Origin of the sequence: Mesorhizobium sp. M0761 (genome assembly GCF_040320205.1) — a bacterium.
Taxonomy (GTDB): Bacteria; Pseudomonadota; Alphaproteobacteria; order Rhizobiales; family Rhizobiaceae; genus Mesorhizobium.
This window is the reverse complement of the sequence record NZ_JAMYPF010000021.1, coordinates 57672-115342: the sequence shown is the minus strand read 5'-3', so window position 1 is coordinate 115342 and position 57671 is coordinate 57672. Positions and strand designations below refer to the sequence as shown.

Sequence of the window (57671 nt, the reverse complement as noted above, 5' to 3'; positions counted from 1 at the left end):
GCTGCTGATGGACATGCTGCTCAACCCACTCAACCGTCGGCACCGGTTGCGATCCGACATCCCGGTCATGCCCGGCGCTTTCCCCCTGGTCGGGCATCTTCCCGCCATTGTCTGCGACCTGCCGCGCCTGCTGCAACGCGCAGAACGGACGCTGGGCAGCCACTTCTGGCTGGATTTCGGCCCTGCCGGACATCTGATGACCTGTGTGGATCCGGACGCTTTCTCACTGCTCAAGCACAAGGACGTGTCCTCGGCGCTGATCGAAGAGATCGCGCCCGAATTGCTTGGCGGAACGTTGGTTGCCCTGGACGGCGGCGCGCACCGGCAGGCGCGCGATGCCATCAAGGCAGCGTTCTTGCCCAAGGGACTGACCCAGGCCGGGATCGGCGACCTGTTCGCGCCCGTCATCCAGGCGCGGGTGCAGGCGTGGCTCGCCCGCGGCGAGGTAACTATCCTGCGCGAGACCGGCGACCTGATGCTGAAGCTCATCTTCAGCCTCATGGGAATCCCCGCGCAGGACCTGCCGGGATGGCATCGCAAGTACCGGCAATTGCTGCAGTTGATCATCGCGCCACCGGTCGACCTGCCCGGATTGCCTTTGCGGCGCGGCCGCTCCGCCCGCGACTGGATCGACGCGCAGTTGCGCCGGTTCGTCCGCGATGCGCGCGCGCATGCCGCGCGCACCGGGTTCATCAACGACATGGTGAGCGCTTTTGACAGCAGCGACGGTCCGCTCTCCGATGACGTCCTGGTCGCGAATATTCGCTTGCTGCTGCTTGCCGGTCACGACACCACTGCCTCGACGATGGCCTGGATCGTGATCCAGCTGGCGCGGCAGCCTGTGCTGTGGGACGCCCTGGTCGAGGAGGCGCAACGCGTGGGCGCGGTGCCGACCCGGCACGCGGACCTGGCGCAGTGTCCGGTCGCCGAGGCGCTGTTCCGCGAGACACTGCGCCTGCATCCGGCGACCACGCTCCTGCCGCGTCGCGCGCTGCAGGAATTGCAACTCGGCCAACGGCGCATTCCCGCGGGCACCCACCTATGCATCCCGCTGCTGCATTTCTCGACCTCGGCGCTGCTGCACGAGGCGCCAGATCAGTTCCGCCTGGCGCGGTGGCTGCTACGCACAGAGCCGATCCGGCCCGTGGACATGCTGCAGTTCGGTACCGGCCCACACGTCTGTATCGGCTACCACCTCGTATGGCTGGAAATGGTGCAGTTCTGCATCGCATTGGCGCTGACCATGCACAAGGCCGGGGTGCGGCCGCAATTGCTGAGCGACGTCGAAAAAGGCCGGCGCTATTACCCGACCGCACATCCGTCCATGGCAATCCGCATAGGCTTCTCATGAGCTGGCATCGCATGCCCCGTGTGGAAGGCAGCCGCGCCGGCGAGGCGCGGCATTGCTGCACTCGGCGCTCGCACTCGTGTGACGACTTGCGCTCGCCGTGGCCGTCTCAGCTACAAGGACATCAACAACATGCAGACCGGTTCCACTCCACGCGACCGAATCGGCGTTTCCGCATTCGGCGGATTGGGCGCGCAGGCGCGCGGCGCCTCCGGCGGGCTGCTCCCGGAGATCTGGATGCAGGACGGCGCAAAGCGGGTCGAACAGGCTCTGGGGCGTCTGCTCTGCGCCGAAGACGACGGTAAGACGGAGCTGATGGCGGCCATGCGCTACGCCACCTTGCATGGCGGGAAGCGCACCCGCGCCTTGCTCTGTCTGGCTGCCGGCGCACTGGCGGGCACGCCGGCGCACATGCTCGACGACGTCGGTGCCGCCATCGAGATGATGCACGCCTGTACCCTGGTCCACGACGATCTGCCCGCGATGGACGACGACGTGCTTCGCCGCGGCCTTCCGACCGTGCACGTAAAGTTCGGCGAAGCCACTGCGATCCTGGTCGGCGATGCGCTGCAGGCCCACGCCTTCCTGACGCTGGCGAGCCTGGATGCGCCGGGCGACAATCGTATTGCGCTCGTGCGCGAACTGGCGCAGGCGGTGTCCGCCGAGGGTGCCGCAGGCGGGCAGGCCATGGATCTGTCGCTGGTCGGAAAGCACGCCGGGCTGGACAGGATCCTGGCGATGCACCGGATGAAAACCGGAGCGCTAGTGCGCGCGTCGGTTCGCATGGGCGCGCTATACTCCATCGCGGAGGATGCCGCGCACGCTGCGCTGTACAGTGCGCTCGATCGCTACACCGCCTGTTATGGCCTGGCGTTGCAGGTGGCCGACGACATTCTCGACGCGACGGCGGATACCGCGACTCTTGGCAAGACCCCCGGCAAGGACGCGGCGGCGCAGAAGCCGACCTGCGCGTCGATCATGGGGTTGCAGGCAGCGCGCCTGTTCGCGCTGTCCTTGTTGCACGACGCCGGGGAGGCCATCGCCCCTCTGGGGCCGCGTGCGGAAGGGTTGGCGCAGATGCTGCAGCGGGCCGACCAGTATCTGTCCGCGCCATACGCATGAGCGGCCCATTATCCGTAAGGACTCGCCCCTGTGCTGGTGCGATCGGCCGGCGGGCGCTGCATGCTGCACTGTGTCCGTGTCGGCGGCGACGTGCGCGGCGTCTGCACGTTTCTGTTCTCATTAGCCCTCTGCAGAAGGAACATCCCGCGTGAACGCGCTGTCCGAACAGATCCTTTCCGAATTGCGCCACCTGCTGAGCGAGATGAGCGACGGCGGCAGCGTCGGTCCGTCCGTATACGACACGGCGCGAGCTCTGCAGTTCGACGGCAAAGTCACCGGTCGGCACGAGGCATATGCGTGGCTCATCGCGCAGCAACAGGCCGATGGCGGATGGGGAAGTACGGACTTCCCGCTGTTTCGCCATGCGCCTACCTGGGCGGCGCTGCTGGCATTGCAGCGTGCCGATCCTCTTCCCGGGGCTGCCGACGCAGTCCAGGCTGCAACCCGGTTCATCGAGCGCCAGTCCGACCCCTACGCGCATGCGGTGCCGGAAGACGCGCCCATCGGCGCGGAGCTGATCCTGCCGCAGTTGTGCGACGAGGCCGCATCCTTGCTGGGCGGCTTGTCGTTTTCGCGCCACCCGGCGCTGTTGCCGTTGCGGCAAGCACGCCTGGTCAAGCTGGGGGCTGTGGCGACGTTGCCGAGCGGCCATCCGTTGCTGCACTCCTGGGAAGCCTGGGGGACGTCTTCGGCCACGGCATGCCCGGACGACGACGGCAGCATCGGCATCAGTCCGGCGGCCACCGCCGCGTGGCGTGCGCACGCCGTGACACAAAGAAGAACGCCGCACGTCGGGCGCACGGGCGGGTATCTGCAGGCGGCATCGCGGGCGACTCGCACCGGCATCGAAGGTGTCGTTCCCAACGTCTGGCCAATCAATGTGTTCGAGCCATGCTGGTCGCTGTACACCCTGCATCTGGGCGGTCTGTTCGCGCATCCCGCGCTCGCCGAGGCGGTGCAAGTGATCATCGCGCAGCTCGACGCCCGGCTCGGCGTGCGCGGTCTGGGCCCTGCCTTGCACTTCGCGGCCGATGCGGACGACACCGCCGTTGCGTTGTGCGTCCTTCGCCTTGCAGGCCGCGACCCGGCGGCCGACGCGTTGCGCCAGTTCGAAACCGGCGAGCTCTTCGTCACCTTCCCCGGTGAGCGCAATGCCTCGGTGTCGACCAACATCCATGCCCTGCATGCGTTGCGAATGTTGGGAAAACCCGCCGCCGGCACCAGCGCCTACGTCGAGGTCAATCGCAACCCGCACGGTATATGGGACAACGAAAAATGGCACGTTTCGTGGCTGTATCCAACCGCGCATGCGGTCGCTGCGCTGGCGCAAGGCAACCCGCAGTGGCGCGACGAGCGCGCGCTGGCAGCGCTGCTGCAGGCGCAGCGCGACGACGGCGGCTGGGGCGCCGGTCGCGCGTCCACATTCGAGGAAACCGCCTATGCGCTGTTCGCGTTGCACGTGATGGACGGGACCGAAGAGCCGGCAGGGCGCCGGGGCATAGCGCAGGCGGTGGCGCGGGCGCTGAAGTGGATGCTCGCCTGCCACGTGGCGCATTCACTGCCCCAGACGCCGCTGTGGATCGGCAAGGAACTGTATTGCCCGACCCGGGTGGTGCGCGTGGCCGAACTCGCCGGGTTGTGGCTGGCGCTTCGTTGGGGGCGGCGTGTTTTGGCCGAGGGAACAGGAGCCGGGCCATGATCCCGACCGACCGCGCGCTGCAGCAGGTGCTGGAATGGGGGCGTTCCCTGACCGGGTTCGCCGACGAGCATGGCCTGGAAGCAGTCAGGGGCGGCCAGTATATCCTACAGCGCATCCATCCGAGCCTGCGCGACACCAGCGCCCGCACCGGCCGCGATCCGCTGGACGAAACGCTGATCGTGGCCTTCTATCGCGAACTGGCGCTGCTGTTCTGGCTGGACGATTGCAACGACCTTGACCTGATCGCACCGGAGCAGCTCGCCGCGGTGGAGCAGGCGCTGGGGCAGGGCGTGCCGTGCGCGCTACCAGGATTCGAGGGCTGTGCTGTGCTGCGCGCTTCGCTCGCCGCGCTCGCCTACGATCGTCGCGACTATGCCCAGCTTCTCGAGGATACCCGGTGCTACTGCGCGGCGCTGCGTGCCGGACACGCGCAGGCGGCAGGGGCAGAGCGCTGGTCCTACGCCGAGTACTTGCAGAACGGCGTGGATTCGATCGCCTACACGAACGTGTTCTGTTGCCTGTCGTTGCTGTGGGGGCTGGACATGGCGACCTTGCGCGCGCATCCGGCGTTTCGCCAGGTCCTGCGGCTCATCTCCGCGATAGGGCGCTTGCAGAACGATCTGCATGGACAAGAAAAGGATAGGTCGGCCGGCGAGGCCAACAACGCGGCGATCCTGCTGCTGCAGCGCTATCCGGCCATGCCTGTCGTGGAGTTCCTCAAGGACGAGCTGGCCGGCCACACACGCATGCTGCACCGGGTGATGGCGCAAGAACGCTTTCCCCGGCCGTGGGGACCGCTGATCGAAGCCATGGCGGCCATCCGCGTGCAGTACTACCAGACCTCAAACAGTCGCTACCGCAGCGACCCTGCGGGGGCAGCCCAGCGTGCGCCGGCCTGAACGAGCGGAAAACGGCGGCGTGCGCGCGCTGCCGTCGGTCCGACCCGACGCAACGCCGTCGCCCGATGACGCGGATGGAGCGAGCATCAGCGACACCAAGTTGAGCCGGCGCAAGGACGACCATCTGGACATAGTGCTGAATCGGCGAACGGCACGGGCCAAGGCCGCCGGCTGGGAGTACATCCGTTTCGAACACTGCGCATTGCCCGAGTTGGACCTGACGCAGATCGACCTCAGCGCCTCGCTGCTGGGCAAGACCATGCGCGCGCCTCTGCTGATCAGCTCCATGACTGGGGGCATGCCACGCGCCGAGGCCATCAACCGGCATCTGAGCGAGGCAGCGCAAGCCTTGGGGATCGCCATGTGCGTCGGTTCGCAGCGCGTGAGCCTGCAATCCCGCAACTCCCAGGGGCTGACGCGCGCGTTGCGCCGCCTGGCCCCAGACGTTCCCTTGCTGGCCAATATCGGCGCCGCGCAACTGCGCGAGGCCGACGGCCTGGACCTCGCGCGCCGGGCGGTGGATGCACTAGAGGCCGATGGACTCATTGTCCATCTCAATCCGCTGCAGGAAGCGGTACAGCCGGAGGGCGACCGCGACTGGCGCGGCGTCCTGGCCCAGATCGCTCGCGCCGCACGTAGCGTCGGCGTGCCGATCGTGGCCAAGGAAGTGGGGTCTGGCCTCTCTGCCTCGGTGGCTTGTGCGCTCGTTCAGGCGGGCGTGGCGGTGATCGATGTCGCCGGCGCCGGCGGCACCAGTTGGGCCGCAGTGGAGGGCGAGCGGGCCCCCGATGCCGCCGACCGTACAGTTGCGATGGCGTTCGCCGATTGGGGGATCCCGACCCCGGCCAGCGTGCAGGCGGTACGTCGGGCGCTGCCAGCGGTGAAGCTGATCGCGTCGGGCGGGGTCAGCGACGGCGTCGACGTGGCCAAGGCTATCCGCCTCGGCGCGGACATCGCCGGGCAGGCAGCCGGCGTGCTGCGCGCGGCTACGGTATCCACCGAGGCCGTTGTCGCGCATTTCGAGATCGTCATCCGCCAGTTGGCCGTCGCCTGCTTCTGCACCGGCTCGGCTGATCTGGCGGCGTTGCGCCAGGCCCGCTTATTGCCCTCGGCCCATCTGCCCGCCGGTTGATGCCGGCGTAGCCCGCAGGTGGCGGCGGGCGCATAGCCTTACTGAGTGAGAAAGTCTCGGAAGCGGGGACGCGCTGGTCACGGGCTTGTTCGGGTGCTGCTTCGTGATCGGGGAGGCACCCCGCCATGCCCCGAACGGACAGCCGAGAGTAAAGCGGTATTCGACGGCTATGTCGATGCTTGATCAGGGTGGTCACGCCGATCGAGCCGAGCCCCTGAAAGGGCCGGAACACCAGGTGCGGCGGGAGACCGGCAGGAGCAGATGGTGCAAATCCATTGCAATGAAGGAGTATTCCTGCAAGCGACGGAGAAGGTAAGCCAGCCTCAATCCCTTGTGTTTGCTTGGTGTTATGCAAATTAGGCACCGATCCACATTGCCCCCGAGTCATGCGCGGTCGGTCGTGAGGTGCCTCCGGCTATCCACAGCACTTCCCGGCAAGGTGCCCAACGCCCATTAGAGGCGCTTGGATCGGCTTGATCAGGGCGTTGGGCGCGGTCGTCATGAAGCCGTAAAGCTCGAAATCGCCGGCGCCGTCCTTGACCTTGCGCACCCCATGCCATGGCGTCCAGAGGCCAGCGAAGAAGAAAAGCGGCCGGTCCTCATTGAGCGCGAACCAATCCGCTGAATACCTGTCTCAGGGTCCTTATCGCCGGGTGTTGGGCTGGGCTCCGAGAAACTCGTCACAGGCACCACACAGCGATGCTCAACCCCAACATACTGCTGCCAATGGCCGTATTGTGGGTTGCGGATATTGGTCGTGCCGTAGTCGGCCTTGCCCTTGACCCGTTCGAGCGGTGTCGGCATTCCCCAAAGCAGGTTGGCGACTTCACGTTGCCCGTCTGCCGCATTGCGGACCACCGGACCGGGCTGGTTGGGGTTGATGTCGATGGACGGTTCAGGTTGCCTGAGATGGTCGCGCAGAGCCCTGGTGCACTGGCGTAAGGCTTCTTGCGACGTGGTGATGTTGTGCAGATTGCACATCTAGGAAGGAGCAACCCCGTTCTTTTTGGCAAGCATGGAAAGGGCTTTTTCCTTGATATCTGCCGCGACCAAAGTCAGAGCTTCGTCGCGATCCTTGAAACTTGCGATCGATGTACCCTTGAGGGTCGCCTGAAAAGACCCGAAGAGCTCTTCCTGCCACAGGCAATTTCTCGCGATCACTGGAATAACAACCGTCGTGTTGTTGGCCTCTCTCTCCATCGCGTGAGTTAGCTCAATCTGGTTGCAATAACGCGAGTTGATAAAGTCAACGCTTATCAGGAGGATGATAATGTCGGCGCTCTCTAGATTGCCCTTGATGGCGTCCGCCCATTTGTCGCCAGTCTCGATTTCGCCATCGTGCCAAGCCTCGACAAGACCAAGTCGGCTCAGCGGCGTAAGGTGCTTTAGAAGGTCAACCTTGATAGCCGCATCTGCATGCGAGTAGGAGATAAACGCCTTGAGAGGCTTGGGACTGGGGCTAGCCGCATTTTGGGGGAGGGACATAGTCCCACCGGGACCTCCTCTTATCTGTCCATTCTTCCTCAGGCGGTCCTTAGTTGTCGTGTAACGTTCTTCTATCCAACCCAGTTTATTGAAAAGGGCTGCGTTCTTAACGCTCACTTTTCCGCCCCCCGACAATTCTCTAACGGCGTCCATAAACCGGTCTTCTAGAGTTCCAACGCGCTTCCGCGATTTTGCCTTGCTTGCCATTTTATGGAGCCCCCCGAATCTAGGTCGACACTTCCAGCGAAAGTCTTTTGCAGTCAAGTCGACGCTGGAAATTAAGCCGGGAAATCCTCTAATTGGGGAGCCGGCTTGTTGCCAGCAATAAACTCGAACGGTGCGTTGCGTCTTTGTGTTAGCTTGTCGGGTCGGAGGTCTAGCCAGCCTGAGTTAGAGCCTTCTCAAGCGCCGGTCTGGGCACCTCAAGCTGCGCCTTGTCGCCACCCCATAGTCGTCCCCGACGCTGCGAGCCGTCCAAGGGTTGTCAGCTTTGGTGATGCTGACACGGGGCCTAGCCTACGCGCTTAGCGTCATCTCAGTGTCCGCGGCCAGAGCATCGATATCCCGTCGAATTGCTTTCCCAGGTCGCACCGCTCCTTGGCTCATATCGCATTCACCAAAGACTATCTCTGGAACGAAATTGACCGACCCCGGGAACGCTCCAGGCCGATCCGAGCTAACTGGTCAATCCAAACAACTTGGAATGACACCTTAGCGGGTATTATTCTAAAAATGCCCACGGTGCCCCGGTTACAGGCAGCCCGCGAACGCGGGCGAAAGGGTGGACCCCGTCCGAAACAAACCCAATCAGCGCTCCGAAATCACTCCACTCAGCTAAATGAAGGCCGTCCGGCATCTGAAGCCGCCCGTCTCTTTCATAGGACCACTGTAGCGCATCGGCGCCGAGGTCAAATAGCCGTTGGCTGAATGTTCTTTCAGTTGGCCGTCTGCAGCGACGCATGCACTAGGCCTATTACGAAGAAAGCCGGTGGACGGTGGCCACAGCAGCTGTATGAACCGCCCTGGGTTGATCGGAGGCTCCAACTCCTGAGAAGGTGGAGCCATGACAAGCAAGACGACCAACAAGTTCTCTCCCGAAGTCCGGACCCGCGCGGTGCGGCTGGTTCTGGATCACGAAGGCGAGCATGCCTCGCGGTGGGCGGCGGTTTCATCGATCGCCGCCAAGATCGGCTGCACGGCGCAGACGCTGCATGAGTGGGTGAAGAAGGCCGAGCGCGACAGTGGCGTGCTCGCCGGCGAGCCTACGGACGTGGCAACGAAACTCAAGGCCTTGGAGCGCGAGAGCCGCGAGCTTCGCTAGGCCAACGAGATCCTTCGCAAAGGCTTCCGCGCATTTTGCCCAGGCGGAGCTCGACCGCCGGTTCAGGCCACGATCGCGTTCATCGACGATCACCGCCAGGCGCATGGGTCGAGCCGATCTGCAAGGTGCTGCCGATCGCCCCGTCGACCTACCACGACCATGTCGCCAAGGGCATCGATCCTTCCCGGCTGTCGGCTCGGGCGAAGCGGGATGAGGCCTTGAAGGATGAGGTCCGACGCGTGTTCGAGGCCAACTTCCGCGTCTACGGCGTTCGCAAGGTCTGGCGGCAGCGCGAGCGCTTCGACGTCGCCCGCTGCACGGTTGCCCGCCTGATGAGGCCATGGGTCTTGAGGGCATCATCCGCGGCAAGCCGATCCGCACCACAGTGAGCGACAAGGCCGCACCTTGCCCTCTCGATCAAGTTAATCGCCAGTTCCATGCCCCGGCGCCGAACATGCTGTGGGTCTCCGACTTCACCTACGTCGCGACCTGGACGGGCTCCGTCTATGTCGCCTTTGTCATCGACACCTATGCGCGAAGGATCGTCGGCTGGCGGGTGAGCCGGACGGCGCATGCCAGATTCGTTCTGGACGCTCTGGAACAGGCTCTCCATGATCGGCGGCCCGCGCAGGGGGGCAGGCTCATCCATCACAGCGATAGAGGCCGCCCAATACACCGAGCGCCTGGCGGAGGCCGGCGTCGAGCCTTCGGTAGGCAGCGTCGGCGACAGGTACGACAATGCTCTCGCCGAAACGATCAACGGTCTTTACAAGGCCGAGGTGAACCATCGACGCGGACCCTGGCGCAATTTCGAAGCCGGTTCGCTAGCTCGATTGGGTGGATTGGTTCAACAATCGCCAGCTGCTGGAGCCCATCAGCAACATCCCGCTGGCCGAAGCCGAGGAACGCTACTACGCCATGCTGGATGACCCAGCCATGGCCGCGTGACTCAAACGAAACGGCCTCCGGAAAACCCGGTGCGGTTCAGTTCTCGGAGGGACGACGTTGCCGCGCGGAGCTAAAGGGAGAGAGGACGATTGATCTCTTTCCATATCATTTTCTTCATATATGATACGCAAACAGATCACATAAGCACGGATGAGATACCTTCGCGTACCATCGCGCATTGGAATAGATCGTATAGGTAGCATTATGGACTCTGAATCGGAAATTCTACGGGAAATTGGTGGGCTTTTCAGGCAGGCGAGGTTGGCTGCTGCTATGACGCAGGAGCAGGTCGCTGATTTGGCGGGTATATCCCGTCCCCGATATCGCGACATCGAAAAGGGAGCCGCAGCCGCGCGTGCGACGACGCTCATGAATATCGCTCGCGCGCTCGGTCTGGAAATGATGCTGGTTCCGCAAGCCATGGTGCCGGCTGTCCAGGCTCTATTGCGTCCGCATGATGATGACGATCGACCCGCCTTTGTTTCTCAACCTGACGATGACGATCATGGCTCCAGTCTTTCGCGCACCTAAGACGATCCCATCGCTGGACGTGCTCTTGAATGCAGTGAAGATCGGCACAATCGTCAGGACGCCGGGCGATTTCAATGCGTTCAACTTCGATGACGCCTACCGCGCGACGGGCGGCTTTCCGGTTCTCAGCCTGTCGTTCCGGGCAGCGACGGGAGGATTGCGGAAAGATCCAAAGCCTCTGGCAAGCGCCTTGCCCGCTTTCTTCGCGAACCTCCTGCCGGAGGAGAAATTGCGGGAGGCGATGGAAAGTCATCACGAAGGCAACGTGCGGCCAGGCAATGATTTCGATCTTTTAGCGGCACTGGGCGCCGATCTGCCGGGAGCCGTACGGGCGTTGCCCAGTGACGGCGCGATAGCGGTTTCGAAGGATGGCTCAAAGGATCACCCCAAGGCACGGTTCTCGCTTGCCGGCGTGCAGATGAAGCTGTCGGTCATGAAGAACATTGGAAAAGGCGGCGGCTTTACCTTGCCGATGGACGACGAGCAGGGCCGGTACATTGCCAAGTTCCCTTCGACGGCGTTTCCGGGCGTTTCCGAGAACGAATTCGCCAACCTGGCGCTGGCAGCAGCAATCGGCATGGAGGTTCCTGAATGCGAACTGGTCGAGAAGTCCGATTTTGAGGGCGTTCCCGAAGAATTCAATACGCTGTCGGAGGGCAAGGTCCTTCTCGTCAAACGCTTCGATCGCGGCGCCGGTGGCGAGAGGATACACATCGAGGATTTCGCTCAGGTCTTCGGTGTCTACCCCTCGCGCAAATATGAGGGGGCCGCTTATCACGACATAGCCTTGGCTCTTGGCGTGGCCGTCTCGCCTACGGCGGCTCTCGATTTCGTCCGCCGCCTGGCACTGAGCGTCATCACCGGCAATGGCGACATGCACCTGAAGAATTGGTCTTTGCTCTATCCCGGAAACGGCGACAAGCCGGCGCTTGCACCAATCTACGACGTCCTGTCCACCGTGCCATATATTCCCGCCGACGCCATGGCGCTGTCGCTTGGAGGAGAGCGCTCGTTCAAGGCGCTAGCAGCACCGCGATGGAAAGCATTTGCGAACCGCGCAAGGCTTCCGGAGCCGGCAGTCCTAAAGGCAGTGGTCGAGACGGTCGAACTCGTCAACGAGTACTGGTGGGATCTGCCTGAGCGCGACGTTGTCGCAGCGAAAGTGCTCGAGCGGATGGACGAACATGTGAAGGCGATGACGCCGATACTGAACTCCTGCGCCGATAAGTGAGCCGAGTCCCCTCGGGTTGCTGATATAGCGGAACTTTCCGCCCGCGGCCCTATGGATGGCCGTGGATCGAAGGTATGCCAGCGTGGCGCGAGATTCCGCGGAGTGTCCTACACGCGTGAGCAAGCACGTCAGCTCGCCGGAACAGACAGTATCCCGCAATTCACCCAACAGGATCGAGCTGCTGTTCGTCCACTTCAACATAACGACGCGGTTCAAACGAATTCGGTGACTGAGGATCGCGATCCGACGCTTTGTGTCGCCATTGTCGGGTCCGCTACACGGTCTGTTGCGACGATCCTTTCTGGGCCCTCAGGCTAAACCCCTGAAAAGCAACCATTAAATTATTCTTCGGTTGGATCAGCCAAATTGGCATGAGTCTTGAGATCCTTAGGTGCGAGGCGGCTACAGCTGCCCGACCGGCATTCATGTCGCGGCAGCCGCGATGAATGGAACGAAGGAAGGAAAGCTACATGTCAGGTTTGCGTCAGATCGCCTTTTACGGCAAGGGCGGCATCGGCAAGTCCACCACCTCCCAAAATACGCTCGCCGCCCTGGTCGACCTCGGGCAGAGAATCCTCATCGTCGGCTGCGACCCCAAAGCCGACTCCACCCGCCTGATCTTGAACGCGAAGGCGCAGGATACCGTCCTGCATCTCGCGGCAGAGGAAGGTTCGGTGGAAGACCTGGAACTCGCGGACGTACTCAAGGTCGGCTACAAAGGCATCAAATGCGTGGAGTCGGGCGGACCCGAGCCAGGTGTCGGCTGCGCCGGCCGCGGCGTGATCACCTCGATCAACTTCCTCGAGGAGAACGGCGCCTACGACGATGTCGACTATGTCTCCTACGACGTTCTCGGGGATGTGGTGTGTGGCGGTTTCGCGATGCCGATCCGCGAGAACAAGGCCCAGGAAATCTATATCGTCATGTCCGGCGAGATGATGGCGCTCTATGCCGCCAACAACATCGCCAAGGGCATCCTGAAATACGCCCATTCGGGCGGCGTGCGGCTCGGCGGCCTGATCTGCAACGAGCGCCAAACCGATCGCGAGCTCGACCTCGCCGAAGCGCTGGCTTCCAGGCTCAATTCCAAGCTTATCCACTTCGTGCCGCGCGACAACATCGTCCAGCACGCCGAACTCAGGAAGATGTCTGTCATTCAGTATGCGCCGGACTCCAAGCAGGCCGGGGAATACAGGGCGCTGGCCGAGAAGATTCACGGGAATTCGGGCCAGGGCACCATCCCGACCCCGATCACCATGGAGGAGCTCGAGGACATGCTGCTCGACTTCGGCATCATGAAGACCGACGAGCAGATGCTTGCCGAGCTTCAGGTCAAGGAAGCGGCCAAGACTGCCGCACAGTAGCGACTGCTGCCGACATGAGGCGCCGCCTTACCTGGTGCGCCTTTTAAAGAACGGCGCCTCGTCGGTGGAGGCGTCACCCTGAACCTTGAAAGGGGTCCCATGAGCCTGGAATACGAGAATGACGGTGGCCTCCATGCGAGGCTTATCGAGGAAGTGCTGTCGCAATATCCTGACAAGTCGGCGAAGCGGCGCAGAAAGCACCTCAGCGTCGCAAAAAGCGGCGACGAGGCTGGCGAGGAAAGCGAGGTCCTTTCCGAATGCGAGGTCAAATCGAACATCAAGTCCATCCCCGGCGTGATGACGATTCGCGGCTGCGCCTATGCCGGCTCGAAAGGCGTGGTGTGGGGTCCAGTCAAGGATATGGTCCATATCTCGCACGGCCCGGTCGGCTGCGGGCAATATTCCTGGTCTCAACGCCGAAACTACTACGTCGGCACGACCGGCATCGACACGTTCGTCACCATGCAGTTCACCTCCGATTTCCAGGAGAAGGACATTGTTTTCGGCGGCGACAAGAAGCTCGAACGGATCATCGACGAGATCGAGGAACTGTTTCCGCTGAACAAGGGCATGACTGTGCAATCCGAATGCCCGATCGGCCTGATTGGCGACGACACCGAAGCTGTGTCCCGCAACAAGGCCAAGCAGCACGAAAAGACAATCGTGCCGGTGCGCTGCGAGGGCTTCCGCGGCGTCTCGCAATCCCTCGGCCACCACATCGCCAACGACGCGATCCGAGACTGGGTTTTCGAGAAGAAGGAAGTGGAGTTCGAGGCCGGCCCGTACGATGTCAATGTGGTCGGCGACTACAACATCGGCGGCGACGCCTGGGCTTCGCGCATCCTGCTCGAGGAGATGGGCCTGCGCGTGGTCGGCAACTGGTCGGGCGACGCTACGCTGGCCGAAATAGAGCGAGCGCCAAAGGCGAAGCTCAATCTCATCCATTGCTACAGGTCGATGAACTACATTTGCCGGCACATGGAGGAAGAGTATGGCATCGCCTGGATGGAGTACAATTTCTTCGGCCCCTCCCAGACTGAAGCCTCTCTGCGCAAGATAGCCAAGCACTTCGGGCCGGAAATCGAGGCCAAGGCCGAGGCGGTCATCGCCAAATACCGGCCCTTGGTCGATGCCATAATCGCCAAGTACCGGCCGCGCCTCGAAGGCAGGACGGTGATGCTCTATGTCGGCGGGCTGCGCCCCCGTCACGTCGTCACCGCATATGAGGACCTAGGCATGGTGATCGTCGGCACTGGCTATGAATTTGGCCATAACGACGACTATCAGCGCACCGGCCACTACGTGAAAAAGGGCACGCTGATCTATGACGACGTAACTGGTTACGAGCTGGAGAAGTTCATCGAGGGGATCCGTCCTGATCTCGTGGGCTCCGGCATCAAAGAAAAGTACCCGGTCCAGAAGATGGGCATACCGTTCCGTCAAATGCATTCCTGGGATTATTCCGGCCCGTATCATGGCTACGACGGGTTCGCCATCTTCGCTCGCGATATGGACCTGGCCATCAACAACCCGGTCTGGAACCTCTACGACGCCCCCTGGAAGAAAAAAGCCGAGCCGTCGGCGGCGATCGCAGCCGAATGAAACCCTGGCCTCCCGGAAGCCGGGAGGCCGCGAACGCCTGTGGCCGCTTGTCCGCGGGAGACCTGAAAAACGTTTCGACGTCCCTGTGCCGCCGTATGGCGGGCCAGATGGAAAGAGGTAACCACCCATGCCGCAGTCGGCTGAAAAAGTTCTCGACCACGCGCCCCTGTTCCGCGAGCCGGAATACAGGCAGATGCTTGCCGAGAAGAGGCTGAATTTCGAATGTCCTCACCCGGACCAGACCGTTACCGACCAAGGCGAATTCACCAAGACGTGGGAATACCGCGAAAAGAACCTTGCTCGCGAAGCGCTTGTCGTGAACCCCGCCAAGGCCTGCCAGCCGCTCGGCGCGGTGTTCGCGGCCGCAGGCTTCGAGCGAACCATGTCCTTCGTCCACGGCAGCCAGGGCTGCGTGGCCTACTACCGCTCGCACCTGTCGCGCCATTTCAAGGAGCCTGCTTCGGCGGTTTCCTCCTCGATGACCGAGGACGCGGCAGTGTTCGGCGGCCTGAAGAACATGGTCGATGGGCTCGCCAACACGTACCAACTTTACGACCCGAAGATGATCGCCGTCTCGACCACTTGTATGGCGGAGGTCATTGGCGACGACCTGCACAGCTTCATCGAGAACGCCAAGGACGAAGGCTCGGTCCCGCGCGACTTCGACGTGCCCTTCGCCCACACGCCGGCCTTTGTCGGCAGCCATGTCGACGGCTATGACGTTGCGGTCAAGGGCATTTTGGAGCATTTCTGGAAAGGCGAGGAGCGCACGGAAGCCGAGGGAACCATTAACATCATTCCGGGTTTCGACGGCTTCTGTGTTGGCAACAACCGGGAACTCAAGCGCCTGCTCGATCTGCTGGGCGTATCCTATACCTTCATCCAAGACGCCTCTGACCAGTTCGACACGCCGTCCGACGGCGAATACCGCATGTATGACGGCGGCACGAAGATCGAAGACGTGAGGAAGGCACTCAACGCCGAGGCGACACTTTCGCTACAGCATTACAACACCCGAAAAACACTGGAGTATTGCGAGGGGGTGGGGCAGGCGACGGCCTCGTTCCATTACCCGCTCGGAGTTCAGGCGACCGACGACTTCCTGATGGAGGTCTCCGCGATTTCCGGCAAGCAAATCCCCGAGGCAATCCGCCTGGAGCGCGGCCGACTTGTTGACGCCATGGCCGACAGCCAATCCTGGCTGCACGGTAAGAAATACGCCATTTACGGTGATCCGGACTTTGTCTACGCCATGGCCCGCTTCATCATGGAGACGGGCGGCGAGCCGACCCATTGCCTCGCCACCAACGGCACCTCGGCATGGGAAGCGGAGTTGAAGGAACTGCTTGCATCATCGCCCTTCGGCAAGGATGCTCAAGTCTGGGCGGGCAAGGACCTCTGGGCGATGCGCTCGCTGCTCTTCACCGAGCCGGTGGACCTGCTGATCGGCAACTCCTATGGCAAGTATCTGGAGCGCGACACCGGCACGCCGTTGATCCGGCTGACGTTTCCGATCTTCGATCGCCACCATCACCATCGGTTTGCGCTGATGGGCTACCAAGGCGGGTTGCGCGTGCTGACGACGATCCTCGACAAGATCTTCGACAAGCTCGATCGCGAGACCAGCGAGACGGGCGTGACGGACTATTCGTATGACCTCACCCGCTAAGCTTGACGGTCGGCTTTGGCCGGTCGTCTTCCCGAGGGACTTTGGAGACCGACGTAATGTCCTTGCTCAGAGCCAAAATCCAGGATGTCTTCAACGAGCCTGGCTGCGAAAAGAACCGCGGCAAGGATGCCAAGGCGCGCAAAAAGGGCTGTTCGAAGCCACTGACCCCCGGAGCGGCGGCCGGTGGCTGTGCCTTCGATGGCGCGAAGATCGTGCTGCAGCCGATCACCGACGCCGCACACCTGGTCCATGGGCCTCTCGCCTGCGAGGGCAATTCCTGTGACAACCGCGGTGCGGCTTCGTCCGGGCCAACGCTGTGGCGCACGAGCTTCACGACCGACCTCACCGAACTCGATGTTCTGATGGGGCGGGGCGAGCGGAAGCTTTTCAAAGCGATCCGCGAGATCAAGGAAGCGTATGGGCCGCCGGCGATCTTCGTCTATCCGACCTGCGTGACGGCGCTGATCGGCGACGACATTGAGGCCGTGTGCAAACGCGCGGCGGAAAAGTTCGGCTTGGCCGTTGTGCCGGTCAATGCGCCGGGCTTCGTCGGCTCCAAGAATCTCGGCAACAAGCTTGCCGGCGAGGCGTTGCTCGAGCATGTCATCGGCACGGCCGAGCCCGACGATGTCGGCCCTTACGACATCAACATCCTTGGCGAATTCAACCTCTCGGGCGAATTCTGGCTGGTGAAGCCGCTCCTTGACCGGCTGGGCATCCGGGTGCGCGCCTGCATTCCGGGTGACGCGCGTTACTTCGACATTGCCTGCGCGCACCGTGCCCGGGCGGCTATGATCGTGTGCTCGACCGCGCTCATCAATCTGGCCCGCAAGATGGAGCAGCGCTGGGAGATCCCGTTTTTCGAGGGCTCCTTCTACGGCATCAGCGCCACGTCTGAAGCGCTCCGACAAATATCTCAGCTGCTCGTGAAGAAGGGTGCCGATCCGGAGATCCTCGGCCGTACCGAGGTATTGATTGCAGAGGAAGAGGCGATCGCTTGGAAGAGGCTAGCGGCCTACCGGCCGAGGCTCGCAGGCAAGCGCGTGCTGCTCAACACCGGCGGCGTGAAGTCCTGGTCGGTCGTCCATGCGCTGATGGAGATCGGCATCGAGATCGTCGGAACCTCTGTCAAGAAGTCGACCGTCGAAGACAAGGCGCGCATCAAGCAGATCCTCAAGGACGACAACCACATATTTGAGCAGATGGCGCCGCGCGAGCTCTACGCCATGCTCTCAGAACGCAAGGCGGATATCCTGCTGTCGGGCGGGCGCACGCAATTCATCGCGCTGAAGGCCAAGACACCCTGGCTCGATATCAACCAGGAGCGCCAACACCCTTACGCCGGCTATGACGGCATGGTGGAACTCGTACGCCAGATCGACATCGCCATTCACAATCCGATCTGGGCGCAGGTGCGGGAGCCGGCAGCATGGGATTGTCAGCCTACGGTGAGGGAGGAACGGCCGCGCACGAGAAGCGATACCGTGACCTTGCATGCTGTCCAGGAATTCTCCGGCACGACGGCCGGTGATTTCGGCGAGTGTTGAGGAAGCCAATGGGCCGGATCCTTCCCCAGACCAAAGCGGCGGCGGTCAATCCGCTGAAGTCATCGCAGCCATTGGGTGCCGCCTTGGCCTTTCTTGGCGTCGACGGCGCGATGCCGTTGTTCCACGGCAGCCAGGGGTGCACCAGCTTCGCGCTCGTGCTCTTGGTGCGACATTTCAAGGAAGCCATTCCCTTGCAGACAACGGCGATGGATGAGGTGGCGACGATCCTTGGCGGGGCGGACCATCTGGAACAGGCGATCCTCAACCTCAAGGCCCGCACAAAGCCAACGCTGATCGGGGTTTGCACGACCGCGCTGGTGGAAACCCGGGGCGAAGACTGCGCAGGGGATGTCGCCAATATCAGGCTGAAGCGCATGGAAGAACTCGCAGGTACGGAGGTGGTGCTAGCCAACACACCGGATTTCGAGGGCGCGATCGAAGAGGGCTGGACCAAGGCTGTCACCGCTATGATCGAAAGGATTACGCGGCCCGGCGAGCAGGCGCGGCAGTCGAAGAAGATCGTGATCCTGCCTGGCTGGAACCTGACTGTGGCTGACATCGAGCATTTGCGTGAGATGGTTGAAAGCTTTGGACTGAAGCCGGTGATTCTGCCGGACATCTCCGGCTCGCTCGACGGTACGGTGCCCGACCGCTGGATCACGACCACCTATGGCGGCACCAGCGTCGAGGATATCCGCGAGCTTGGCACGGCTGTGCAATGCGTCGCCATCGGTGAGCATATGCGCCGCCCGGCCGAGCTGCTGCAGAGGTTAACCGGCGTACCTTACGTGCTGTTTCGGTCGCTGACTGGATTGAAGGACGCAGACCGGTTCGTCTCGCACCTATCGGCGGTTTCGGGCGCGGCGGCGCCGGCTGGGGTACGCCGTCGCCGGGCGCAGTTGCAGGACGCCTTGCTCGACGGACATTTCCACTTTGGAGGTAAGAAAATTGCGATCGCTGCTGAACCAGACCAACTCCACCAACTCGCGAGCTTCTTCATCGCCATGGGCTCCGAAATCGCGGCGGCGGTCACAACGGCCGCTATGTCGAAAATTCTGGAGGAAGTGCCGGCGCAGTCGGTTCAAATCGGCGATCTCGGCGATTTGGAAGCGCTTAGCGCCGGCGCTGATCTTCTCGTTACTCATTCCCACGGCCGCCAGGCGGCGCAGCGCCTCGGCATTCCGCTCATGCGGGTCGGCTTCCCGATCTTCGACCGGCTCGGGGCTCAGCACAAGCTCACAATCCTCTACCAAGGGACCCGCGACCTGATCTTCGAGATTGCCAACATTTTCGAAGCCAACGGGCACGCGCCGACGCCTGAGGCGCTTGATCCACTCCGTAAGCGAGAAATGCCAGATGCGCTCCGTTCGTCGCCTCTCGCTCGTCACTGACGAGGTTCACGCACCGAAGCCGGAACGCCAAGCCGGCGCATTGCGCGTGGCCATCGCCACGCAGGACATGAAGAACCTCAACGCCCATTTCGGATCGGCCAGGCGCTTTGCTGTCTACGACGTGATGCGCGAGGAGTGGAATCTCGTGGAAGCCGTGGCCTTTGACGAAGTTTCCGACGAGAGCGGGAAGCACCGAACCGAGGGCGATGACCGCATCACCCCGAAGGTGGAGGCGCTAAAGGGCTGCCATTTGCTGTTTTGTCTGGCAATCGGCGGACCTTCGGCAGCCAAACTTGTTTCCGCAAAGATCCATCCGATCAAAGTGCCGCAGCCCCAGACCATCCAAGAGGTGTTGTTGCGCACGCAGATGATGCTCAGGACGTGTCCTCCCCCTTGGCTGCGCAAGGTGCTGGCGCAGGCAGGTGCCGCCGGACAGAAACCCTCCTTCGAGGACGAAAGCTGAAATGAGGAGTGGGCGAAATGTTTGAAGCCGCTGTTAGCCCTGCCGCCACCGAGGACGAGGCGGCCCTTGCCACCCCGTTCGTCAAATGCCTCGTGCGGCTGATCCGTGCCAATGATTCCCACGGGTCATGGGAAGGCAAATCGGATGCCGAGCTGCTGGGCGCCTTCATCATCACCAGGGAACAGCGCCGTGCAATTCCAATCATCGGCGATCCCGATCCGGACGTGCTGTGGAGGCTCGATAAGTTCTACACCGCCGTCGGGCTTGCGATTGAGGAACGCTGCGGCCTGATGGCATCCCCGATGATGGAGATAAGCCATGAGGGCTTCGGGCGCGTGCTTTTCACGGCCGGGCGGTTGGTCGTTCTGTCGAAAACCCTGCGCGACGTCCACCGGTTCGGTTTCGAGACGTTCTGGAAACTCGCCGCGGCCGGTACTCAACTGGCCGGCGATGCCACCGCAGCCATTGAGGCTTATCCTGAGGTGGCGCGGGCGTGATGGAACCGATTTTCGATCGAGGGGATCATGTCAGGCCTTGAGGACATGCGATGGCCAGCCCTCTCAATCGAGGCGGTCGAGGCCGATGTCGTTCTTGGGGTAGCGCTGATGAAGCCAGTGGTACTGATCTGTTCGCAAGATGCGGAGTTGTATTTGTTCCTCAGCCACATTCTGGGGGTGGACGGCTTCACGAGTGAGCCGGCAGGGGGCGTGAAAGAAGCACTTGCATTGGCCGATCAACGGGAGCTCCAGGCCGTAGTGCTGGACTGCGGGCCAGCAAGCGCGACGGGCTCCACAATCTGCGCCCGGTTCAAGGGGGATCCCCGGACCGGCCGCCTGCCCGTCATTGCGTTGATCGCGCCCGGCGCCGAGAACCAGCACCTCGATCTCTTGAAGGCAGGTATTGACGAGAGCTTTGTGCGGCCCTTCGCGCCGGCCAAGCTGCTTGACTGTCTACGCACGAAGCTGGCGCTGCCACAGCCGGGTTCAAACGGGATAAAAAACGGCAGCTGGCTCTGTTGCGGCAGCCTTGAGATGAAGCTCGATGCTTACCGGGTTCGAGGTAATGGCCACGACATTCATCTAGGACCTCTCGAATTCAACCTGCTGCGGCAATTTCTTGAGGCTCCCGGCAAGGTCTTCAGCCGAGACGAGCTGATCGACGCGGCCTGGCCGGACAATATCCATGTCGGTGAACGCACTGTCGACGTCCATATCAGCCGGATCAGAAAGGCGCTGAAGGCGGCCTCGCCAGGTAGCGTCATTCATACTGTCAGGTCTGCGGGCTACTCGCTAGAGAAGCTGGACGACTGAATCGCGAACGGATGGTGTGCCACTCTCCATCTTCGTTGGCAGGCAAGTCTTGCGGTTCGAAACGCGCAACGGGCGCGACATCTCAGGGGGAAGCAGTCAGATGGCCTTCAAGAAAATACTCATTGTAGCGGGTGCTGACCACTTCGATCAGGACGTCAGAACAGCTGCAAGCTTGTGCGCCGAAGTCAGCGCACATTGTCCGTGCTGGTGTCGCCTCCGCCGCTCATTATGTCGCCGCCGCTGCTAGGCGATGGCATCCCCTGGTGGTCTACGCAACGCGCACAGGCCATTGCCAGACTGGAAAAACGGTACAGGCAAATTGAGAGATTTTCACAGGAGCCGGCCAGTTGGGAAAAAAACATCCAGGGAGATTCACAAACTGCTGAGAGCCACGTGGCGATGCTATGACGTCGATATTGCCAACTGCGATAAGCCCCAGCTCTGGCCGATGGCGGAATGGGGCTGGCCGTGCATGGCGAGACGCTGCGGGAGGAACGCCTCAGGTGCCCGCCCGCGGCGAGATTGAGCCCCATGAAGGTGTCGCCCGGCTGCATCAGGGCCATGAACACCGACTGGTTCGCCTGGCTGCCGGAATTGGGCTGGACGTTGGCATAGGAACAGTTGAACAGCGCCTTGGCGTCGATCGCGGCGTGCTAGGTCTTCAACCTCGTCGACATACTGGCAGCCGCCGTAGGCGCATCAGTCAGGTAGGTGCTCCTGATAGGAGCTTGAGTGGAGAGGCCGTCACATTGCGATGCCGGGGGCGGAGGCGTCCACGCATCAGGTCACACGCTCGCAAGCGTCATCCCCGACACAAAATGCCATCGGCACGAGATCAGTCGCATCCTCGCCGACGCCGACTATAACGGCGCAGAGCCACACGTTCAGAGTCTTCACCAGCGGGCAGAAGCGCCGGGTCACCCAGGGACATCAAGCGCCAAATGCGCGCCGCTCCGCGATCGAACTGGTGATCGGCCACATCGAGGCCGAGCGCCGGATGGCGCATCTACCTCGCCGGCCAGCGGGGCGACGCAGTGAACGCCATCTCGCTCTTGATCGCTCATTCAACTCGGCCCAAGCCGGTCGCCGCTTAGGACCCGGATTGTTCACACGGTCGACTGAGTTGCGACGCCAATAAACCCCACGAGTCCACACTGTTCGTGGCGCGGGCCACCATTGGTCGCCACTTCCTCGGCCTCCGACACAAATCGGCGAGAATGTCGCGGATAATCGCTGGTCCGCTCTTGTTCGCGACTGCCAAGATGGGGATTATCTTAGTTTCTTCCACAGCCATACGTCGTTGTGCCATTCACCGTGGATGCGGACCGCTTGATGAAGCACGACGGCCTCACGAAAGAAATGCTTAGCGCTTTTCAAACTCATCTGGTTTCTTTGCCCGACTCGCGACACAAGTATCCGAAATCCAAGTTCTTCGGCTGTTCCGATCAGTTTTTCATGCATACTTTTTCCAATTCCTCTCGCTCTATAATTCTCATCAATGTACCTCGATGTCTCCGCGACGTCGTTATAGTCAGTACGTACGGAGAATTTGCTCAGTGCGCACCATCCGATCACTGTATGGTCGATTTCATAGACAAATGCAGGATATGCATCTTGATGGTCCTCCAACCAGGCGGCGCGTTCGCTGCGAGTGTCGGGAGCGAGTTGACTTGTAGCAAAGACGCCGGGCTTCAGCGCCTGATTGTAGATCCTTGCCATGTCGCCAGCATCGGCGATATTTGCGCGTCGAAACATTAGTTAGCTCGTATGTTCGTGTTTAACGGCTCGCCTTAAGTTGCTTCCGTTTTGTGATGAGCAAGTATGCCTAATAGTGCTCCAGTCGGATTGGGCGTGCAGGTCTTTGGCACGCTCACAGGAGTATGGTTCTGGCGGCAGGAATGTCTCTCCGAGAAAGAATTCCGAAGTTGTACGAAAAGAGGCGAAGTCACCTGCCCACAGCTTGCACGGGAGACTAACCATAGCTGATCTGTCTAGCCCACCTACCAGCTCTGGTAGGTTGCTGCGCGTTCCGGAGAACGTCAATCTCGCCGCTATGATGGTCCCAGCCCGCATGCAAACAGGATCGAAAGGACATCTGATGTCATTCCAAGTGCGCCCATTGCGAACAGGTGACCTTCCAAGCGTCACAAAGATCTTTAATGCCGCATGTCGCGCCCGAGAATCAACAGAGGGAACGCGTTCATGGAGCACCAATGAAATGGGAGAATTTCTGTTGAAATCACGTCCGTCACTTGATTCCTACACGTGCGTGGACAAAGGCGCCGTGGTAGGCTGGACAGCGTTTACCCCGTTCCGCGTTAAGGAAGATGCTAAGCACACAGCCGAGATGTCGCTCTATATTGAGGAGCCATTTCGTCGCAAGGGAATTGGGTTGGCTCTTGCGCAAACTCTTTTGGCTCGAGCAACTATCCTTGACCTGCACTGCATTTTCGCAATGGTGTTTAAGGATATGCCCGACCTTACATCGTTCGCAGTACGGAAATGTGGTTTTTCCGTTGCCGGCTGCCTTCCAGAGGTATTTTCTCATAGTGGAAAGCATCACGACATCTTAGTTCTTGAAAGGTCCATAGTACGGTGAACCTGGCCACCGGCATTCGCCTGAATGGTCATTGCCATCATACCGTTTAGCTAGCGCTGGACGAGGAAGCGTGCTCGCCTTCAGAAACTGCGTGTTTCTGAGGCGGCTCTCTAGATGCGGCGCATCGTTTCCGGCTCCCATCGGCTGGAAGCTGAACTCCTGCCGAAAGCTCGAGTTCGTCGGTCCGCCCCAGGAGTCGAGTCTGTTCGGTAAGCCGCGCGCGCTGTTTAGTCATAGTTAAATGGCAAGCAAAGATCCTTCTGCGCTTGAGTCGGCACGAATTTTGATGACTTGAGGGAAGCGGCGAGAGCTCCCGCGGCGTGAAGGCAAGAATACCTCAGAGTGGCCTGCCTTACATCGCATTCAGCGGGAAGCGCGTCTGCAAGTCCACCAAAATTGGCTTGGCGTGTGCGGATTGAACGGTGAAACCTCTCGGGCAATAGGAAAACAGGCAGCCTGCTTTTGGCTCATCATGGATACCTGGATTAGTCGTCAGAATGAGGCCGAAGCGACGGTGGATAGCTTCAGTGTATCGCCTCAAAAATCAAGTATCACGTCCCCTCAGCTAGTTATGAAGGAATTTGGCCATGTCGACGTTACACACAGATGAAGGCGAGTCGATCTTGACGGACGATGTCGACCTCGCAAGGCGACTCAATGCTCGCAACGTAACTGTCCTCGATACCGGGGATGATAGGGGCCGCGGCGTATTCGCTGCTCGCGACTTTATGCCGGGCGAGGTTGTCATCATTGGGCTTCTTGAACGCCTGGAAGGAACTCGGACGATAAACTCGATTCAACTGGATTGGAATAACCATGCTCTTTTTGAGAAGCCGGCCGTAATTGTGAATCATTCTTGTGACCCCAATCTAGCGATCGTGCCTAATCGGTTCGGAGCCTACGATTTTATCGCCATCCGGGAAATTCATGCTGCTGTCGAAGTGACCTGGGACTACGCCACCTCGGAGTTCAATTGCATCGGGATCTCAGTCTGTCTCTGTTCTACGGCAAATTGCCGAGGCGCAGCCGGAGGCTTCTCTAAGCTGCCCCCCGATCATCCGTTGGTTGTCTCCCGATTCTTTGCGCCGTATCTTGAGGAAACCCTGACCAATTTTCGTGGCAAGCGGCCATAAAAGTTTCGGCATGGCCGAACAGGCGGAACACAGTGATCTGATGAGGTGGACGGCCTCCGCTCCCGGCATCGCAATGTGCCAAAGTGTGGCTGTCGAAAGTCACATGAGTGAGAACCGTCCATGGGAAAGGCTGGCACAATGGGATCGTGAAGTCGAACAACAACGATATCATCGACGCTGAGGCGATCGCGGAGACTACCACACCGCCGACAATGCGCTTCATCAGCGTGAAGGGAAAATGATCAGCGTGATTTTCAAGCGCTGTACGGGATTGTGACAAGATGATCGGCGTCGAGGACATGCTTGATCAACCAGATGGGGGATTTCTGACTCGAATACGCCGACCATTTGCGGGGGCGCGACGATGAGCCGTCGGCACGCGGGCCGGGGCCTGCTACTACGAGAGCTGCCGGATAGTGAAGGAAGGGCGGACGGCTTGAGTCAGCTCATTTGCTGCTCGTGCTCAGTACAAATGGTGGTCGAGCCTGAGAGCATGGGGCATGAACGTGGCCAAGCGGCACGGCATGGCGGCGCGCGAGCCCTGGTTGCTGTTGCCCGCAAGCTTGCCGACATCGTGCATCGCATGTGGAGCGATGCGACTGAGTTCCGCTTTGGCGAAGGAAGCCGGCCCGACACTGACAAACGAAGACGGAACACGGTGGTTCGCCCCCGAAAGGGTGATTTGGATCCTCCCCATGAGGACGATGGGCAAGGTGGTCCGCAGGCAAGTACTGGGAGACTTTCCCACGTTCTCAACAGATTGAGACGCCTCACTCTCCTGATCCCATCATGCGGCGGCCCGGCGCCGACCGCGAAGAAGCGAGTGACCCCACTGGGCGACATCGTCCCGAAAAGGTAGAAAAAGCTTGACCTCACCAACCCAATCAGAGAAGCCTGCTAGGCACGACGTATTTGGCGGCCGTCCTACAAATCAATAACCCCGAAATCTGCAGCTATAATGGCAGCAACCGTTCTGCTACCAACATTCAATTTTTGCTTCACATTTTTTACATGGTAGTCCACGGTATTCGCCGATATGCCTAAAATTTTTCCTATCTCCCACGACGATTTACCTTTCGCTACCCAGAAAATGCACTCTCTCTCTCTTATAGAAAGCTTAGGAACTTCTCCGGGGCCACTCGAACTCTCGGACTTAGCGACCCTCAAGTGGAAATGAAGCGCCGCAAGTTGCAAGTAAGTGAGTGTGCTATTTTGGAATTCGCGGTTCCAAGGTTGAGCAAAGCTCATGATCGCAACGCTGCCTTGGGGCCCGTGCAAAGGAACGCTAATGCCTGATCTCAACCCGAACGTCGCGGCCTCATCGAGTACGCGACGTTCGTCTTTGGTGGTGCTCGCGTCGTTGTAGACCTCACTCCATCGAAAGGCGCCCGCCCGCTTTCGACCCGACTTAATGATAGGATCTATACTATGATAGCCCATTTCGAGATAGCGCTGCTGCCACTTATCAGGATAATTCAGCATGATCGCCGGATCGCTTCGGAGCGGGTTTAGAGATTTTGGAAAGGATGTAAGAGAGTTATAGGCGATCCACAGGCAATCAAAATTTAGAGCAAAGGCTGATAACAGATCGAACAACTGCTTGGATTGAGCAATATCATCAGTCTGATCCAGAAATCGGCCGAACTCGACGGCAAACGACCCCCCGGCCACGCTCGGTAAATGCCTCGACGGGACCAACGAAAACTGGTCCGACGCTCTTGTCGCAGGCCTTCGCAGTTGAGAGACCGCAGTCATCGGTGCGCGTTCCATGATCTCTGCTCCGCAGCCTTTGCGCCTGGTGTTAGTACTGATGCACAAAGCTGCCGGCCATCGGCCCCGGTTCTGCGGGTCGTTATCGCTAGGCCGGCATGGTCAAAGCTCTATCACGCTCGGAAGAGCCCCATTGCTATTTCCAGCGCCTACGTTCGTCATCTATATTCCGACCCCACGCCGTCGTGCTGCCATAGGCTATCAATGCCCTATGGAATTCAAGTACTGCACCTCATGGACTAACCAAAACAGCCGGATTGCAGTCACTACTGACAGCTGCTCAGTGTTTGAGCTTTGTTCAAGCGGTGCTACGAGCGCTGACCTTGTCATGGCACATCAAGGCAGCAGCAGCGACATAGCCAGGATTTGATCGCACTGGGGCAAATCTGCAGATTCATTCGTCGCCTCATGAGGTTTTGGCGGCTCGGATCCAACTTCCTTGCAACTGCCAAAATGCTCAGCCCTTCGGCTAACGCAGCTAGGCCGCCAGATTAGAATGAGCACACTTGCGAAATAGGCCAGCTGAAGGAAGAGCGAACAAGTCAGCGTCGTGACGACTATTGTGGCGATTGAATGAGAAGCGAAGTAGACAGTCAGTGCGGTGCTACACAACACCAGCCCCAGAACGCGACAAAAGATTTTGAAGGGCAACGCCGTTCTCCTGTTTTTTGCCTCTCAGATCATGCTGCGAGCTGGTCGGCCGCAACATGGGTCTGGCAGTTTTTCGCGCAGACGCGGGCGCAGGCTCCGCAGCCAATGCAGCGGCCGGCATGGTCGACCACCATGATCATCCGATTGAGCTCGCCGTCGAAGTCGTCCTCTTCGCCATCGCAGACGCCAAGGATTTCACCGGCGTCATCAACGCCGTAAAGATGCATGACCTCCCGAGAGCAGACTTTGAAACAGCGGCCGCAACCGATGCAGGTCGTGCCGTCAATAGCGGTGAGATATTCCGGCATCCATCCGGAGCCGTCGCGGGTGGTGGATGTGCTCGTCATCGTAACTTCTTCATTGCAGCGAGCTCTCTCTTGGCGCCATCCAACTCGGCAAAAAGGGCGACGTTTCCTTGCAAGTTCCTCTGCCTCCCGTCCGGAGCTTCTGCAAGGTCGCGCAAATTTATCTTGGAAACTGCCGCGTTCAGCTGAAGCTTTCGGACTTTCTTGCCTATCCCATCTAGCTTTGACATAGATTCTTCCAGGATATCGGTTTCTTCACGCCCGTGCCACGTCGGGATAGGCTTCAAGGAGTGCAGTCGCATCCTCGCCCGCTTCGTACGGCCTGCGCGAGCTTCCTGAACGTCTCGAAGCCGAACCGGTGGATGTCTCGACAGAGCGACCCACCACGCCCGGAAGCGACATGGGTTGCATCCTCATGATCGGCAGTCATCAGGCCGGAGCGCTCCTCGATCGCAGGCCCTACGGCGCTGCAAACATGTCGAACCTCCACAGCACGTCCGGATCGAGATCTCCGATGACAAGTTCGCACGGCGCTGTTTTCTCGTGACGTTGAAGTCGGGCTAGCAGTGTTGCCGCATCACAATCCGCAAACGCCGTGCCAGCGCGCTCAGCGGGCAGTAAGCGCACGAATCGCTAGAAAGCCTCGAATGCGAAGATGGCCGGTTGTATTGAAGCCGACATTTAGGCCCCTTGTCAGGTTTTGGACAAACATCACGCGTTTCGGTCAGAAAGCCGTGGCCCGGGCGACGCTGGTCCATGGGAGTTGTTCATGACGAAGCCGATCCAACTGCGGCTCGCCAGACCGGCCGTCAGATCGAGGATGATGATCGTGGCGGACAAGGCAGAGAAGTGTCGGCATGTGCCGACCCGGCGAACTCTCCCGGACGCTGCTTTGGCGTTCTGTCTCTGTCATAGGCCTTACAGAGACCGCCACATGCAAATTGAGCCTGGTCGGAATGGCCGGCCAGAGGCCACTAGGTCGCCACGCCGGTTGGGCCGGACCGGTGAAAACGCTGAAGATGCGGCCGTCCTGCGGTTGCCATAAGCACTACGTGGGGACTGCGTGCTGCGCGAGCACCGCGCTGCCGATTTTCCGGCGCTCGCCAGCAGCCAATACCGATGTCACAGTATCTCAGGTTTTCCGGAATACATTCCCCGAGGTGACTGGTCGCTAGCCCGTCTCTTACTCCGTGAACCAAGCCCGCTCGGCCAAACGGGAGCCCGCCATTGAGCGAACGAGATCAGAACCGACGCCATCGACCTTCGTGCTGTAGCCGTCCAACGTAGCAGGAAACGCGAAGATGCAATTGCCGCCGTCCTGGCTGCAGATCGCCTGCATTTCCTCATACATCGATCGACGCTTGTCCACGTCGAGCTCCGTGCGGGCGCTTTGCAGCATTTGGCTGAAGCGGTCGTTGCACCACCTCGTTTCATTCCAGGGAGCATTGCACTTGAACGCAAGCGAGAACATTATTCCGGGCGTGGGCCGTGTACCCCAATAAGTCGTGAAGTACGGCCGCTTCATCCAGATGTTGGACCAATATCCATCGTCTGGTTCTCGCTTGACGGCGAGGTTGATACCTGCGGCTCGCGCTTGCTCGGTCATAAGAACAGCTGAATCGACAGCGCCCCCAAAGGCGGCGTCCGCAGCACTAAGTTCCACATTGATCGACGAGAGCCCGGCCCGCTTCAAATGCCACTTCGCCTTGTCCGGATCGTACTTGCGTTGCGGCAAGGACTTGTTGAAAAACGGGTCGTTGCTCGCGATCGGCTGGTCGTTGCCGACTTCCGCGAAGCCCGAGAAGATGCTGGCCACCAGCTTTTCGCGGTCAATTGCGTATTTAATCGCCTCGCGGACATTGTTGTCCGAATACGGCTTGTTGCTGATGTCCATGGCGCTACCGACGTAGGTGCCGCCCACCATCTCCACGATTTTCAGCTGCTTGTTTCGCTTTACCAACTGAACGATCTTCGGCTCGATCCGATCAACCGCGTCGACAGCGCCTGTCGTTAGGGCGTTAGCCCGAGCTGTAGCGTCATTGATATAGGTGAATTCCACGCCATCGAACCAGGCGCGATCGGCTTTCCAGTAGTTCGGATTGCGATGGGCGCTAAGCGTTACACCCGGCTGGAATTTGTTGAGGATATAGGGTCCCGTCCCAATAAACGTGGTCCAGTCTTTGAACCCCTCGGGTACGATCTGAAGGTGGAAATCGCCGAGAATAACAGGGACGTCAACGTCACCGGTTTTGTGTTCAATGACAACGACGTTGTCCCCGTCGGCGCGGATGTCTGCAAAATCCTCAAGGAGGCCCTTTGCCGCCGACTTGGAGTCAGCTGCGGTATGCCTTTTCAGAGAGTAGACCACATCGGCTGAAGTCAGCTTCTTGCCGTTCGTGAATTCCACGCCCTTGCGCAGCTTGAACCTCCACGTCTTGGCGTCTTTGCTGGACTCCCAGCTCTCAGCTAACTCCGGAACTGGGCTCTTGTCCGGCGCGAGCTCGACTAGATTGTTTCCGAAAAGCCACCCACAGGCATAGTGAGGATCGGAAAAGTAGGACATGGGGTCAAGGCTGTCGGTGGTCCCGCCTTGGGAATAGCCTATGCGTAAAGTCCCTCCCCGCTTGGGGGTCGAGGCTAAAGCCGGGCCGCCGCGCAAGCTGACGCCTGCAACCGCCGCGGCGCCGGCGACTAGCAAGGTCCGCCGTGTTGGACGCCAAGACAGGTGACCATTCATGGAAAATCTCCCGTTTATACCCCACCCTGTCTCACCGCTGTTATGGGGGCGAAGAACAGCAGCGCTTTGATGTGCATTCCAACGGAGGTCCTTCCCGACTTATTCGTTTTCTCCGACCGTCCGCTGATTGACGAAGGTACGATTGTTTTATTAAGCTGTCCATACAAAAACATTTGTGCCATGACTGTGGGCGGAGGGACCATTGGGAAACATTCCAAAGCTGATCATCAAGCGCTTCGCCCTGGGAATTTTTGTCCTATGGGTGGTGTCGCTTTTTATCTTCCTCGGGGTGTCGCTGCTTCCCGGAGATGTGGCGACCGAAATCCTGGGCCAATCAGCCCTCCCTGAAACGGTTGCCGCCTTTCGACACGAACTGGGGCTCGATCTGCCCCTTCACATTAGATATGTGCACTGGCTCGGCGGATTGGTTACCGGGGATCTCGGACACTCCCTCGCAAACGGGCGTGCCGTCTCACAGTTGATAGGTGAGCGGCTGGGCAATACCTTGTTTCTGGCCGGCGTTGCGGCCTGCTTCTCCGTTCCGGTGTCGTTGCTTTTAGGGTTGCTCACCGCGCTTTATCGCGGGTCGGTCTTCGACCGCTTGACGAACGCGATTACACTCACCTGGATCTCGTTTCCCGAGTTTTTCGTGGCCTACATCCTGATCATGTTCTTCTCCGTCCAGGCGGGCTGGTTTCCCAGCCTGTCAACGATGAGAGACAGCGACAGCTTTACCCATTCCCTCTACTTGGTGACGTTGCCAGCACTGACGCTCACTCTAGTCGTCACCGCCCATATGATGCGCATGACGCGTGCGGCAATTATCAGCGTTCTGGGCAGCCCGTTTATAGAGATGGCAAAGCTGAAGGGCATTGGCCAGCGGCGAGTCATTGTGTGGCATGCGCTGCCCAATGCCCTAGCACCGATTATCAACGTCGTGGTGATCGATCTCGCCTACCTGATCGTAGGCGTTGTCGTGGTCGAAGTCGTGTTCGTCTATCCTGGGCTCGGGCAGCTGATGATCGACTCCGTTCAACGCCGCGATATTACGGTCGTTCAAGCCTGCAGCCTAATATTTGCATCCACCTACATCTTGCTGAACATGTTCGCCGATGTGTTGGCGAGTGCGACGAATCCGAGGCTTATGTATCCCAAATGAGCACTCCAGCTGATCTTTCCCCGCGCCCGGGAATAGCCCCGACCGACGGACCTCATCATCAGGATTCCGGGCGCTTTAGAGCGTTGCTCGAAGGCCTTTGCCAGGCGCCTCTAAGCGCCTGGTTCGGTCTCGTCATCGTGACCATCTATGTGGTGGTGGCGATATTTGCGTCCGTGATCGCCCCATACGGGGAAGGCCAGGTGGTCGGTTCACAGTTCGATTCGTGGACCGTCCAGCATCTACTGGGCACTGACAATCTAGGTCGGGACACGCTGTCGCGACTAATATACGGCGCACGAAACACCGTCGGCATCGCTTTTTTGACGACATCGCTTGCCTTTCTCATTGGCGGCAGCGCGGGGCTTGTCGCGGCTGTCGTCGGCGGATGGGTCGACCAGGTTCTTGCGCGACTGGTAGACATCCTCATGGCAGTCCCACAGCTGATTTTCGCCTTGCTGCTGCTTACGATTTTCGGTGCGTCGATAACTTCGTTGGTCTCGATTATTGCCGTGCTCGACGCGACGCGGGTCTTTCGCCTGGCGCGCGCGGCTGGAATGAACATCGCGGTGATGGATTATGTCGAGGTAGCGCGCCTGCGGGGGGAGGGACTGATCTGGATACTCTGGCGTGAGGTGTTACCGAACATTTTGCCTCCGCTCGTGGCCGAGTTCGGTTTGCGCTTTTGCTTCGTTTTTCTCCTGATCAGCTCCCTTTCGTTTTTGGGCATCGGCCTGCAGCCACCCACTGCAGACTGGGGCTCCATGGTGAGGGACAACGCAATTCTCATCACCTACGGTGATATCACCCCACTGATGCCCGCCGCCGCCATTGCCCTTCTGACGGTCGGGGTAAATTTTCTGGTGGATTGGTTTCTGCACGAATCGAGCGGTTTAGATGACAAAACTTGATGGCGTCCGCGGCACCAAAGGCGACGTCATACTGGATGTGAGAGGCCTTCGAATCGGTGCCAAAAGCAAAGCCGGTTGGGCCGAGATCGTCAAAGGGATTGATCTCACGCTGCGACGCGGTGAGATACTTGGTCTTATCGGCGAATCCGGCGCCGGCAAGTCGACGATAGGGCTTGCAGCACTCGGATATGTTAAACCTGGTTGCCGGATCACGGATGGGACCATCCTATTCGCTGGAGGAGATTTAAGTGAGCTTTCCGAGGCAGAGTTGCGGCGTCTCCGAGGCGTTAGGATCGCTTACGTCGCTCAGTCGGCGGCAGCAGCCTTCAATCCAGCGCATAGGCTTATCGATCAATACACCGAAGTAGCCGTCGTTCACGGTGTTAGCGATGCTGCGTCGGCGCGCGCTCAGGCGGTCGAGCTTTATCGGAAGCTGCATCTGCCTGATCCGGGCACTTTCGGCGAGCGCTTCCCGCACCAGGTCTCCGGTGGCCAGTTGCAAAGGGCGATGGTGGCGATGGCGTTGGCTTGCAAGCCGGATATCACCGTCTTCGACGAGCCCACAACCGCCCTTGACGTGACCACCCAAATCGAGGTGCTGGCAGCGATCAAGGATGTTGTCCGCGACTTCCACACCGCGGCGATCTATATCACCCATGATCTTGCGGTTGTCGCCCAGCTCGCCGATCGCATCATGGTGCTCCGGCACGGCGAGCTGGTAGAAGAAGGCAACACCCGCCAGATCTTGGAGCAGCCTTCGGCCGACTATACGCGCCAGCTACTGAGGCGTGATCCTCCAAAAAGCGACACAACGACCGCAAGTCGAAAGATCCTAACCGTCTCCTCCGTGGATGCCGCTTACGGCTCGATAAAGGTACTCCATGACGTCAGCCTCTCCGTAGGGGAGGGCACCACGGTAGCGGTGGTGGGTGAATCGGGCTCGGGAAAATCAACGCTCGCTCGCGTCGTCACCGGCCTGCTGCCGTGCAGCAAAGGTACCCTTTTGTTCGATGGCAAAGCGATTAATTCCTCGCTCAAACGCCGCAGCCTAGATTTGCGGCGGCGCATCCAGCTTGTTCACCAAACGCCCGACACATCGTTGAATCCGCGCCACCGCGTGCGGGAGGTACTTGGGCGGCCATTGGCCTTCTATCACGGGCTCACAGGCCGGCTTCGCACGGCACGCATGATTCAGCTGCTTGAGCAGATCGAGCTCGATCCCACTTTTCTGGATCGCTTTCCTGAAGAGCTCTCAGGTGGCCAGAAACAGCGTCTGTGCATCGCGCGGGCGTTATCCGCGAAGCCCGATCTGATAATTTGTGATGAGGTAACATCGGCCCTCGACCAATCGGTGGCGCAGGGCATCCTTAGGCTGCTGATGGACCTGCAAAAGAATCTCGGAGTTTCATATCTGTTCATCACGCACGACTTGCAGACCGTTAGAGCTATCGCAGACGAAGTCGTTGTGATGAATCAAGGGCTCATCGTTGAGCAAGGCCCGAAGGATGAGTTCTTCGCCCCTCCACATCATCCTTACACGCAGCTCCTGCTAACCTCGGTTCCGCAGATGGACCCGGAATGGTTGGACTCGATCCAAGAGACCCGTGCAGCGCTAGCCAGAACGATCAGCCTAGCCTGACAGGCTTCAGGCGGCGGCTTAAGTTACAGGGGCCGATAGCCCGTTGGAGACTCGCGGCTAGTGCGTGGTGACCACGATGTTCCCGACGTGCTGTTTATTCATAAACGCCTGCTGTGCTTGGGGGAGCTCTCGCAGAGGGTACTGCGCTGCCAGAAGTGGCTTCAGCAGTCCCTGCTCGATGAGGCCTACGAGACGCCTAGCCGTGCCAGGTGGCACGATGGTTGCGCCAGTGAGCTGCAGATCCTTGTAGATGAGCTGTCGCAAATCGAACTCGACGGTAGGCCCTGAAATGGCGCCGGAGCTGGAATACCGTCCTCCTTGGCGTAAAGCCTCAATGAGATGACTGAAAATCTTGCCTCCGACGACGTCAATCGCGACATCGACCTGGCCGCCTACCGCCGATCGGATTGCCTCAGACAGAGCAGGTGTGTTTCGATCGACTATCGCATATGCGCCAAGTTCTCTAAGGCGGGCCACCTTCGACGGGCTCGCTATAGCAACAACCCGCGCTCCGCGCAGCCGACTCAGCTGCACCGCGGCCGACCCGACTCCGCCCGAAGCTCCCGCGATCACCACTGTCTCACCGGGACGAAGATCCGTTCGCGCCACCAGGTTCTCGGCCGTCGTGTACGCGCAGGGGAATGTTGCAAGCTCGGCATCGGAAAGGTCGGTGTTGATACGCAGCGCATTGCCGGAGCGTATCACCGTATATTCGGCAAAACCGCCATCGCACTCCGATCCAAAATAGATCGCATTGGCAAGGTCCATCCAATCACCGGTGCCAAGCAACCAGGGATCCACAATAACCCGCTCACCAACACGCGCGGGATCCACCCCCTCACCGACACCAACGATGGTGCCAGCGACGTCAGCGCCCTGGATCAAAGGGAACCGAACCGGCGCACCACCCCAGCTTCCTTCCTCCGATCGAGCATCGGCAAAGCCATCGCTGCCGGTCGATGGCGTAATTCCGTCTGTCACCGATTTGGAGTACCAGGCCGTGCGAGTGTTGATGTCCGTGTTGTTCAAACCACAGGCACCGACTCTGATCAGAACCTGCCCATCGGCCGGCACCGGAATGGGCCAATCTTCACGATAGTCGAGTTTATCCAGCCCGCCGTGGCCAGTAAGTACAACGGCACGCATTACGGATTTTGAGCTCATGCGGATTTCCCGAATTAATGGAACGTCGACACTGGTGTCCCAAGCCGGTCGGCGTCGGGGCTCACTCCCAAGCCAGGCGCCGAGGGGGGCGTGGCATAGCCTTTGACGTTCCGCGCCCCTTGACCTGGAACAGGATCGACGGCCAGGTGGTGATGACAAAGCCAGCTCGCGAGCCTGTTTTCGCGCGGGGTGGATGACGCAAGGTGTATGGCTGCCGTGTCGGCCAGGGCGGATCCCCCAAGATCCTCCAAATGCATCTGCCAGCCGACAGACACGCCGAAGTCGCGAATTTGCCTTGCCTTCGTCAGGCCGCCGACGCGATTAGGCTTCACCTTCACGCCCTCGCACGCACCGAGCTTCCACGCATCAAGATGATCCTGGAAGGTATGCAGGCACTCATCAAGCATAATAGGCTGCTTGACCCGGCTTGCCACTTGCGCGCATTGCGCAAGGGTTTCGCAAGGCTGCTCAACCCATCCACGCAAGGCGACATTGTTCAAGACTTGAACGGCGACGGCAGGAAGCCACGCGCGGTTTACGTCATATGTGACAGTTTCGTCTGGACGCAAAGCCGCTTCGATTGCCTCGATTCTTGAGATGTCAACGACAGGGTCACTGCCACCAACCTTCGCCGAATGCGTCCGATAGCCATGCTCGTAGGCCTGACGGATAAGCGCGATCATCTCATCGTTCGATCCGGTGGAAATAGACGAGTTGACGGCAACCGGATCGGCTTTGTCGCCTCCAAGCAACCGCCAAAGAGGCATTCCAGAAACGCGCCCCAGTATGTCCCAGCACGCCATGTCGAGTGCCGATTTTACGTAGAGGTGGCCAGGCAAGGCAACGTCCATCGTTCGATTGATGGCGTCGAGAGCGCAAGGATTCTGCCCCAATAGAGAGGGCGCCAGCGTTCCAATTCCAGCGCGAATACCGGGCCCATGGGCGGGTAGATAGGTATTGCCCCAGGGGCATCCTTCACCCCACCCCGAGATGCCCTCATCGGTATCGATCCGGACGAACGTGCTGTCGAGCTTATCGAACCGAAGCCGTCCTCCCGATAGCCAATATGGCTTAGAAAGAGGCAGGTCTACCTGCCAGACCGTTATACTGGTGATCTTCATAGCATCCCTTGCTCCTGCAACACTTTGCGGGCAACGCGAAAGCACTCGAGCGCTTGGGGAACGCCGCAATAGATGCCGACAACGTGGATAACAGCTCGGATTTCGTTCATTGATACGCCATTGGTAATGGCGCCGCGGCAATGGGTTTCCCATTCATGCATTTTGCCCAAAGCGCCGATCATGGCGAGGTTCATCAGCGATCGCGTTTTCGCATCGATCGATTCATCTCCCCAACCGAAACCCCAGCACCAAGCGGTCATCGCTTCTTGAAAGGGCCGGGTGAAATCATCAGCCGCAGCAAGATTGGCATCGACGTACTTCGCTCCTAACGTCGCCTTGCGCTTGGCAAGGCCGACGTCAAACAAATCCTGTTGCAATGGAGTTCTCCTTTACCGGATGGCAATCGCGATGTTTTTGGTTTGAAGGTAGTTCCAAAGTGCCTCTCGGCCTTTTTCACGGCCGTAGCCCGATTTGCCGTAGCCGCCAAAGGGTGTCTCGACGCCGCCGGCATACCACTCATTGACGAACACCTGTCCAGCTCTTAAGCGCCGGGCGGTCTTCATTGCGCGATCGACATCTGACGTAAAGATGCCTGAGACCAAGCCATAATCGGTACCGTTCGCCAAGCGCACCGCCTCGTCGTCAGTGCCGAACTTCAAAACCGAGAGAACAGGCCCAAAGACTTCCTCCCGTGCGATCGACATATCCGGCGTTATGTTGTCAAACACGGTCGGCTCCAAGAAAAATCCTGGACGGTTGAGGCGCCTGCCACCGACAACCGCACGCCCCCCCTGCCGCCCGGCTTGCTGGCACATGGATTCAGCTCGATTGCGCTGCGAGTCCGAAATCATGGCGCCCATGTTGGGACCGAATTCGGGCCTATCGGCGCCAGGACCTGCTGAAATGGAGCGCGCCATGTTCGCAACTCGCTCAACCACTTCGTGGTGCACGTCCTCATGCACGATCAGGCGAGACATAGCTGAACACACCTGGCCCGCGTTGAAGAAGATCCCCCAACGAACATTCGACACAAGGTTGTCCAGGTTCGCGTCCGGCCAAGCGATCGCGGCGGATTTGCCGCCCAGTTCAAGCACACATGGAACCACATTTTTTGCGGCGGCCGACGCGATACTGATCCCTGTCGGAACCGAGCCGGTGAAAACGATCTGATTTACGTCGGGATGGCTAACGAGAGACTCGCCCGCCTCGCGGCCCAAGCCGCATAGAATGTTCACCGCCCCCCGCGGCAGCCCCGCGTACTCGGCGGCGCTTGCGATGAACGAATTGGTCAGAGGGTCGAGTTCAGGCGTCTTTACGACGCACGCGTTGCCTGCTGTCAGAGCCGCCGACAACGAACGTGCGGTCATCTCGAGTGGATAGTTCCAGGGGACCACATGCGCGGATACGCCGAACGGTTCGTAGACCGTGAAATCGTAGTAGCTGTCTCCGAGGGGTATGGAACGACCTTCGATCGTTTCGCACTGATTGCCATAGTACTCGAAATATCGAGCCGCTCCTTCCACCTCCATGTGGGCCTCCCAAAGCGGTTTGCCCGCTTCGCGGCATAGGACATAGGCAATCTCATCGATATGATCGAGCAGATAGGTGCCCATCGCCCGCACCATTCGCCCCCGCTTGACGGGGCGCATTTCTGTCAGCGCGCCGGACTCATGACAGGCCTTGGCGGCCTTTACGGCGCGATCAACGTCTTGCGCGCTCGCCATGGCTTGCTGCGCAAGCGCCTCTCCAGTTGCAGGATCATCAACGGTGAGATTGCCCGCACCGCCGTCGACCCACTCACCATCTACGTAGTTCTTCCAATAGGCCTTGATCTCAGACATCGACGCCTTCACGCATCCACTGCTGCAAGATTCGTACCGAGTGCTCGGAGTTCACACCGCACTTCGGATCGACAACGAGCGGACCCGGTCTGTACCCGCGACTGTGCAAGCCGCGCTGGACGGCCTCGACGATATGGATATCCTCTTCGACGGTTGTCGCCCTGTCCTGGATCGCCAATTTTCGGATGATGTCGGACTCGGCTCCGTCGATCGTGTACCAACCACGCCAGACGACGACTTCGTCGACATTCTTGATGCGCCAGTGATAGGTGTTGAGAATATTGCCGGGATAAACCTGAAAGGAAAATGTCGGCCAGAGAAACCAGGAAGAATATTCTCCAGCACGCGCATTGGCGGTGAGGTCAATGGGATAACTCATCCGGTCGAGATTCTGGCATTCGGTAGTATGACGCAGACAATAGCCCTGAGGCTGGATGTCATATGTTTCGGGCTTTATAACACCGGTGGCAAATGTCTTATGGTTCAGAGCACAGTGGTAGCATTCGGAATAATTCTCGATCGATACCTTCCAGTTGCAGCTTTCCGGAATCTCGACCCATTCCAGAGGCTTCAACTGGTCAATGTGAGGGACAAATTCCGTCAGCTCCTCGCGAACTTTTGGGAACCATTCATCTATCGGTTTGGCGTGCGGGTCGAGATTGACAAAAACGAATCCGCAAAACAGTTCGACTTTCAGGCTCGTCAGACAGATGTCGTTGCGATCAAACCCTGGGACGGCATTGACGTTAGGCCCGCCTCGCAGCTTGCCCGTGAGTTCATAGGTCCAAGCATGGTAGGGGCATACCAGAAGCCGAGCGTTCCCGCTTCCCCGTACCAGTTCGTGCGCGCGATGCTGGCATACATTGTAAAATGCGCGGACCTGGCTATCTCTGTCGCGAATGCAAAACAGGCTCTGCCCTGCGAGCTCAAAGGTGAAGTAGTCGCCAGGTTTCTCCACCAAAGAGGAGTGGCCTGCGAATTGCCACGTCCGGCTCAGCAGTCCGTCTTCTTCCTTGGCAAAGATGGTTGGGTCGGTATAGTAGCGCGCTTCCAGCGATCGCAGGGGTTTCGGCGGCTCGGACGAAACGTTCATCGTGGTTCCTCTTTCCAATAGACACCAAGCTCGTAGCGGCGCTTATGAAACCGCTCGATATTATTGACTGCATCGGCCGCCGCTTCAGCCACCACGAAAGCAACGATCGTTTCAAAAAGCGCCGTCAAGGCCACGGTCGACGGGAAAAACTGTGGTGTGTCGGTCGGGATGACGAAACGTTGGTCGGCGCGGGCCAGGATAGGCGATGCCGGACTGTCCGAGATGCCAACGACCTTGATGCCATAGGCGCGGGCCAATTCCACGGCCTCGACAACCTCGCGCCGGTACGGCTTGAACGTCATCGCTATCAGGAGATCGCCCTTCTCGGCGCGGACCAACCCGTCCACAGGGAGGGATCCCTCGCGTGGAATGGCAACGACGCTGTCCACTGCCATGCTTGCCAGATAGGCGAAATTTCGGGCAACCGAACTGGCAAAGCCCAAGCCCAAGACGTAGGTGGTGCGCGCCTTTACAATGGCATCCGCGAGTTGCTTGATCTCGGTGGCGCTCGTTCCCGAAAATAGACCTTCGATATTCTCGATCGACGTCGATGCCATCTGGCTGTAGAGGCTGGCCAGTTTTCCGCCTTTGGATAGCGACTGCAGCCAGCGGGCCCGGTCAGGAAAATCCTCGCGCCCGCGCATCACTTGCTCGCGAAAGGGTTTTCGAAAATCCTCGTAGCCCTCAAAACCAAGCGCGCGCGCCATTCGCACCAACGTATTGGGCTTTACGTCCGCGCCTTGCGCCATGCTTCTAATCGAAGTGATGCTGATCATGTTCGAATTCTCGAGCACGTGGGCAGCTGCCTTCTGTAACTCGGGAGTGAACGTAGATAGCCGGCTCGTCAGAGCGTCGAGAACCATTGTGGCCGTTTTTACTTTTGGTACAGTCATGTGTTTCATCCTTGACAATCGTACACTTGTTCGATAGCCCTGTCTACAGGCAGTTTTCTCGGGAGACGACAATGAGCATATCTCACGCGCGGGTAGTAATCATAGGCGGGGGCATCATGGGGTGCGGCCTTGCATACCACCTCGCGCATGAAGGCTGGATTGACATCGTGTTGTTGGAGAAGGCCGAGTTAACTTCTGGATCGACATGGCATGCCGCTGGGCAGATCACACATTCGACGTCGAGTTTTTCACTCGGCAAATGCGTCGGCTACAACATCGATCTCTATTCCAAGGTGCTCGAAAAGGAGACCGGACAGTCTGTAACCTGGCATGGCTGTGGGTCTTTGCGGCTGGCCTACACGGATGACGAACTCGACTGGCTCCGTCAGACCCTGAGCGTCGGAAAAGCGCTGGGCTTCACCATGGAATTAGTAGACCTGGAGCGCATCAGACAGCTTCATCCCTTTTATAATCTTGAAGGCGTGCAGGCGGCGCTGTACACGCCCGATGACGGCCATGTTGACCCTTCCGGTGCCACATTCGCACTTGCGCAAGGTGCACGGCAGCTCGGGGCTAAGATCGTTCGCCAATGTCGGGTGTTGGACGTAAAGCCAGAGCCCAATGGCGAATGGCGCGTCTTTACGGAGCAGGGCGAGATCGTTTGCGAGCATGTCGTTAACGCGGGTGGCACTTACGCGCGACAAGTTGGCAAATGGGTTGGGCTAGACGTCCCCACCGCCTCCATGACCCACCATTACCTGATAACGGACACTGTTCCGGAATTCATGGCGCTAGAAAAGGAGCTTCCTGTCGTTCGGGATGATCGGTTGGTATCCGGCTACATCCGGATGGAGCAGAAATCTGGCCTGATCGGCATCTACGAGAAGGCGAAGCCCAATGCTGTTTGGATCGATGGCTGTCCATGGGAAGCCGAACATGAGCTGTTCGAGCCTGATTACGATCGCATCATGCCTTGGCTTGAAAATGCGATGGGTCGGATGCCCGTGCTTTCCCAGCTCGGCATCAAGCGTGCTGTGCATGGTGCCATTTCTCACCCCCCGGACGGGAACCCACTGATCGGCCCAGCGCCTGGACTTAAGAACTTTTGGCTCAATTGCGGCTGTCAGATTGGCATCGGTTGGGGGCCAGGGCTGACGCGTGAACTGGCCCGTTGGATGGTTCACGGCGCCGCCGACATCAACATGCGCGACTACGACCCACGGCGTTTTGGCAAGTTTGCCGATCCAGCCTATCAGGTCACCAAGGCAAAAGAAGATTACCTTCTGCGCCATGAAATACCCTTCCCGCACCTCAACCGTCATGACGGGCGGCCGGTCAAGCCAAGCGCACTTTACGACCGCCTGCAGAAGCGCGGTGCTGTGTTCGAAGAGGTATATGGTTGGGAGCGCCCTCGCTGGTTCGCGAGGGACGGTCTTGAGCAGAAAGACTATTACTCGTTTCGACGGCCCGCCTGGTTTCCGCTCGTTCAGAAGGAAGTCAATGCGGTGCGCGAATGTGCGGGCCTGATGGATATCTCCGCCTTCTCGAAGGTTCAGGTGTCGGGCCCGGATGCTGCCGGGTTCGTTAATCGACTGATACCGAACCGGCTCCCGTCGAAAACCGGTCGCATTGCTCTTACGCATTTGCTGAACGATAGAGGGCGCATCGAACTGGAAACGACGATCGTTCGCTTGGCGGATGACAGCTTCTACTTTACCTGCGCTGCCTTCTTCGAACAACGCCTCCTGGACCATCTGACGTTAGCACGCACGGCGAATGAATCCGTGACCATGACTAATCTTTCGGATAGGTGGGGGGCGCTTGCGCTTAACGGGCCACGGTCACGTGACATTCTGGGACCGAATACCGAGGCTGATCTTACAAACGCGGTTTTTCCCTGGCTGACGGCTCAGAAAATCGAAGTCGCCGGGCAGAAGGTTTGGGCGTTTCGCATGTCGTATGCGGGCGAGCTGGGCTGGGAATTTCATGCCTCTAGAGAAAGCCTGCCGGCTATCTATGACGCCCTGCATGCCACTGGCAGCGCCTTCGGCTTAGTCGACTACGGCTCATTCGCAATGAACGTCATGCGCTTGGAAAAGATGTTCAAGGGAGCTGGGGAACTGACCAATGAAGTGACGCTGCCAGAGGCCGACGTCATGCGTTTCGTTAAGTTGGACAAACCACAATTTGCCGGAAAGCAGGCGACGTTGGAAGCAATGCAGAGAGGGCCGAGCTGGATCTGCGCCTATCTTGCCATCGAAGCCGACGGCGTGTCCGATGGAAATGGCGGCGAAGCGGTCTTGCTTGGTGATCGGCAGGTCGGCTCCGTCAGTTCCATTGCTTATTCCTCGACAGTCGGGAAAATCCTGGCCTTCGCCTATGTCGCTCCCGAAGTTGCGCAGGTCGGAACGAATTTGCAGGTCATGGTGCTCGGCGTGCCGCGGGCGGCGACGGTTCTGGGCGACGCCGTCTTCGATCCCAACAACGAACATCCACGGGTTGATGCTGAAAGCTCAAGCCCGACAAAGAAGGTTGCGGCACATGCTTGACACCCTCGTGAATGCTAGCGCCATACAAAGCGATTGGGTGAGCCGGGCGAAGGCGGTCTTACCCGGCGGTGGATTTGGAAATTTTGATCCTTCCATCGTCATACGAGAAGGCCATGGCGCTCATGTATGGGACGAGAATGGCAAGGAGTATATCGACTTTTTGATAGGCTCGGGACCTATGATCCTGGGTCATGACAATGCAGAGGTCATTGAGGCCATTCGCGCGCAAACGACAAGGGGTCTCACCTTTTTCGCCAGCAACAGGCATGGGATCGAACTTGCGGAAGTCATCTGCGAGGCGGTGCCGTGTGCAGAACAGCTACGATATGTTTCGACAGGCGGCGAGGCGGACATGTACGCTATGCGTCTCGCACGAGCGCATACTGGCCGCGATAAAATACTAAAGTTTGAGGGGGGCTATCACGGGATGTCGTCTGAAGCGTTGATCAGTGTTTTTCCGGACCGAATTGAGAACTATCCCAACGGCGTTCCAGACTCGGCCGGGATTCCGGAGCAAGTCCGGGACGGCGTCTTCGTCGCGCCCTTCAATGACGTTGAATTCCTGCGTCAATTAGTGACCGAGCATGGCTCGAAGATTGCCGGGATCATCGTAGAGCCGCTCCAGCGCTTGATCCCGCCGGCGCCAGGCTTCCTGGAGACATTGCGCGAGGAATCGTCGAAGCGAGGCATCGTTCTAATCTTCGACGAAGTTGTCACCGGATTCCGCCTGGCCTACGGTGGCGCTCAGGAGCGATATGGCGTGGTGCCCGATTTATGCACCTTGGGCAAGATCATCGGAGGCGGCCTTCCGCTTGCAGCGGTTGCGGGGAAGACGGAGATCATGTCCCACTTCGACAAAGCAGCTGTTGGGAAGGACGGGTTCACGCTTCAGATCGGGACGCTGAGCGGTAATCCACTTGCCGCTGTGGCCGGACTCAAAACCTTGGAGATCCTGCGTCGACCCGGTAGCTACGACCGACTGCGCGGATACGGCGTAGCGGTCATGGGCATGCTCAGCAACGCGCTCGACCAAACCGCCACCGCTTACCAGATCGTTGGCGATCCAGTGCTGTTTGACGTGGTCTTCACCGAGCAAACCGTGAAATCGTATCAAGACGTCGCAAAAGGCAATTCCGCGGCGGCCGGTAGATTCAACACCGCCCTGCGTGAGAAGGGGATCTTCAAGTCTCCGGGTAAGATCTACCCATCCCTTGCCCTGACCGACAGTGATCTGGCCTGGACAAAAGAAGCAATCGATCACGCTGCGACTAGACTAGTGGCAGCATAGAGCAGAAAGCACTCCCTGAGGAACATATGCAGGACAATGTTGTCATTGTCGGCACGGGGCAGGCTGCGCTCTCGTGTGCCGTAAAGTTACGCGACTCCGGCTACGAGGGCGCCGTTACCATGCTTGGTGATGAGCCATGGCTGCCTTATCAAAGGCCACCGCTGTCCAAAGCCTACCTGAAGGGTGAGACAACAGCGGAGCGATTGGAATTTCGTCCTCAGGAGTTCTACGCTAAAGCCGGAATTATGGTCGAGAGGGGGAGGTCCGTTACTACCGTCGATCGCAAGGGCCGAAGCGTTAGGACATCTGACGGCAGAAGTTATTCTTATAGCAAGCTCGTTTTGACCACAGGCTCTCGGGCACGGACACTTCCGGGCTCGATGACGGACGGCCTGGACGGGATCCTGACCCTGAGGACCATCGCGGATGCCAATCGCCTTCGGAGCGCGTTAGCAAGCGCAAAACGCATCATCGTCGTTGGCGGCGGTTATGTGGGGCTGGAAGTTGCTTCGGTTGCTGCTCGAATGGGTAATGTGGTCACCATTGTCGAAATGACTGACCGGGTTCTCAAGCGCGTCGCGGGCGCTCCAACAGCTCAAGCGATCGAAGAACTCCATGTGCGCCACGGCGCGACCATCCTAACCAATGAGCAGCTGTCCGGATTTTCCGGCCACAGCGGTAAAGTTTCTGGGGTTTCTTTGCGAAGCGGCACCATGCTCGCTGCTGATCTAGTTCTGATCGCCATTGGTGGCATGGCGAATGTCGAGCTCGCCGCGCAAGGCGGCCTGATAATCGAGAATGGCATCGTCGTTGATAGATTCGGACAGACATCCGACCCCGACATCTATGCGGCTGGTGATTGTGCCGCTTTTCCTTTTGGCGACCGGCTAATCCGTCTCGAATCGGTACAAAATGCAATCGAGCAGGGCGTCGCGGTCGCCAATACCATTTTGGGAAGGCCAGTGGCATATGAGCCTGTCCCTTGGTTTTGGAGCGATCAATACGACACCAAGTTGCAAACGGCTGGTCTGGCGCTTGACTACGATGATATCCTCCCGGTGTCCGTGGAACCGGGCTCTTTGGCGTTTTGGTACTTTCGCGACGGCTTGGCCGTGGCCGTCGACACGATGAATGACGCAAAAACGCATATGGCCGCGCGCCGACTCTTCGGAGCTCGTGTCGAGCTCCAGCGTGAACTGTTTCTAAAACCTGACTTCAACCTCATGCAGTACGTTCGTACAGCCGCCGCGCCGTCTGGATGAATAAAGGAAAAATCGATGAAAGTGCTTGTGCCCGTGAAGCGGGTTGTGGATGCGAACGTCAAGGTTCGCGTCAAGGCTGATGGTTCGGCGGTTGAACTCGCCAATGTCAAGATGGCGATGAACCCGTTCGACGAGATCGCGGTGGAAGAGGCACTCCGGCTGAAGGAAGCCGGCAAGGCCGAAGAGATCATCGTCGTTTCGATCGGCCCGCAGCAGGCGCAGGAAACGCTCCGCACCGCGCTCGCCATGGGCGCCGACCGCGCCATCCTGGTCAAGACAGATGAACAGACCGAGCCGCTCGGCGTCGCCAAGGTGCTGAAGGGCGTGGTCGAGGCCGAGCAGCCCGGCCTCGTGATCCTCGGCAAGCAGGCGATCGATGATGACTCGAACCAGACCGGCCAGATGCTGGCCGCCCTGCTCGGCTGGGCACAGGGCACCTTCGCCTCCAAGGTCGTGCTCGACGGCGACAAGGCCAAGGTGACGCGCGAAGTCGATGGCGGCCTGCAGACGGTGGAACTGAAGATGCCGGCGATCATCACCGCCGATCTTCGCCTCAACCAGCCGCGCTACGCCTCGCTGCCCAACATCATGAAGGCCAAGAAGAAGCCGCTCGACGAAAAGAGCCCGGCCGATTACGGCGCCGACGTCAAGCCGCGCCTGAAGGTGCTCAAGACCGAGGAGCCCAGCGGCCGCAAGGCGGGTGTGAAGGTCAAGAGTGTCGCCGAACTGGTCGACAAGCTGAAGAACGAAGCCGGCGTCTTGTAAAGAAATCCGATGAGGCCGGCCTGCAAGCGGCCGGTTTCTCCGCTCACGTACAGGAGTACGCTCCGCTCCGGTTCTCGAAACCAACCGTTTTCGACTCAGCCTGACCGGATTTCAGGGTGCCTCGAAAACGAAAGTCAGGAATAACATCAATGGCTATTCTTTTGATTGCAGAACACGACCACGCAACTCTTTCCGACCAGACCGCCAAAGCGCTCTCGGCGGCGCTGCAGATCGGTTCGGACGTGCATGTTCTGGTTGCCGGCAAAGGCGCCAAAGGCGCTGCCGACGCCGCCGCCAAGCTCAAGGGCGTGAGCAAGGTGCTGCTGGCCGAGGCCGACGAACTGGCCGAGCGCCTCGCCGAACCGCTCGCCGTCCTCGTTGTCTCGCTGGCCGGCGCCTACGACACCATAATTGCGCCGGCGACCTCGTCGGGCAAGAACGTCGCGCCGCGCGTCGCGGCTCTGCTCGATGTCGCGCAGGTGTCGGAAATCATCGAAGTGATTTCGCCCGATACCTTCAAGCGGCCGATCTATGCCGGCAACGCCATCCAGACGGTGCAGTCTAGCGACGCCAAGAAGGTCATCACTGTGCGCACCGCTTCCTTCCAGTTGCCCTCCCAAGGCAATTCGGCTGTCGTCGAGAACATCTCGGCGGCAGCCGACCCCGGTGTATCGTCCTTTGTCGAGAATAAGCTTTCCGATACCGACCGTCCGGAGCTGACTTCGGCCAAGATCATCATTTCGGGCGGCCGCGCACTCGGTTCCTCGGAAAAGTTCCAGGAAGTCATCCTGCCGGTCGCCGACAAGCTCGGCGCCGCCGTCGGTGCATCGCGCGCCGCTGTCGATGCCGGCTATGCTCCGAACGACTGGCAGGTCGGCCAGACCGGCAAGGTCGTCGCCCCCGACCTCTACATCGCCGTCGGCATCTCCGGTGCCATCCAGCACCTTGCCGGCATGAAGGACTCGAAGGTCATCGTCGCCATCAACAAGGACGAGGAGGCGCCGATCTTCCAGGTTGCCGACTACGGCCTCGTCGGTGACCTGTTCGTCATCCTGCCGGAACTGCGGAAGGCGCTCTCAAGTGGCTGAAGCGAGAAAGATGCAACATGAACTTAATAAACAAACCACTTTCCATTGAGGGGAGGTCGGATGGCGTAAATTTAGATGTCGTCCCTTTCATGTCTTCGGCGGATGAAACGACGGAATTTTTGATAGTCCTTGTTCCGGGATTTTCACAACTGTGTATGTCGTCGTTCATCGATCCATTCCGGTACGCAAACAGATTGTGCGGGCGCGAGCGGTTTCGATGGAAGTTGATAAGCGACGACGGCAACCCTGTTAGGTGTGCGAGTGGCATCCGAGTGTGTGTGGATGCAAGTCTCAATGAGGAAGCCAAGCTTCTGAAATCGAAACGTTTACCCGATGGCATCGTGATTTGCACAGGGGAAGGAATCGAGCACTATCGATCAGCACCATTGGTGTCGCTTCTACGCCAGTGTGCGCGTCGCAATGTGAGGCTTTACGGACTTGGCACCGGCGCATGGGTCTTTGCTGCGGCCGGTCTGTTGTCAGGCACGCGCTGTACCATCCATTGGGACACGATGGCAGCGCTCTCGGAGACATTTGAAGGCCTCAAGCTGACGGACGCTCTTTTCGTTGAACAAAAAGGAATAGTCACTTGCGCCGGCGAATTTGCTGCCTTTGATCTTGCGATTAGCTCAGTAGAAGGCCGTTGTGGTGTCGATGTGGCGCGATCAGTCTGCCGTTTCCTCACAGCTGATCGATGGCGCGAGGGGGAAAACTGCCAATCTGCTCCCCTTGGGCTTCGCTTTAGCGGCGCGAGCGAAAAGCTAATTCACATCATTCGAATTATGGAAACTTCTGTAGATGACCCGTGGACCATTCGCGGTATTGGTCAACAGCAGGGCCTTTCTTGCCGGCAAATTCAGCGCCTCTTTCATCACCATCTCAAAACGACGCCGATGCGATACTATCTTTTGCTAAGATTGGCGCGGGCGCGCCAACTACTCGAGTTAACAGATATGTCCGTGCTGCAGGTGGCAATCGCTTGCGGTTTCGTCTCATCATCGCATTTTTCAAAATGTTTTCGTGATCATTTCGGTGAAGCACCCAGCAGTCTGCGACGCGCTTAAGTGGATCGTCGTCATTTCCGACCTCACCATCGGGACTTGTACAACGAGCACCTTGCCTTGGATCTTCCTCGCACACCAAGACACTTGGCCGTTGGAGATGCCGCTCATGCCCATCGCCTTGATATCGAGCGAGCGCTCCGTAGCTATGCGGGTCGGCTTGATGAAGCCAAAGTAGGAGTCATTCCGCAGCTTCGGGGTGCGCAGCTCGAGGCCACGCGTCTCAATAGCGATAGTCGTTTCGCGCGTCAGCTGAAAATGCACAACAGCGTTCGCCGACTGGGGTCACCAGAGGTGGTAGCGTCTTGCGCTGCTTGGACCGGGTCACCTTGATGACCTCTCTCGGCCAATCGGTGTTCTCTGATGGCGGGGCTAATTGCAAGCTCCTTCTCGACGTAATGTTCCGGCGCATCTGTGGTTCTCTTAGCGGTTAACACAAGGCCGCATGTTAGCGTCCAGGACGTGGGCGCCTCAATGTATTCGACGCAGTACTTTAGCAGGCTGCTGCAAAAGTCGCATTTGGCTTTGTTCTATGATTCACTTTCGTCTGACAACGGGAGTGATTTGCGATGCGGGGTCGTAGTGAAGGACCGGGAAGCCTTTTTAGCTATGTTCCGTTAGAGAAGCGCATTCCGTTGGATCATCCTCTGCGGGGGATCCGGCAGTTGTGCGATGAAGTGCTTGGTCGTCTGGATGGTCGCTTCGAGGCGCTCTATTCGGGCATGGGCCGGCCGTCGATCCCACCGGAGATGTTGCTGCGGGCGACACTGCTGCAAGCGTTCTTCTCGGTTCGTTCGGAACGGCAACTGATGGAGCAGATTGATTACAATCTGCTGTTCCGCTGGTTCGTTGGCCTGCCGCTTGACGCGCCGGCGTGGCATGCGACGGTTTTTACCCACAATCGCGACCGACTGCTTGAAGCCGATGTGGCGCGAGAGTTTTTGGGTGAACTGATGGGCCTCAAGCGGGTGAGCAAGCTTCTGTCGAGCGAGCATTTTTCGGTCGACGGCACGCTGATCGATGCCTGGGCTTCGATGAAGAGCTTCCGCCCGAAGGATGGTTCGGGCGATCCGCCATGGCCAAGGCGCAATGGCGAGCGCAACTTCCGCAAGGAGAAGCGCTCGAACCAGACACATGCCTCCACGACCGATCCCGACGCCCGGCTCTACCGCAAGGCGGACGGCCATCCGAGCCGCCTGTGCTTCATGGGCCATGTGCTGATGGAGAACCGCAACGGGCTGGCGGTCGATGCGACGTTGACGCACGCCACCGGCAAGGCCGAGCGGGAAGCCACGCTTGTCATGCTCGACCGGCGGCAAGGCAAACATCGCATCACGCTGGGCGCCGACTAGGCCTATGACATCATGGATTTCGTTGGCGACCTGCGCCAGCGCCAAGTCACTCCGCACATCGCCATACAAGGCACGGTCTCAAGCGCGGGCACGGTGCGCAAGACCGCTATCGACGGGCGCACCACGCGCCATGCCGGCTATGTGATCAGCCAGCGCATCCGCAAACGCATCGAGGAGATATTCGGCTGGGTGAAGAAGCCGGGCGGATTGGCCAAAACCAAATTGTGAGGGCAGCCAAGAGTGGAGGCCGTCTTCACCTTTTGCGGTCATCGCCTACAATCTGGTTCGCATCCCAAAGCTCCTGAAAGCGGCAGATCGCATAACCGTCAACAGAAAGGACCGCAACTCGCGCAGCAATCTCAGCTGCAACCCGCCGCGAAAATCGCGCAGACAACAGAAAAACTTCCGTCAAAATATCGAGATCAGCAACGATCAGACTTTTGCAGCAGCCTGCTAAAGGGCTACCTCACCATCTACGAGGTCACCGACGCCGTCGTCCCCACAGGGACATCACGCGCCGCTGGGCGGCGAGTGGTAACATTGGGGTTGGCTGCTGATCAAGCGATCGCCTCCTTATTCGACTAGCGGAATTCGCCGCCGTCGAGCCAGGCGCGTACCCCACGCTTTCAGTGCTGACCATCTGGCGACCCTCGACAATAGCGCGCCAGCGGCCTCAAAGAGGCAGATGCGTGTGAGGGCATAATCGCATTTCGACACCGATCCGTCATGATCAAACTTCTCCGGACTGATATCTTCTCGGCGTGAGCCCGAAGTAAGCGCCAACACTAGAGCGTGTTTCACTTAGATTGAAGCATATCCGGCGTTGACGAGGTAGTTGGCGCACTCGGCGGGCTGAAAGCTTTCGAGGCCGTTCCGATACGCCGCCATGTGGCCTCGACGGTCCGTTCAGCGGCTTTTCGCATGAGGTGCTTGAGCTTGGCGAAGACCTGCTCGATCGGGTTGAGGTCTGGGCTGTAGGGTGGCAGGTAGAAGAGCTTGGCTCCTGCCGCGCGAATGGCGCGACGGATGGCTTGCCCCTCTGAGATGGGGTGGACGCCCCTGACGGCATCGCTGTGCCAAAGTGGTGCCGTTGATCATCATTTGAACGGAGGCGTCCTTGTCGGAAGTTGGCATGATCGGGTTGGATCTAGCGAAGAACGTGTTCCAGGTGCACGGTGGAGATGCGTCGGCTATCCTGTTTAGAAAGAAGCTTCGCCGCGATCAGATGCTTAAATTCTTTGATGCGCAGCCGGCTTGCACGGCCATGGAGGCCTGCGGCAGCAGCCATTACTGTGGCGCGGGAGATCACGAAGCTGGGACATAACGTCCGGCTGATCGCTCCGGGCTACGTCAAGCCTTTCGTGAAGAGGCAGAAGAACGATGCCGGCGATGCGGAGGCAATCTGCGAAGCTGCGCAATGGCCGCCGATGCGTTTGTGGCAGCCAAGCGTGAGGAACAACAGGCTGCGGCGATGGGGTTTCGCGCTCGCGATCTTCTGGTGCGCCAGCGGACCCAGACCATCAATGCGATTCGTGGCCATCTTGCCGAATTCGGGCTGGTGGCCGCTCAGGGCCTTTTCCATGTGGTCCAGCTTGTAACGGCGATCGAGGATCATGGCACCGCCATCCCAGAGGCCCCCCGATCCTGGGTCTGTTCGTGGAACAGTTGCGCTCGCTGGATGAGAGGGTGGCCGTGCTCGACCGCGAGATCGCCCGGCGCGCCAGTGGATCAAGCCTGCCTTGTTACTTCCTCCATTGCGCCCGGCGCCGCACAATCGCCGGCCTGTCCTGCTCGCTGGCGAACTGCGTTTTTTTTGAAGCTGAACCCGGCCTCCTTCAGCACCCGCCACACCGATACCGAGGCTGCCACGGTGCCGCGCTCGGCAAGCTCCGCCGACAGCGCGCGCACGCTCACATGCGACTGTGAGGCTACCCGCTCGAGCAGCCACGCGCGATGTGCTTCCAAATCCCGGCCGGATTTGCGCCCCATGCGCAACGCCGACGCGCTCCCGCTCGATCGCTGGCGTTGCGATCACTTCACAACACTCGCCACGCTCACCCCGAACAGTGCAGCCGTTTCCCGGCATCTCCGGCCTGCGGCAACCGCCGCCGCAACGCGCTCACGGAGATCGTTTGAATTTGGTCTTGGCATCCGATGCTGGCCTCCGCGCAGGCAGCATCTTGAAACACAAATCACCGCGTCGTGAATCCCAACCGATTCAAATCAACGGCAACACGCTCTAGATGAGCGCAGAGCACCAATTCCCGGCACCGTCGTCAACCGCCGACACGGATTTGGCAAACTTGAGAATGCGCCGTCCCAGAGCTCTAAGTGGTTGTCATTCATTTTCTCCACATGGTCGAGGTCAGATGCCAGCAGTTTAGCTGGGAGCTGGATGCACCGCGATCACCCCATCGCAGCTTCGGACTCAAGGTTGGTATTGTCGGAGCTGGCAAATTCGCGGATCGGATCCGGGACCTTCCGGCGACGTTCCGGAATTTGCGCGACATCATTGAGGCGTTGCTCGCCGCGCGACTGAAGCTGACCAACAACTCTGTGGAGTCCAGTCATGCCTCTTGTAGCCGGTCGACCTGCGGCGCCTGCCGCTATCCGCGCCGCGTGGCGCGATCTCCTTTCTGTGGAACTCAGTGAATCGGCCTGCTTGACACTTCGCTGTCGCCAGGCAGTGAGGAGAAGATGTCGAAATATGCGGTATGCGCCGCGATATCACAGGACTGCTGGCACGCTTTGCCCAACTGGCAAGGAACAGGGGCGCACCGGCCGCACTTTGCGCTTGTGGTCATTCAGGAAGCGGGTTTCGACGGCTCGTGGATCCATCGATCCTGGAGGCCGATGGGATCGAAAGCCATGTCGTGGACGCCGACGCAATTGGCCGCGCCAGCGGCGTCGTGCCAAGACCGATAAGGCGTCATGTGAGCCGGGGATCAAATTAGGCTGCGGTGTTCCACCTGCACCGGGGCATCAAAAGTGTTTCCTGCACCCTTATGGGCAAGGCGGCCTAAACTAGCGGGGTGGCTGGCGTACAGAACGGGAGTGTTTCGCCCAAGGTGAGTGTCCGCGGTTTCATGTGCAACGTCAGCCTGGGCCGCCCGAGAAAAACGAACATATGATGCGTTTCTTGTTGACTAGCGAACGATCGTACCGCATCCTGCGTTAATGAGCCCGGCGAAGCAAACACGATAGAGCCAATACGACGAATGCGTTCCCGGTAGAATCGAATTGCTCACGCAAGGGGAGGAACAGATGAATGATATCGTACGCGGGCGCGACCAGCCGTCTTTTTGTTAACGCGGCCTTGCAAGACGGTCGCTGCCGACATGCCAATGTGGCAAGTCATCTGGGGCTCTGAGGGCAAGCTGCTCGTCCTGCGCGCCTACGAGAACAATCCCAACTTGGATCCAGGCTTTTACTAGGTCCAATCGACGACAACGTTATGAACTGCATCCGTTCTGAGCTAGCGAATTACAAGCTGGGCTCTGAACGGCATTGGGGTCGGAGGTGGCTGAACATGATGCAGTGCCAGTCCCAGATCGACGCCCGCGCAAGCAGGTACGTCGCTCGTCAACTCCCAAGGCCGCATTGTCGGCACCCCTCGAGGCGAGACAAAGCACTCGACGGCCCAATGCAGATCATTTGCGCAGCGGCAAACGCCCTCTGTCTAGTCTTGGAAGAAAAACCCATGAGCAGATTTCAGTGCTGGCTGGGCTCACCAGGTTTAACAATTTTACATACAACTTGCAAAGGAGCAGCGCATGACATCGTCTGCGATCGCAAATCCCGACCTTGCCACCCTGTCTGACAACAAGCCGCGTTGGAACCTGCCCGACTACCGGCGCAGTAGTTTCCACAACCTCCACACCACGGCGCGCTACGCCATGTCGCTGCGTGCCCCACGCATCTTGCCGCTCAGGAAAGAGATTGACTGGACCATTGGTGACCGACCCGAGGTCGTACGATTCCTCGCCATGGCGCATTTCTCGGCCTTCGTCGTGGTTCGCGGCGAGCGCATCCTTTACGAGACCTATGCGCCGGATTTCGGACCCGACAGGCCGCATAGCATCCAATCGATAACGAAAACAACACTTAACCTGATGCTCGGCCGTTGCGTCGCTGAGGGTATCGTGGATATCGACCGTCGGGTGAGGGACTACCTGCCCGAGATCGGCACAGGCTATGCAGATGCTACTGTGCGCGATGTCGCCGACATGAACGTTGCTAATGACTACTCCGAGGATCTCGAAAATCTTAGCGACACCTACGCGACGTGGTTTGTCATGGAGCGCGACATAGGATGGCGCCTGCCCCCGGGGGACGAGAAGGAGGGGACAACTCGCTCCTTCCTGTGCCGGATAGCTAGCGACGATCTCGTGAACCGCTCCGGTCATATACTCTACAAGTCGACCAACAGCGACGTCATCGGCTGGATCGTCGAGCGCGCCAGCGGCCGGCCGCTACGCGACTGGCTGATCGAGATAGTCGAGGCGGCGGGCCTCGAGGGATGCTTCCATATCACCTGCGACCGCGAGGGTGTGCCGCTCGTCGACGGCGGCGCTTGCCTCTCCGCCCGCGACCTTGCGCGTTACGGCCTGCTCTTCGCGCGCAAAGGCGAGGGTGTCGACGGCCGCTGCGTGGGCGATGCCGCTTTCATCGACGATACGCGCAAAAATCCTGGTCCACCCCTCCTGAAGCCACGCGACTGGACGCACTACAGCCGCCAGACGAATACCGACGGTACGTGGCTCGGCCATGGAGGCTACGGCGGCCAATACTTGCTCGTGAACCCCGACACCGGCACCGTTGTGGTTTACTTCAGTGTGCTAGAGCACAGTAGCGCGATGGACGGCGACTTCACTGGCCCTCTGGTGAAGATGATGGCCGAGCTAGCAGCGCGATGAGAGCTGGTCGGGAACCCGCTTCGGCAGGGTTATTGCCGGACCGCGCATGCAAACCAGGCCGGGCCCTGTTTTGGCCGCCGCCGGCAATTTTCGGCAATTAAGTAATTTATCGACCAAGTGCGGAGCTGTCGCTGCGCGTAAAACAGAAAGGGAGGAATAGACATGAATAATATCGTAGCCAATGTGAGCCGCCGGGCTTTCCTCAAAATGGGCACCGCTCTCGGCGGGGGCATCTTCGCAGCCGGTATGCCATTGTCGCAGGCCATATGGGCAGCCGAGGGCAAGGTCCTCAAGGCTCGCGGCACTCTGGACCTCGGCACGCTCGATCCCGGCTTCTACATTGGTAGCAACGAAATCGACGTTATGAGCTGCATATATTCGAAGCTCACGCACTTCAAGGCGGGCTCCGAATGGGCCTGGGAATTGGAGGCGGCGGAAAACCTGGAACAGGTCGATCCCACGCATATCCGCTTCCATCTTAAGAAGGGCATCAAATTTACTGGCAGCCATGGCGAGATGACCGCCAAGGACGTCAAATTCTCCTTCGAGCGCGTGATCAAGCACAATTCGTTGGTAAAGCCCGATTGGGGGCCACTTGATCATGTCGACATCGAGGATGACTATACAGGCGTGATCGTATTCAAGACGCCATTCGTGCCGGTCTGGAACGTCGCATTTCCCTATGGGGTCGGCCATATCGTCTCGGAGGATGCGGTGATGAAGGCAACCGCTGATGGGGGTAATTTCGGCATGAAGCCGCCGGCTTTTTCCGGGCCATATGTGCTCGGCGAATTTAAGAAAGACCAGCATGTGATCTTGACACGCAATTCGGACTGGGCGGGCCCGAAGCCGGGCTTCGACGAAATCCGCATCGTTCCGATCAACGACGACAAGACGGCGGAACGCGCTTATCAGGCGGGCGACATCGATTTCACTCGTATCAGTCTAGATTCGCTTGCGACGTTCAAGAACAATCCGCCCGCCGAGACCAAAGTCGAGGGACATCCCTCGCTCTATTACCATTGGATCGGTATGAATATGGATCATCCGAAGCTGAAGGACATCAATGTCCGCAAGGCAATCCAGTGGGCGATCAACATACCGCAGATTCTGGATGCGGCGTTTGCGGGACAGGCGGAGGTTGCGACAGGCACCATTCCTCCAGGTATTGTGGGGCATCGCGAGAAAGCGCTCGTCCCGCCAGAGGGCGATCTCGCGAAGGCCAAGGCGTTCTTGGACAAGGCCGGTGTGAGCGACCTCACCGTGACCATCGATTGTCTGAACGAGAGCCGGTCTTCGACCATAGCCCAGACTGTGCAGGCGCAATTGTCTCAGATCGGCATTACAGTCGAGATCAATGTCCAGGATCAAGGCTCGTTCTGGACGCTCGGCATGGAATCGGAGGGCGACCGCTGGAAGGAGCTGCAGCTTAGCGTAATGTACTTCACTAGTTTGCCTGATCCGCATTACGCGACTTCCTGGTTCTTGAAAGATCAAGTGGGCGTGTGGAACTGGCAGCGCTTTAGAAGTGATCGTTACGACGAGCTCAGCGCTAGAGGGGCCACCATCACCGACGTGAACGAGCGGGCGAAGGTCTATGAAGAGATGGAGGATCTCTTGGAGGCATCCGGTGCTTTCCGTTTCCTGACCTATGGAGGCAATCCAGTCATGTACCGCAGCACGCATATGCAGACTGCAATTCGTCCGGACGGTTATCCGCTGTTCCTCGGTTTCAAGCCGGTTTAGCCTGGACGGACGCGAATATGTGGCACTACCTCCTGAGACGGATCGTCCTCGCGGTCGCAATCATTGCGGTCGCGGTGACGCTTCTGTTCCTAATGATCAGAGCAGTGCCCGGCGATCCTGCCGCGGTTCTGCTCGGACCAAGGGCGACTCCCGAAATGAAGGTGCTGCTGCATCAGCAGATGGGACTCGACAAACCGCTTGTCGTGCAAATCGTCACGTTCATTGGCGGGTTGCTCCATGGCAATCTCGGCTTCGACGTATTTAGCCAGATGCCTGTTGCGGACATTGTGTTCGAGCAGATGCCCTATACGATCGAACTCATTTTGATCTCGATGCTATGGGCGGTTGCGATTGCTGTGCCACTCGGCTGTTACTCGGCCATACGGCGCAACTCCGCGCTCGATCAATTAGTTGGCGTAGTGGCTGTGGCGACGATCGCCATTCCTTCCTTCGTTGTGGCGGTCTACGCGCTGCTGATTTTTGCCGTAACCCTGCGCTGGTTGCCAGCGATCGGAGCCGGCAATGGATTCTGGGATGGACTTATCCATCTCATCCTTCCAGCATTCGCCATAGGGATTGGCTGGGTCGGCTACATCTCCCGATTGGTGCGCGCATCCATGCTCGAGATTCTAGGTGAAAACCACATACGCATGGCTCGCTCCTTCGGGATCTCGGAATGGCGCATCGTTGCGCGCTACGCGCTGCCGCTCGCGATCCTGCCGACCGTGACCATACTCGGCGTTGGCGTAGCGTGGCTGCTTTCGTCTGCTGTCTTTATCGAAGTGGTCTTTGCGAGACCTGGCATCGGCGCGTTGATAGTGAACGCGGTCAATACGCGCAACTATCCGATTGTGATGGGCGTCGTGCTCGTCACCACATTCCTTATCGTTGCCGCTACGACGCTCTCGGATCTGGTCAATGCGTTCCTCGATCCGCGAACCCGGGAAAAGCTCTGACATGCCAAGTCTGGAACTCATGCGTCCGGAAGCAAAGAATGCCAAGGGTACCGGCAGCTTTTTGTGGCAATTGCGCAAGAACCGCTTGGGCGTGCTTGGAGCCGTGCTCGTCGTGCTCGTGTTTGCGAGCGCGATCTTCGCTCCGCTGATTCTCACGCACGATCCGACCCGGATCATGGTCGGGCCGCGGCTAGCCGCACCTTCACTGGATTTTCTGCTGGGCACGGACCAACTGGGCCGCGACACGTTTTCTCGCACCATCATGGGCGGGCGCATCCCGCTCGTCGTTGCTTTCGCCTCGCTCGGCAGTTCACTGGCAGTTGGCCTGGTCCTTGGTTTAATCGCGGGCTTCGGACCGCGTTGGCTCGACAATTTGCTCCTGCTTTTCTTCGATACGATCAGGTCGTTTCCAAGTATCATTTTTGCGCTAGCCATGATCGCGCTACTGGGACCAAGCCTGGCGAGTGTCATCCTCGTCATCGCAATAACGTCCATGCCCATCTACGCGCGTGTCGTGCGCACCCAGACAGAGGCGCTGCGCAGCAGTGAGTACATCGCCGCAGAGCGTAGTATGGGTGCCGGCATGACGCGTATCCTGGCCGTGCACATACTG

At 59.3% G+C, this 57671-nt stretch carries 46 protein-coding genes, 9 pseudogenes and 1 other annotated feature (2 of these 56 cut by a window edge); of the genes and pseudogenes, 37 read left to right on the top strand and 18 right to left on the bottom strand.

What is annotated here, in order from left to right:
- The 6 genes from NKI32_RS26740 to fni all read left to right on the top strand — a co-directional run.
- Window positions 1-8, top strand: partial view of a glucose 1-dehydrogenase gene (locus tag NKI32_RS26740; RefSeq protein WP_031204274.1) — the final stretch only. Its footprint begins 835 nt before the window's first position; the window shows 8 of its 843 coding nt (coding positions 836-843); its start codon lies off the left edge, out of view; the stop codon is at window positions 6-8.
- A complete protein-coding gene (locus NKI32_RS26735; RefSeq protein ID WP_352797909.1) occupies window positions 8-1351 on the top strand; it encodes a cytochrome P450 in 1344 nt (447 codons plus the stop codon). Before NKI32_RS26740 ends, NKI32_RS26735 begins: the two co-directional genes overlap by 1 nt.
- A 129-nt stretch (window positions 1352-1480) precedes the next feature.
- Complete coding sequence (locus NKI32_RS26730; RefSeq protein WP_031198818.1) at window positions 1481-2470, top strand: polyprenyl synthetase family protein; 990 nt, start codon at window positions 1481-1483, stop codon at window positions 2468-2470.
- 148 nt (window positions 2471-2618) lie between these two features.
- A complete protein-coding gene (locus NKI32_RS26725; RefSeq protein ID WP_353004409.1) occupies window positions 2619-4169 on the top strand; it encodes a prenyltransferase/squalene oxidase repeat-containing protein in 1551 nt (516 codons plus the stop codon).
- The gene (locus tag NKI32_RS26720) at window positions 4166-5068 is read left to right on the top strand and encodes a terpene synthase family protein (protein WP_353004407.1); all 903 of its coding nucleotides are present in this window, start codon (window positions 4166-4168) and stop codon (window positions 5066-5068) included. The genes NKI32_RS26725 and NKI32_RS26720 overlap by 4 nt, the downstream gene beginning before the upstream one ends.
- Window positions 5069-5096: 28 nt before the next feature.
- Entirely contained in the window at window positions 5097-6200 is a 1104-nt protein-coding gene (gene fni / locus NKI32_RS26715) for a type 2 isopentenyl-diphosphate Delta-isomerase (protein WP_502898001.1), read from the top strand.
- 498 nt (window positions 6201-6698) lie between these two features.
- On the opposite strand, the gene NKI32_RS26710 is transcribed toward fni, so the two are convergent.
- Both NKI32_RS26710 and NKI32_RS26705 read right to left on the bottom strand, forming a co-directional pair.
- Entirely contained in the window at window positions 6699-7181 is a 483-nt protein-coding gene (locus NKI32_RS26710) for an SOS response-associated peptidase family protein (RefSeq protein WP_353004405.1), read from the bottom strand.
- Window positions 7182-7892, bottom strand: coding sequence for a toll/interleukin-1 receptor domain-containing protein (locus NKI32_RS26705; RefSeq protein ID WP_353004403.1), 711 nt, complete (start codon window positions 7890-7892; stop codon window positions 7182-7184). It abuts the gene before it with no gap.
- Between the two features lie 856 nt (window positions 7893-8748).
- On the opposite strand from NKI32_RS26705, the pseudogene NKI32_RS26700 reads away from it, so the two are divergent.
- The 11 genes and pseudogenes from NKI32_RS26700 to NKI32_RS26650 all read left to right on the top strand — a co-directional run bounded on the left by NKI32_RS26700 (window position 8749) and on the right by NKI32_RS26650 (window position 21062).
- Window positions 8749-9954 (top strand): annotated as a pseudogene (locus NKI32_RS26700) (IS3 family transposase).
- Window positions 9034-9149: a sequence feature (AL1L pseudoknot), on the top strand. (Overlaps the previous pseudogene by 116 nt.)
- A gap of 204 nt (window positions 9955-10158) precedes the next feature.
- Window positions 10159-10485 carry a helix-turn-helix domain-containing protein gene (locus NKI32_RS26695; RefSeq protein ID WP_353004401.1) on the top strand — a complete coding sequence of 109 codons (327 nt, stop codon included), beginning with the start codon at window positions 10159-10161 and terminating at the stop codon, window positions 10483-10485.
- Window positions 10460-11716, top strand: a complete 1257-nt coding sequence (locus tag NKI32_RS26690) for a type II toxin-antitoxin system HipA family toxin (protein ID WP_353004431.1) — start codon at window positions 10460-10462, stop codon at window positions 11714-11716. Before NKI32_RS26695 ends, NKI32_RS26690 begins: the two co-directional genes overlap by 26 nt.
- 470 nt (window positions 11717-12186) lie before the next feature.
- A complete protein-coding gene (nifH, locus tag NKI32_RS26685; RefSeq protein WP_023763052.1) occupies window positions 12187-13080 on the top strand; it encodes a nitrogenase iron protein in 894 nt (297 codons plus the stop codon).
- 99 nt (window positions 13081-13179) lie between these two features.
- Entirely contained in the window at window positions 13180-14682 is a 1503-nt protein-coding gene (gene nifD, locus NKI32_RS26680) for a nitrogenase molybdenum-iron protein alpha chain (RefSeq protein ID WP_353004398.1), read from the top strand.
- A 127-nt stretch (window positions 14683-14809) separates the two neighbouring features.
- Complete coding sequence (gene nifK, locus NKI32_RS26675) at window positions 14810-16351, top strand: nitrogenase molybdenum-iron protein subunit beta (protein ID WP_353004396.1); 1542 nt, start codon at window positions 14810-14812, stop codon at window positions 16349-16351.
- Between the two features lie 56 nt (window positions 16352-16407).
- Window positions 16408-17898, top strand: coding sequence for a nitrogenase iron-molybdenum cofactor biosynthesis protein NifE (gene nifE, locus NKI32_RS26670; RefSeq protein WP_353004394.1), 1491 nt, complete (start codon window positions 16408-16410; stop codon window positions 17896-17898).
- A gap of 8 nt (window positions 17899-17906) precedes the next feature.
- The gene (gene nifN, locus NKI32_RS26665; RefSeq protein WP_353004392.1) at window positions 17907-19289 is read left to right on the top strand and encodes a nitrogenase iron-molybdenum cofactor biosynthesis protein NifN; all 1383 of its coding nucleotides are present in this window, start codon (window positions 17907-17909) and stop codon (window positions 19287-19289) included.
- Complete coding sequence (gene nifX / locus NKI32_RS26660; protein WP_353004390.1) at window positions 19255-19752, top strand: nitrogen fixation protein NifX; 498 nt, start codon at window positions 19255-19257, stop codon at window positions 19750-19752. Before nifN ends, nifX begins: the two co-directional genes overlap by 35 nt.
- Before the next feature lie 17 nt (window positions 19753-19769).
- Window positions 19770-20249, top strand: coding sequence for a NifX-associated nitrogen fixation protein (locus NKI32_RS26655; RefSeq protein ID WP_353004388.1), 480 nt, complete (start codon window positions 19770-19772; stop codon window positions 20247-20249).
- Window positions 20250-20276: 27 nt separating this feature from the next.
- Window positions 20277-21062 carry a response regulator transcription factor gene (locus NKI32_RS26650; RefSeq protein ID WP_353004386.1) on the top strand — a complete coding sequence of 262 codons (786 nt, stop codon included), beginning with the start codon at window positions 20277-20279 and terminating at the stop codon, window positions 21060-21062.
- A gap of 500 nt (window positions 21063-21562) precedes the next feature.
- Here NKI32_RS26650 and glyA read toward each other — a convergent pair.
- Window positions 21563-21755: pseudogene (gene glyA, locus NKI32_RS26645) on the bottom strand (serine hydroxymethyltransferase); the annotation flags it as partial.
- Window positions 21756-21845: 90 nt separating this feature from the next.
- Between glyA and NKI32_RS26640 the strand changes: the two are divergent.
- A pseudogene (locus tag NKI32_RS26640) lies at window positions 21846-22108 on the top strand (IS5/IS1182 family transposase); the annotation flags it as partial.
- Window positions 22109-22331: 223 nt separating this feature from the next.
- On the opposite strand, the gene NKI32_RS26635 reads toward NKI32_RS26640, so the two are convergent.
- Window positions 22332-22817, bottom strand: coding sequence for a GNAT family N-acetyltransferase (locus NKI32_RS26635; protein WP_353004384.1), 486 nt, complete (start codon window positions 22815-22817; stop codon window positions 22332-22334).
- Between the two features lie 343 nt (window positions 22818-23160).
- On the opposite strand from NKI32_RS26635, the gene NKI32_RS26630 reads away from it, so the two are divergent.
- The 3 genes and pseudogenes from NKI32_RS26630 to NKI32_RS26620 all read left to right on the top strand — a co-directional run.
- Window positions 23161-23661, top strand: coding sequence for a GNAT family N-acetyltransferase (locus tag NKI32_RS26630; protein ID WP_353004382.1), 501 nt, complete (start codon window positions 23161-23163; stop codon window positions 23659-23661).
- 587 nt (window positions 23662-24248) lie between these two features.
- A complete protein-coding gene (locus NKI32_RS26625) occupies window positions 24249-24794 on the top strand; it encodes an SET domain-containing protein-lysine N-methyltransferase (protein WP_353004380.1) in 546 nt (181 codons plus the stop codon).
- Between the two features lie 438 nt (window positions 24795-25232).
- Window positions 25233-25413, top strand: a pseudogene (locus tag NKI32_RS26620) (IS110 family transposase); the annotation flags it as partial.
- A gap of 305 nt (window positions 25414-25718) precedes the next feature.
- Here the strand turns inward: NKI32_RS26620 and NKI32_RS26615 are convergent.
- The 4 genes from NKI32_RS26615 to NKI32_RS26600 form a co-directional block, all read right to left on the bottom strand.
- Complete coding sequence (locus NKI32_RS26615) at window positions 25719-26564, bottom strand: LuxR family transcriptional regulator (RefSeq protein ID WP_353004377.1); 846 nt, start codon at window positions 26562-26564, stop codon at window positions 25719-25721.
- A 336-nt stretch (window positions 26565-26900) separates the two neighbouring features.
- Entirely contained in the window at window positions 26901-27179 is a 279-nt protein-coding gene (locus tag NKI32_RS26610; RefSeq protein WP_353004429.1) for an exopolysaccharide production repressor protein, read from the bottom strand.
- Between the two features lie 65 nt (window positions 27180-27244).
- Window positions 27245-27562, bottom strand: coding sequence for a ferredoxin III, nif-specific (gene fdxB, locus NKI32_RS26605; RefSeq protein ID WP_353004374.1), 318 nt, complete (start codon window positions 27560-27562; stop codon window positions 27245-27247).
- Between the two features lie 1141 nt (window positions 27563-28703).
- The gene (locus NKI32_RS26600; RefSeq protein WP_353004372.1) at window positions 28704-30257 is read right to left on the bottom strand and encodes an ABC transporter substrate-binding protein; all 1554 of its coding nucleotides are present in this window, start codon (window positions 30255-30257) and stop codon (window positions 28704-28706) included.
- 202 nt (window positions 30258-30459) lie between these two features.
- Between NKI32_RS26600 and NKI32_RS26595 the strand changes: the two genes are divergently transcribed.
- Genes NKI32_RS26595 through NKI32_RS26585 form a run of 3 tightly spaced genes read left to right on the top strand, consistent with a single transcriptional unit; the run spans window position 30460 to window position 33963 of the window.
- Window positions 30460-31416 carry an ABC transporter permease gene (locus tag NKI32_RS26595; RefSeq protein ID WP_353004370.1) on the top strand — a complete coding sequence of 319 codons (957 nt, stop codon included), beginning with the start codon at window positions 30460-30462 and terminating at the stop codon, window positions 31414-31416.
- A complete protein-coding gene (locus tag NKI32_RS26590) occupies window positions 31413-32324 on the top strand; it encodes an ABC transporter permease (RefSeq protein ID WP_353004368.1) in 912 nt (303 codons plus the stop codon). The genes NKI32_RS26595 and NKI32_RS26590 overlap by 4 nt, the downstream gene beginning before the upstream one ends.
- On the top strand, window positions 32311-33963 hold the full coding sequence (locus NKI32_RS26585; RefSeq protein WP_353004366.1) for an ABC transporter ATP-binding protein: 1653 nt from the start codon (window positions 32311-32313) through the stop codon (window positions 33961-33963). Before NKI32_RS26590 ends, NKI32_RS26585 begins: the two co-directional genes overlap by 14 nt.
- A gap of 57 nt (window positions 33964-34020) precedes the next feature.
- On the opposite strand, the gene NKI32_RS26580 is transcribed toward NKI32_RS26585, so the two are convergent.
- From NKI32_RS26580 to NKI32_RS26555, 6 genes are read right to left on the bottom strand one after another with little or no spacing between them, the layout of a single operon-like run.
- Entirely contained in the window at window positions 34021-35127 is a 1107-nt protein-coding gene (locus NKI32_RS26580) for an alcohol dehydrogenase family protein (protein ID WP_353004364.1), read from the bottom strand.
- Window positions 35128-35141: 14 nt separating this feature from the next.
- Window positions 35142-36248, bottom strand: a complete 1107-nt coding sequence (locus NKI32_RS26575; protein ID WP_353004362.1) for a mandelate racemase/muconate lactonizing enzyme family protein — start codon at window positions 36246-36248, stop codon at window positions 35142-35144.
- Complete coding sequence (locus tag NKI32_RS26570) at window positions 36245-36625, bottom strand: carboxymuconolactone decarboxylase family protein (RefSeq protein WP_353004360.1); 381 nt, start codon at window positions 36623-36625, stop codon at window positions 36245-36247. The genes NKI32_RS26575 and NKI32_RS26570 overlap by 4 nt, the downstream gene beginning before the upstream one ends.
- A gap of 12 nt (window positions 36626-36637) precedes the next feature.
- Window positions 36638-38089: an aldehyde dehydrogenase family protein gene (locus NKI32_RS26565; protein WP_353004358.1), complete on the bottom strand. Its 1452-nt coding sequence runs from the start codon at window positions 38087-38089 to the stop codon at window positions 36638-36640.
- Complete coding sequence (locus NKI32_RS26560) at window positions 38082-39182, bottom strand: aromatic ring-hydroxylating oxygenase subunit alpha (RefSeq protein WP_353004356.1); 1101 nt, start codon at window positions 39180-39182, stop codon at window positions 38082-38084. The genes NKI32_RS26565 and NKI32_RS26560 overlap by 8 nt, the downstream gene beginning before the upstream one ends.
- Entirely contained in the window at window positions 39179-40075 is an 897-nt protein-coding gene (locus NKI32_RS26555; protein ID WP_353004354.1) for a MurR/RpiR family transcriptional regulator, read from the bottom strand. Before NKI32_RS26555 ends, NKI32_RS26560 begins: the two co-directional genes overlap by 4 nt.
- Before the next feature lie 71 nt (window positions 40076-40146).
- Between NKI32_RS26555 and NKI32_RS26550 the strand changes: the two genes are divergently transcribed.
- The 7 genes and pseudogenes from NKI32_RS26550 to NKI32_RS26520 all read left to right on the top strand — a co-directional run.
- Window positions 40147-42624 carry an FAD-dependent oxidoreductase gene (locus NKI32_RS26550; RefSeq protein WP_353004352.1) on the top strand — a complete coding sequence of 826 codons (2478 nt, stop codon included), beginning with the start codon at window positions 40147-40149 and terminating at the stop codon, window positions 42622-42624.
- Complete coding sequence (locus NKI32_RS26545) at window positions 42617-43912, top strand: aspartate aminotransferase family protein (protein WP_353004350.1); 1296 nt, start codon at window positions 42617-42619, stop codon at window positions 43910-43912. Before NKI32_RS26550 ends, NKI32_RS26545 begins: the two co-directional genes overlap by 8 nt.
- A 26-nt stretch (window positions 43913-43938) precedes the next feature.
- Window positions 43939-45174 carry an NAD(P)/FAD-dependent oxidoreductase gene (locus NKI32_RS26540; RefSeq protein WP_353004348.1) on the top strand — a complete coding sequence of 412 codons (1236 nt, stop codon included), beginning with the start codon at window positions 43939-43941 and terminating at the stop codon, window positions 45172-45174.
- Between the two features lie 15 nt (window positions 45175-45189).
- A complete protein-coding gene (locus tag NKI32_RS26535) occupies window positions 45190-45939 on the top strand; it encodes an electron transfer flavoprotein subunit beta/FixA family protein (RefSeq protein WP_353004346.1) in 750 nt (249 codons plus the stop codon).
- A gap of 149 nt (window positions 45940-46088) precedes the next feature.
- Window positions 46089-47027 (top strand): electron transfer flavoprotein subunit alpha/FixB family protein, encoded by a 939-nt coding sequence (locus NKI32_RS26530; protein WP_353004345.1) that lies wholly within the window; start codon window positions 46089-46091, stop codon window positions 47025-47027.
- Between the two features lie 17 nt (window positions 47028-47044).
- A complete protein-coding gene (locus NKI32_RS26525) occupies window positions 47045-48091 on the top strand; it encodes a GlxA family transcriptional regulator (RefSeq protein ID WP_353004343.1) in 1047 nt (348 codons plus the stop codon).
- Between the two features lie 566 nt (window positions 48092-48657).
- Window positions 48658-49750: pseudogene (locus NKI32_RS26520) on the top strand (IS5 family transposase); the annotation flags it as partial.
- Between the two features lie 287 nt (window positions 49751-50037).
- Here the strand turns inward: NKI32_RS26520 and NKI32_RS26515 are convergent.
- A pseudogene (locus NKI32_RS26515) lies at window positions 50038-50227 on the bottom strand (transposase); the annotation flags it as partial.
- A 14-nt stretch (window positions 50228-50241) separates the two neighbouring features.
- Window positions 50242-50480: pseudogene (locus tag NKI32_RS26510) on the bottom strand (transposase); the annotation flags it as partial.
- Window positions 50481-50557: 77 nt separating this feature from the next.
- On the opposite strand from NKI32_RS26510, the pseudogene NKI32_RS26505 reads away from it, so the two are divergent.
- Window positions 50558-51067: pseudogene (locus NKI32_RS26505) on the top strand (IS110 family RNA-guided transposase); the annotation flags it as partial.
- 101 nt (window positions 51068-51168) lie between these two features.
- On the opposite strand, the gene NKI32_RS26500 reads toward NKI32_RS26505, so the two are convergent.
- Entirely contained in the window at window positions 51169-51429 is a 261-nt protein-coding gene (locus NKI32_RS26500) for a hypothetical protein (protein WP_353004435.1), read from the bottom strand.
- 417 nt (window positions 51430-51846) lie between these two features.
- On the bottom strand, window positions 51847-52011 hold the full coding sequence (locus NKI32_RS26495; RefSeq protein ID WP_353004342.1) for a hypothetical protein: 165 nt from the start codon (window positions 52009-52011) through the stop codon (window positions 51847-51849).
- Here NKI32_RS26495 and NKI32_RS31635 point away from each other — a divergent pair.
- The 5 genes and pseudogenes from NKI32_RS31635 to NKI32_RS26475 all read left to right on the top strand — a co-directional run.
- Window positions 52010-52378 (top strand): annotated as a pseudogene (locus NKI32_RS31635) (IS110 family transposase); the annotation flags it as partial. The gene NKI32_RS26495 and the pseudogene NKI32_RS31635 overlap by 2 nt on opposite strands.
- 835 nt (window positions 52379-53213) lie before the next feature.
- Window positions 53214-54356, top strand: coding sequence for a serine hydrolase domain-containing protein (locus NKI32_RS26490; protein WP_353004340.1), 1143 nt, complete (start codon window positions 53214-53216; stop codon window positions 54354-54356).
- Between the two features lie 162 nt (window positions 54357-54518).
- The gene (locus NKI32_RS26485; RefSeq protein WP_353004338.1) at window positions 54519-56102 is read left to right on the top strand and encodes an ABC transporter substrate-binding protein; all 1584 of its coding nucleotides are present in this window, start codon (window positions 54519-54521) and stop codon (window positions 56100-56102) included.
- 17 nt (window positions 56103-56119) lie between these two features.
- Window positions 56120-57058 carry an ABC transporter permease gene (locus NKI32_RS26480; protein WP_353004337.1) on the top strand — a complete coding sequence of 313 codons (939 nt, stop codon included), beginning with the start codon at window positions 56120-56122 and terminating at the stop codon, window positions 57056-57058.
- Window positions 57021-57671 carry the 5' portion of an ABC transporter permease gene (locus NKI32_RS26475; protein WP_353004335.1) on the top strand. It continues 273 nt past the right edge of the window, so only the first 651 of its 924 coding nucleotides appear in the window; its start codon is at window positions 57021-57023; its stop codon lies off the right edge, out of view. Before NKI32_RS26480 ends, NKI32_RS26475 begins: the two co-directional genes overlap by 38 nt.

Excerpts from the sequence above, each read along its gene's own strand:
- NKI32_RS26600 (WP_353004372.1), bottom strand. The coding sequence starts at position 30,257 with ATGAATGGTCACCTGTCTTGGCGTCCAACACGGCGGACCTTGCTAGTC.
- NKI32_RS26710 (WP_353004405.1), bottom strand. The coding sequence starts at position 7,181 with ATGTGCAATCTGCACAACATCACCACGTCGCAAGAAGCCTTACGCCAG.
- NKI32_RS26695 (WP_353004401.1), top strand. The coding sequence starts at position 10,159 with ATGGACTCTGAATCGGAAATTCTACGGGAAATTGGTGGGCTTTTCAGG.
- nifK (WP_353004396.1), top strand. The coding sequence starts at position 14,810 with ATGCCGCAGTCGGCTGAAAAAGTTCTCGACCACGCGCCCCTGTTCCGC.
- NKI32_RS26550 (WP_353004352.1), top strand. The coding sequence starts at position 40,147 with ATGAGCATATCTCACGCGCGGGTAGTAATCATAGGCGGGGGCATCATG.
- NKI32_RS26530 (WP_353004345.1), top strand. The coding sequence starts at position 46,089 with ATGGCTATTCTTTTGATTGCAGAACACGACCACGCAACTCTTTCCGAC.
- nifH (WP_023763052.1), top strand. The coding sequence starts at position 12,187 with ATGTCAGGTTTGCGTCAGATCGCCTTTTACGGCAAGGGCGGCATCGGC.
- NKI32_RS26555 (WP_353004354.1), bottom strand. The coding sequence starts at position 40,075 with ATGACTGTACCAAAAGTAAAAACGGCCACAATGGTTCTCGACGCTCTG.
- NKI32_RS26650 (WP_353004386.1), top strand. The coding sequence starts at position 20,277 with ATGTCAGGCCTTGAGGACATGCGATGGCCAGCCCTCTCAATCGAGGCG.
- NKI32_RS26690 (WP_353004431.1), top strand. The coding sequence starts at position 10,460 with ATGGCTCCAGTCTTTCGCGCACCTAAGACGATCCCATCGCTGGACGTG.
- NKI32_RS26615 (WP_353004377.1), bottom strand. The coding sequence starts at position 26,564 with ATGGAACGCGCACCGATGACTGCGGTCTCTCAACTGCGAAGGCCTGCG.
- NKI32_RS26540 (WP_353004348.1), top strand. The coding sequence starts at position 43,939 with ATGCAGGACAATGTTGTCATTGTCGGCACGGGGCAGGCTGCGCTCTCG.
- NKI32_RS26560 (WP_353004356.1), bottom strand. The coding sequence starts at position 39,182 with ATGAACGTTTCGTCCGAGCCGCCGAAACCCCTGCGATCGCTGGAAGCG.
- NKI32_RS26720 (WP_353004407.1), top strand. The coding sequence starts at position 4,166 with ATGATCCCGACCGACCGCGCGCTGCAGCAGGTGCTGGAATGGGGGCGT.
- NKI32_RS26525 (WP_353004343.1), top strand. The coding sequence starts at position 47,045 with ATGAACTTAATAAACAAACCACTTTCCATTGAGGGGAGGTCGGATGGC.
- NKI32_RS26480 (WP_353004337.1), top strand. The coding sequence starts at position 56,120 with ATGTGGCACTACCTCCTGAGACGGATCGTCCTCGCGGTCGCAATCATT.
- NKI32_RS26485 (WP_353004338.1), top strand. The coding sequence starts at position 54,519 with ATGAATAATATCGTAGCCAATGTGAGCCGCCGGGCTTTCCTCAAAATG.
- NKI32_RS26490 (WP_353004340.1), top strand. The coding sequence starts at position 53,214 with ATGACATCGTCTGCGATCGCAAATCCCGACCTTGCCACCCTGTCTGAC.
- NKI32_RS26635 (WP_353004384.1), bottom strand. The coding sequence starts at position 22,817 with ATGTTTCGACGCGCAAATATCGCCGATGCTGGCGACATGGCAAGGATC.
- NKI32_RS26625 (WP_353004380.1), top strand. The coding sequence starts at position 24,249 with ATGTCGACGTTACACACAGATGAAGGCGAGTCGATCTTGACGGACGAT.
- nifX (WP_353004390.1), top strand. The coding sequence starts at position 19,255 with ATGCGCTCCGTTCGTCGCCTCTCGCTCGTCACTGACGAGGTTCACGCA.
- nifD (WP_353004398.1), top strand. The coding sequence starts at position 13,180 with ATGAGCCTGGAATACGAGAATGACGGTGGCCTCCATGCGAGGCTTATC.
- nifE (WP_353004394.1), top strand. The coding sequence starts at position 16,408 with ATGTCCTTGCTCAGAGCCAAAATCCAGGATGTCTTCAACGAGCCTGGC.
- NKI32_RS26590 (WP_353004368.1), top strand. The coding sequence starts at position 31,413 with ATGAGCACTCCAGCTGATCTTTCCCCGCGCCCGGGAATAGCCCCGACC.
- NKI32_RS26585 (WP_353004366.1), top strand. The coding sequence starts at position 32,311 with ATGACAAAACTTGATGGCGTCCGCGGCACCAAAGGCGACGTCATACTG.
- NKI32_RS26630 (WP_353004382.1), top strand. The coding sequence starts at position 23,161 with ATGTCATTCCAAGTGCGCCCATTGCGAACAGGTGACCTTCCAAGCGTC.
- NKI32_RS26545 (WP_353004350.1), top strand. The coding sequence starts at position 42,617 with ATGCTTGACACCCTCGTGAATGCTAGCGCCATACAAAGCGATTGGGTG.
- NKI32_RS26580 (WP_353004364.1), bottom strand. The coding sequence starts at position 35,127 with ATGAGCTCAAAATCCGTAATGCGTGCCGTTGTACTTACTGGCCACGGC.
- NKI32_RS26565 (WP_353004358.1), bottom strand. The coding sequence starts at position 38,089 with ATGTCTGAGATCAAGGCCTATTGGAAGAACTACGTAGATGGTGAGTGG.
- NKI32_RS26730 (WP_031198818.1), top strand. The coding sequence starts at position 1,481 with ATGCAGACCGGTTCCACTCCACGCGACCGAATCGGCGTTTCCGCATTC.
- NKI32_RS26495 (WP_353004342.1), bottom strand. The coding sequence starts at position 52,011 with ATGACTGGACTCCACAGAGTTGTTGGTCAGCTTCAGTCGCGCGGCGAG.
- NKI32_RS26500 (WP_353004435.1), bottom strand. The coding sequence starts at position 51,429 with ATGGGGCGCAAATCCGGCCGGGATTTGGAAGCACATCGCGCGTGGCTG.
- NKI32_RS26535 (WP_353004346.1), top strand. The coding sequence starts at position 45,190 with ATGAAAGTGCTTGTGCCCGTGAAGCGGGTTGTGGATGCGAACGTCAAG.
- nifN (WP_353004392.1), top strand. The coding sequence starts at position 17,907 with ATGGGCCGGATCCTTCCCCAGACCAAAGCGGCGGCGGTCAATCCGCTG.
- NKI32_RS26655 (WP_353004388.1), top strand. The coding sequence starts at position 19,770 with ATGTTTGAAGCCGCTGTTAGCCCTGCCGCCACCGAGGACGAGGCGGCC.
- NKI32_RS26575 (WP_353004362.1), bottom strand. The coding sequence starts at position 36,248 with ATGAAGATCACCAGTATAACGGTCTGGCAGGTAGACCTGCCTCTTTCT.
- NKI32_RS26705 (WP_353004403.1), bottom strand. The coding sequence starts at position 7,892 with ATGGCAAGCAAGGCAAAATCGCGGAAGCGCGTTGGAACTCTAGAAGAC.
- fdxB (WP_353004374.1), bottom strand. The coding sequence starts at position 27,562 with ATGACGAGCACATCCACCACCCGCGACGGCTCCGGATGGATGCCGGAA.
- NKI32_RS26735 (WP_352797909.1), top strand. The coding sequence starts at position 8 with ATGGACATGCTGCTCAACCCACTCAACCGTCGGCACCGGTTGCGATCC.